General features: G+C 37.2%; 57 protein-coding genes and 1 pseudogene (1 of these 58 running past the window's edge). 22 read left to right on the plus strand and 36 right to left on the minus strand.

Annotation, left to right across the window (positions count from 1 at the left end; translation table 11 throughout):
* Nucleotides 1-924: IS256 family transposase (locus BUC06_RS05425; protein ID WP_073330839.1), on the plus strand; the 924-nt coding region annotated here is incomplete at its 5' end.
* A 17-nt stretch (nucleotides 925-941) separates the two neighbouring features.
* On the opposite strand, the gene BUC06_RS23495 is transcribed toward BUC06_RS05425, so the two are convergent.
* The 7 genes and pseudogenes from BUC06_RS23495 to BUC06_RS05455 form a co-directional block, all read right to left on the minus strand.
* A complete protein-coding gene (locus BUC06_RS23495; protein ID WP_228423632.1) occupies nucleotides 942-1,103 on the minus strand; it encodes a hypothetical protein in 162 nt (53 codons plus the stop codon).
* A 144-nt stretch (nucleotides 1,104-1,247) separates the two neighbouring features.
* The gene (purF, locus tag BUC06_RS05430) at nucleotides 1,248-2,747 is read right to left on the minus strand and encodes an amidophosphoribosyltransferase (RefSeq protein ID WP_073330841.1); all 1,500 of its coding nucleotides are present in this window, start codon (nucleotides 2,745-2,747) and stop codon (nucleotides 1,248-1,250) included.
* Nucleotides 2,748-2,811: 64 nt separating this feature from the next.
* Nucleotides 2,812-3,171: pseudogene (locus BUC06_RS05435) on the minus strand (four helix bundle protein).
* A gap of 36 nt (nucleotides 3,172-3,207) precedes the next feature.
* The gene (gene purC / locus BUC06_RS05440; RefSeq protein ID WP_073330844.1) at nucleotides 3,208-3,927 is read right to left on the minus strand and encodes a phosphoribosylaminoimidazolesuccinocarboxamide synthase; all 720 of its coding nucleotides are present in this window, start codon (nucleotides 3,925-3,927) and stop codon (nucleotides 3,208-3,210) included.
* Nucleotides 3,928-3,960: 33 nt separating this feature from the next.
* Nucleotides 3,961-4,656: a DUF3307 domain-containing protein gene (locus tag BUC06_RS05445; protein ID WP_073330847.1), complete on the minus strand. Its 696-nt coding sequence runs from the start codon at nucleotides 4,654-4,656 to the stop codon at nucleotides 3,961-3,963.
* A gap of 2 nt (nucleotides 4,657-4,658) precedes the next feature.
* Nucleotides 4,659-5,264 carry a SatD family protein gene (locus BUC06_RS05450; protein ID WP_073330850.1) on the minus strand — a complete coding sequence of 202 codons (606 nt, stop codon included), beginning with the start codon at nucleotides 5,262-5,264 and terminating at the stop codon, nucleotides 4,659-4,661.
* A gap of 161 nt (nucleotides 5,265-5,425) precedes the next feature.
* Nucleotides 5,426-7,324 (minus strand): endonuclease, encoded by a 1,899-nt coding sequence (locus tag BUC06_RS05455; protein ID WP_073330853.1) that lies wholly within the window; start codon nucleotides 7,322-7,324, stop codon nucleotides 5,426-5,428.
* A gap of 193 nt (nucleotides 7,325-7,517) precedes the next feature.
* Between BUC06_RS05455 and BUC06_RS05460 the strand changes: the two genes are divergently transcribed.
* From BUC06_RS05460 to BUC06_RS05500, 9 genes are all read left to right on the plus strand, one after another.
* Entirely contained in the window at nucleotides 7,518-8,657 is a 1,140-nt protein-coding gene (locus BUC06_RS05460) for an acyl-CoA dehydrogenase family protein (RefSeq protein WP_073330856.1), read from the plus strand.
* A 239-nt stretch (nucleotides 8,658-8,896) separates the two neighbouring features.
* Nucleotides 8,897-11,827 (plus strand): reprolysin-like metallopeptidase, encoded by a 2,931-nt coding sequence (locus tag BUC06_RS05465; RefSeq protein ID WP_073330859.1) that lies wholly within the window; start codon nucleotides 8,897-8,899, stop codon nucleotides 11,825-11,827.
* 231 nt (nucleotides 11,828-12,058) lie between these two features.
* Entirely contained in the window at nucleotides 12,059-14,296 is a 2,238-nt protein-coding gene (locus BUC06_RS05470) for a zinc-dependent metalloprotease (RefSeq protein WP_073331527.1), read from the plus strand.
* A gap of 598 nt (nucleotides 14,297-14,894) precedes the next feature.
* On the plus strand, nucleotides 14,895-15,611 hold the full coding sequence (locus BUC06_RS05475; protein WP_073330862.1) for a glycohydrolase toxin TNT-related protein: 717 nt from the start codon (nucleotides 14,895-14,897) through the stop codon (nucleotides 15,609-15,611).
* A gap of 10 nt (nucleotides 15,612-15,621) precedes the next feature.
* Nucleotides 15,622-16,032 carry a hypothetical protein gene (locus BUC06_RS05480; RefSeq protein WP_073330865.1) on the plus strand — a complete coding sequence of 137 codons (411 nt, stop codon included), beginning with the start codon at nucleotides 15,622-15,624 and terminating at the stop codon, nucleotides 16,030-16,032.
* Nucleotides 16,033-16,240: 208 nt separating this feature from the next.
* Nucleotides 16,241-16,708 (plus strand): pyrophosphohydrolase domain-containing protein, encoded by a 468-nt coding sequence (locus BUC06_RS05485; RefSeq protein WP_034744534.1) that lies wholly within the window; start codon nucleotides 16,241-16,243, stop codon nucleotides 16,706-16,708.
* 1 nt (nucleotide 16,709) lies between these two features.
* Nucleotides 16,710-17,276: a TlpA family protein disulfide reductase gene (locus BUC06_RS05490; protein ID WP_073330868.1), complete on the plus strand. Its 567-nt coding sequence runs from the start codon at nucleotides 16,710-16,712 to the stop codon at nucleotides 17,274-17,276.
* 2 nt (nucleotides 17,277-17,278) lie between these two features.
* The gene (locus BUC06_RS05495; protein ID WP_073330871.1) at nucleotides 17,279-17,884 is read left to right on the plus strand and encodes a DUF4230 domain-containing protein; all 606 of its coding nucleotides are present in this window, start codon (nucleotides 17,279-17,281) and stop codon (nucleotides 17,882-17,884) included.
* Nucleotides 17,885-17,896: 12 nt separating this feature from the next.
* Nucleotides 17,897-18,079 (plus strand): hypothetical protein, encoded by a 183-nt coding sequence (locus BUC06_RS05500; protein WP_073330873.1) that lies wholly within the window; start codon nucleotides 17,897-17,899, stop codon nucleotides 18,077-18,079.
* Between the two features lie 362 nt (nucleotides 18,080-18,441).
* Here the strand turns inward: BUC06_RS05500 and leuB are convergent, their stop codons facing one another.
* The 4 genes from leuB to BUC06_RS05520 are packed head-to-tail and all read right to left on the minus strand — an operon-like array spanning nucleotide 18,442 to nucleotide 22,754.
* Complete coding sequence (gene leuB / locus BUC06_RS05505) at nucleotides 18,442-19,566, minus strand: 3-isopropylmalate dehydrogenase (RefSeq protein WP_073330875.1); 1,125 nt, start codon at nucleotides 19,564-19,566, stop codon at nucleotides 18,442-18,444.
* Nucleotides 19,547-20,152 (minus strand): 3-isopropylmalate dehydratase small subunit, encoded by a 606-nt coding sequence (gene leuD, locus BUC06_RS05510; RefSeq protein ID WP_073330877.1) that lies wholly within the window; start codon nucleotides 20,150-20,152, stop codon nucleotides 19,547-19,549. The genes leuB and leuD overlap by 20 nt, the downstream gene beginning before the upstream one ends.
* 18 nt (nucleotides 20,153-20,170) lie before the next feature.
* The gene (leuC, locus tag BUC06_RS05515; RefSeq protein WP_073330879.1) at nucleotides 20,171-21,559 is read right to left on the minus strand and encodes a 3-isopropylmalate dehydratase large subunit; all 1,389 of its coding nucleotides are present in this window, start codon (nucleotides 21,557-21,559) and stop codon (nucleotides 20,171-20,173) included.
* 31 nt (nucleotides 21,560-21,590) lie between these two features.
* Nucleotides 21,591-22,754, minus strand: a complete 1,164-nt coding sequence (locus tag BUC06_RS05520) for a 2-isopropylmalate synthase (RefSeq protein ID WP_073330882.1) — start codon at nucleotides 22,752-22,754, stop codon at nucleotides 21,591-21,593.
* 146 nt (nucleotides 22,755-22,900) lie between these two features.
* On the opposite strand from BUC06_RS05520, the gene BUC06_RS05525 reads away from it, so the two are divergent.
* Entirely contained in the window at nucleotides 22,901-24,445 is a 1,545-nt protein-coding gene (locus BUC06_RS05525) for a hypothetical protein (RefSeq protein WP_073330884.1), read from the plus strand.
* A gap of 35 nt (nucleotides 24,446-24,480) precedes the next feature.
* Here BUC06_RS05525 and BUC06_RS05530 read toward each other — a convergent pair whose 3' ends face one another.
* A complete protein-coding gene (locus BUC06_RS05530) occupies nucleotides 24,481-25,449 on the minus strand; it encodes a dipeptidase (RefSeq protein ID WP_073331530.1) in 969 nt (322 codons plus the stop codon).
* A gap of 265 nt (nucleotides 25,450-25,714) precedes the next feature.
* On the opposite strand from BUC06_RS05530, the gene thrS reads away from it, so the two are divergent.
* From thrS to BUC06_RS05570, 8 genes are all read left to right on the plus strand, one after another.
* Nucleotides 25,715-27,634: a threonine--tRNA ligase gene (gene thrS, locus BUC06_RS05535; RefSeq protein ID WP_073330887.1), complete on the plus strand. Its 1,920-nt coding sequence runs from the start codon at nucleotides 25,715-25,717 to the stop codon at nucleotides 27,632-27,634.
* A 99-nt stretch (nucleotides 27,635-27,733) separates the two neighbouring features.
* The gene (infC, locus tag BUC06_RS05540; RefSeq protein WP_181876074.1) at nucleotides 27,734-28,234 is read left to right on the plus strand and encodes a translation initiation factor IF-3; all 501 of its coding nucleotides are present in this window, start codon (nucleotides 27,734-27,736) and stop codon (nucleotides 28,232-28,234) included.
* Nucleotides 28,235-28,437: 203 nt separating this feature from the next.
* A complete protein-coding gene (locus BUC06_RS05545) occupies nucleotides 28,438-29,265 on the plus strand; it encodes an alpha/beta fold hydrolase (protein WP_073330892.1) in 828 nt (275 codons plus the stop codon).
* Nucleotides 29,266-29,508: 243 nt separating this feature from the next.
* Complete coding sequence (gene rpmI / locus BUC06_RS05550; protein WP_047453167.1) at nucleotides 29,509-29,706, plus strand: 50S ribosomal protein L35; 198 nt, start codon at nucleotides 29,509-29,511, stop codon at nucleotides 29,704-29,706.
* A gap of 116 nt (nucleotides 29,707-29,822) precedes the next feature.
* Complete coding sequence (gene rplT, locus BUC06_RS05555; RefSeq protein WP_034705993.1) at nucleotides 29,823-30,167, plus strand: 50S ribosomal protein L20; 345 nt, start codon at nucleotides 29,823-29,825, stop codon at nucleotides 30,165-30,167.
* 237 nt (nucleotides 30,168-30,404) lie between these two features.
* The gene (locus BUC06_RS05560) at nucleotides 30,405-31,580 is read left to right on the plus strand and encodes a M28 family peptidase (protein WP_073330894.1); all 1,176 of its coding nucleotides are present in this window, start codon (nucleotides 30,405-30,407) and stop codon (nucleotides 31,578-31,580) included.
* 37 nt (nucleotides 31,581-31,617) lie between these two features.
* On the plus strand, nucleotides 31,618-32,802 hold the full coding sequence (locus BUC06_RS05565) for a M28 family peptidase (protein WP_073330897.1): 1,185 nt from the start codon (nucleotides 31,618-31,620) through the stop codon (nucleotides 32,800-32,802).
* 87 nt (nucleotides 32,803-32,889) lie between these two features.
* The gene (locus BUC06_RS05570) at nucleotides 32,890-34,077 is read left to right on the plus strand and encodes a M28 family peptidase (protein ID WP_073330900.1); all 1,188 of its coding nucleotides are present in this window, start codon (nucleotides 32,890-32,892) and stop codon (nucleotides 34,075-34,077) included.
* Nucleotides 34,078-34,160: 83 nt separating this feature from the next.
* Here BUC06_RS05570 and hisIE read toward each other — a convergent pair whose 3' ends face one another.
* From hisIE to BUC06_RS05635, 13 genes are all read right to left on the minus strand, one after another.
* Nucleotides 34,161-34,748, minus strand: a complete 588-nt coding sequence (hisIE, locus tag BUC06_RS05575) for a bifunctional phosphoribosyl-AMP cyclohydrolase/phosphoribosyl-ATP diphosphatase HisIE (RefSeq protein WP_073330902.1) — start codon at nucleotides 34,746-34,748, stop codon at nucleotides 34,161-34,163.
* Entirely contained in the window at nucleotides 34,745-35,497 is a 753-nt protein-coding gene (gene hisF / locus BUC06_RS05580; RefSeq protein ID WP_073330905.1) for an imidazole glycerol phosphate synthase subunit HisF, read from the minus strand. Before hisF ends, hisIE begins: the two co-directional genes overlap by 4 nt.
* Nucleotides 35,490-36,212: a 1-(5-phosphoribosyl)-5-[(5-phosphoribosylamino)methylideneamino]imidazole-4-carboxamide isomerase gene (gene hisA, locus BUC06_RS05585; RefSeq protein ID WP_073331533.1), complete on the minus strand. Its 723-nt coding sequence runs from the start codon at nucleotides 36,210-36,212 to the stop codon at nucleotides 35,490-35,492. The genes hisF and hisA overlap by 8 nt, the downstream gene beginning before the upstream one ends.
* Nucleotides 36,213-36,215: 3 nt before the next feature.
* Nucleotides 36,216-36,794: an imidazole glycerol phosphate synthase subunit HisH gene (gene hisH, locus BUC06_RS05590; protein WP_073330908.1), complete on the minus strand. Its 579-nt coding sequence runs from the start codon at nucleotides 36,792-36,794 to the stop codon at nucleotides 36,216-36,218.
* Nucleotides 36,795-37,889: a bifunctional histidinol-phosphatase/imidazoleglycerol-phosphate dehydratase HisB gene (hisB, locus tag BUC06_RS05595; RefSeq protein ID WP_073331538.1), complete on the minus strand. Its 1,095-nt coding sequence runs from the start codon at nucleotides 37,887-37,889 to the stop codon at nucleotides 36,795-36,797. It abuts the gene before it with no gap.
* The gene (gene hisC, locus BUC06_RS05600) at nucleotides 37,889-38,917 is read right to left on the minus strand and encodes a histidinol-phosphate transaminase (protein ID WP_073330910.1); all 1,029 of its coding nucleotides are present in this window, start codon (nucleotides 38,915-38,917) and stop codon (nucleotides 37,889-37,891) included. The genes hisB and hisC overlap by 1 nt, the downstream gene beginning before the upstream one ends.
* A 4-nt stretch (nucleotides 38,918-38,921) precedes the next feature.
* Nucleotides 38,922-40,196: a histidinol dehydrogenase gene (gene hisD / locus BUC06_RS05605; RefSeq protein ID WP_073330913.1), complete on the minus strand. Its 1,275-nt coding sequence runs from the start codon at nucleotides 40,194-40,196 to the stop codon at nucleotides 38,922-38,924.
* A gap of 2 nt (nucleotides 40,197-40,198) precedes the next feature.
* Complete coding sequence (hisG, locus tag BUC06_RS05610; protein WP_073330917.1) at nucleotides 40,199-41,056, minus strand: ATP phosphoribosyltransferase; 858 nt, start codon at nucleotides 41,054-41,056, stop codon at nucleotides 40,199-40,201.
* Between the two features lie 248 nt (nucleotides 41,057-41,304).
* A complete protein-coding gene (locus tag BUC06_RS05615; RefSeq protein ID WP_073331541.1) occupies nucleotides 41,305-42,402 on the minus strand; it encodes a glycosyltransferase family 4 protein in 1,098 nt (365 codons plus the stop codon).
* A gap of 124 nt (nucleotides 42,403-42,526) precedes the next feature.
* Nucleotides 42,527-43,339 (minus strand): 2,3,4,5-tetrahydropyridine-2,6-dicarboxylate N-succinyltransferase, encoded by an 813-nt coding sequence (locus BUC06_RS05620; protein WP_073330919.1) that lies wholly within the window; start codon nucleotides 43,337-43,339, stop codon nucleotides 42,527-42,529.
* 139 nt (nucleotides 43,340-43,478) lie between these two features.
* The gene (locus tag BUC06_RS05625) at nucleotides 43,479-43,850 is read right to left on the minus strand and encodes a DUF2255 family protein (protein ID WP_073330922.1); all 372 of its coding nucleotides are present in this window, start codon (nucleotides 43,848-43,850) and stop codon (nucleotides 43,479-43,481) included.
* Nucleotides 43,851-44,167: 317 nt separating this feature from the next.
* Nucleotides 44,168-44,494 carry a LytR/AlgR family response regulator transcription factor gene (locus tag BUC06_RS05630; RefSeq protein ID WP_073330925.1) on the minus strand — a complete coding sequence of 109 codons (327 nt, stop codon included), beginning with the start codon at nucleotides 44,492-44,494 and terminating at the stop codon, nucleotides 44,168-44,170.
* Between the two features lie 24 nt (nucleotides 44,495-44,518).
* The gene (locus BUC06_RS05635; protein WP_181876075.1) at nucleotides 44,519-45,091 is read right to left on the minus strand and encodes a C40 family peptidase; all 573 of its coding nucleotides are present in this window, start codon (nucleotides 45,089-45,091) and stop codon (nucleotides 44,519-44,521) included.
* A 152-nt stretch (nucleotides 45,092-45,243) separates the two neighbouring features.
* Here BUC06_RS05635 and BUC06_RS05640 point away from each other — a divergent pair, with 152 nt between their 5' ends.
* Nucleotides 45,244-45,891 (plus strand): hypothetical protein, encoded by a 648-nt coding sequence (locus BUC06_RS05640; RefSeq protein WP_073330927.1) that lies wholly within the window; start codon nucleotides 45,244-45,246, stop codon nucleotides 45,889-45,891.
* Between the two features lie 41 nt (nucleotides 45,892-45,932).
* On the opposite strand, the gene BUC06_RS05645 is transcribed toward BUC06_RS05640, so the two are convergent.
* A complete protein-coding gene (locus tag BUC06_RS05645) occupies nucleotides 45,933-46,301 on the minus strand; it encodes a hypothetical protein (RefSeq protein WP_073330930.1) in 369 nt (122 codons plus the stop codon).
* Nucleotides 46,302-46,726: 425 nt separating this feature from the next.
* Here BUC06_RS05645 and BUC06_RS05650 point away from each other — a divergent pair, with 425 nt between their 5' ends.
* Entirely contained in the window at nucleotides 46,727-47,410 is a 684-nt protein-coding gene (locus BUC06_RS05650) for a hypothetical protein (RefSeq protein WP_073330932.1), read from the plus strand.
* 62 nt (nucleotides 47,411-47,472) lie between these two features.
* Here BUC06_RS05650 and BUC06_RS23740 read toward each other — a convergent pair whose 3' ends face one another.
* Together BUC06_RS23740 and BUC06_RS05655 are read right to left on the minus strand one after the other, a co-directional pair.
* Nucleotides 47,473-47,643, minus strand: coding sequence for a hypothetical protein (locus BUC06_RS23740; RefSeq protein WP_167367402.1), 171 nt, complete (start codon nucleotides 47,641-47,643; stop codon nucleotides 47,473-47,475).
* 221 nt (nucleotides 47,644-47,864) lie between these two features.
* Nucleotides 47,865-48,056 carry a cold-shock protein gene (locus BUC06_RS05655; RefSeq protein ID WP_073330934.1) on the minus strand — a complete coding sequence of 64 codons (192 nt, stop codon included), beginning with the start codon at nucleotides 48,054-48,056 and terminating at the stop codon, nucleotides 47,865-47,867.
* 475 nt (nucleotides 48,057-48,531) lie between these two features.
* On the opposite strand from BUC06_RS05655, the gene BUC06_RS05660 reads away from it, so the two are divergent.
* Nucleotides 48,532-49,020, plus strand: a complete 489-nt coding sequence (locus BUC06_RS05660; RefSeq protein WP_073330937.1) for a hypothetical protein — start codon at nucleotides 48,532-48,534, stop codon at nucleotides 49,018-49,020.
* A gap of 65 nt (nucleotides 49,021-49,085) precedes the next feature.
* Here the strand turns inward: BUC06_RS05660 and BUC06_RS05665 are convergent, their stop codons facing one another.
* The 8 genes from BUC06_RS05665 to BUC06_RS05700 all read right to left on the minus strand — a co-directional run.
* On the minus strand, nucleotides 49,086-50,651 hold the full coding sequence (locus tag BUC06_RS05665; protein ID WP_073330939.1) for a hypothetical protein: 1,566 nt from the start codon (nucleotides 50,649-50,651) through the stop codon (nucleotides 49,086-49,088).
* Nucleotides 50,648-51,529 carry an ABC transporter ATP-binding protein gene (locus BUC06_RS05670; RefSeq protein WP_073330942.1) on the minus strand — a complete coding sequence of 294 codons (882 nt, stop codon included), beginning with the start codon at nucleotides 51,527-51,529 and terminating at the stop codon, nucleotides 50,648-50,650. Before BUC06_RS05670 ends, BUC06_RS05665 begins: the two co-directional genes overlap by 4 nt.
* 613 nt (nucleotides 51,530-52,142) lie before the next feature.
* Nucleotides 52,143-53,372, minus strand: a complete 1,230-nt coding sequence (locus BUC06_RS05675; protein ID WP_083563980.1) for an aspartyl protease family protein — start codon at nucleotides 53,370-53,372, stop codon at nucleotides 52,143-52,145.
* Between the two features lie 372 nt (nucleotides 53,373-53,744).
* Nucleotides 53,745-54,086: a transposase gene (locus BUC06_RS05680; protein WP_073330947.1), complete on the minus strand. Its 342-nt coding sequence runs from the start codon at nucleotides 54,084-54,086 to the stop codon at nucleotides 53,745-53,747.
* A gap of 422 nt (nucleotides 54,087-54,508) precedes the next feature.
* Entirely contained in the window at nucleotides 54,509-55,345 is an 837-nt protein-coding gene (locus BUC06_RS05685; protein ID WP_073330950.1) for a hypothetical protein, read from the minus strand.
* Between the two features lie 4 nt (nucleotides 55,346-55,349).
* Nucleotides 55,350-56,120: a hypothetical protein gene (locus BUC06_RS05690; protein ID WP_073330952.1), complete on the minus strand. Its 771-nt coding sequence runs from the start codon at nucleotides 56,118-56,120 to the stop codon at nucleotides 55,350-55,352.
* A gap of 4 nt (nucleotides 56,121-56,124) precedes the next feature.
* Nucleotides 56,125-56,868: a hypothetical protein gene (locus BUC06_RS05695; RefSeq protein ID WP_073330955.1), complete on the minus strand. Its 744-nt coding sequence runs from the start codon at nucleotides 56,866-56,868 to the stop codon at nucleotides 56,125-56,127.
* A gap of 176 nt (nucleotides 56,869-57,044) precedes the next feature.
* On the minus strand, nucleotides 57,045-57,671 hold the 3' end of the coding sequence (locus BUC06_RS05700; protein WP_083563982.1) for a helix-turn-helix domain-containing protein. 807 nt of this gene lie beyond the right edge of the window; only the last 627 of its 1,434 coding nucleotides appear in the window; the start codon falls outside the window, past its right edge — the gene reads right to left on this strand; the stop codon is at nucleotides 57,045-57,047.

Genomic DNA, 57,671 nt, shown 5'->3' on the forward strand with positions numbered 1-57,671 from the left:
CCCAAAAGGCACAACATTATCGATGGTTTAGAAAACATCATTATCTCATTCTATGCCAAAGGAATGAGCGTATCAGACATTGAGGAACAAATCCGTGAAATGTATGATTTTGAGGTTTCTACTTCCACCATATCACGAATAACCAATGCGGTTGCAAGTGAAGCAGTAAGTTGGCAGAACCGCCCGCTTGAAGATTTGTATCTCATTGTCTGGATGGATGGGATTGTTTTCAAAGTAAGGGAAAACTCCAAAGTCATTAATAAAACAGTTTATCTGGCTGTTGGATTAAGCCGTGACGGGAGAAAGGAAGTATTGGGAATGTGGCTTGGAAAAAATGAAAGCTCAGCATTCTGGATGAGTGTTCTCACAGATTTAAAAGCCCGTGGTGTGGAGGATATTCTCATCACCGCCACCGATAATTTAAACGGATTTACCCAGACGATCCGCTCTGTCTTTCCCGAATCTCAAACCCAGATTTGTGTTGTGCATCAGATCAGAAATGCCTGCAAATATGTGGTATGGAAGGACAGAAAAGAATTCTCTGCCGATATGAAGCATATTTACACCGCTCCAACAAAACAAGCAGCTGAACAAGCACTCAATGATTTTGCAGATAAATGGGAAAGTAAATATTCTTATGCTATCCAATCCTGGAGAAACAATTGGGATGAGTTGACCGTATTTTTTGATTTTCCTTTAGAGATCCGAAAAATCATTTATACAACTAATTTAATTGAAAATCTAAACGGAAAAATCCGAAAATACACCAAAAACAAAATGTCTTTTCCTACCGATGATGCCGTAATGAAATCAGTGTATCTGGCATTAAAAGAAGCTACTAAAAAATGGACGATGCCTATCCAAAATTGGGGCATTGTTCTCAACCAATTTATCCTTATTTTTGAAAAAAGGCTCAGATTATAAAATCCAAGCCTAACTTTTTAACTTACACACTTTGTGGGATAGTGTCCATTTTTCATTGCCGGAATGGTATTTTCGGGATACAAGGATTTTCCTCCGCGATGCGCCTGATAATCGAAAGACTGAGAGGAATACCATTGGGCCAATACCAGAAAAGCTGCCGTTAAAAATACGTTTTTCATATCATGAAATTTTAAATTAACAAATTTAGAATTTACACTTACATCGTATAATAAAGGAATATTAAGCTTTTGATATATTTATAATAACAAAAAGAGCCAGACTCAATGCCTGGCTTCTTCTTTTTTATTTTGAATCGTAGACTATTAATTAAATAATTCTACCTCCTCTCCTTTTCCTACCGGATATTCTTCTGTGAAGCATCCGAAACAGTGGTTGGAAGATCCTAAAATCTCTTTCAGGTTATCTGTACTCAGGAATTCTAAAGAGTCCACTCCCAGATAATCTCTGAGCTCTTCAGTAGTCATATTTGCTGAAATCAGATCGTCTTTAGAAGGCGTATCGATTCCAAGGTAACATGGCGCAATAATCGGCGGAGAAACACTTCTGAAGTGGATCTCTTTTACGCCTGCGTCTTTCAATATTTTCACCAATCTCTTGGAAGTAGTTCCTCTTACGATAGAATCGTCGATGATGACTACTCTTTTATCCTTGATCTCAGAAATAATAGGATTAAGCTTAAGATTAACTACCCTTTCCCTCATTTCCTGTGTAGGAACAATGAAACTCCTTCCGATGTATCTGTTTTTGATCAGAACCGGGCGAAAAGGGATACCGGAAGCCTTGGAGAACCCTATTGCAGCCGGAACTCCTGAATCAGGAACCCCAATAACGATATCGGCATCTACAGGTGCCTGTTCCCAGATCTTTTCTCCTGATTTTTCTCTGATTTCGTATACATTGATATTTTCTAAGGTAGAGTCGGGTCTTGCGAAATAGATGTACTCGAAAGAACAGATCCTTTGCTTTCCTCTTGCTTCATTGACCATGTAAGAATTCAGTTTACCGGGCTCGTTTTCATTCGTATAAATGATTTCACCTGGTAAAATATCCCGAACATATTGTGCTCCCACAGCATCTAAAGCAACAGATTCTGAAGCAACAACATATGTTTTTTCGTCAACAGCTCCTAAAACTAAAGGACGGATTCCGTTGAAATCTCTGAATGCAAAGAATTTATTTCTCGTCATTCCAACCACCGAATAAGCCCCTTCAATTTTTTCCATGGTGGCTTTGATGGCACCACGTAATCCCAGATCAAGATTTTTCTGAATTAATCTTAAGATCACCTCAGAATCGGAAGTCGCCCTAAAAACAACGCCTTCAGCTTCCAATTCATTTTTTAATTCTCTTGCATTGGTAAGATTACCGTTATGCGCAATAGAAAGTATAATCTGATCATATTCGTTTTTAGCGAAAAATGGCTGAAAATTATATTTCTTTTTGTCTCCTGCAGTCGTGTAACGGGTGTGCCCGATTGCAGAATTTCCCATAAAAGCTTCGGGATCCTGGATCTCTTTATAAACATCCAAAACCAAACCTTCATCTTTCATGTTGGTGATTTTCCCATCCTTAAGAACAGAAATACCACAGGCTTCCTGGCCTCTGTGCTGCAATGCAAAAAGCCCGAACTGCGAAAGTGAAAACGTATCAAGATCATTATCCGAATACATTCCGAAGATACCGCACTCCTCATTCGGGGCGTCCAGTCTTTCTTCTTCCTGCGTTCTGAAAAGATTTCTTCCGTAGGTTTGAGTGTCAAACTGTTTTAAATATTCACTTTTATGAATGTCTAAACTTTTCATTTCTATTTTTTCTAAATTAGAAGTTAGATATTAGATGTTAGAATCTAGTCTAAGTTAACTTCAATTATAATTTTAAACTTTCTTTTAATGAGTATATCATTTTCTGAATTTCAGCTAAAAGTTCTTTTAAAGGTACTATTTTAACTTCAGAAATAAAATTAAGATCTATTAATAACTGTAACTGGGTATGCAGCTCATAGGTAGAACCAAATGCAATTCCAAGAAATTGATAGAACTCGTTTTTATTATTTCTTCCCGCTCCTTCAGCAATATTAGAAGGTATTGAAACTGCACATCTTCTTATTTGAGATCATAAACCAAATTTTTCCTCATTTGGCAGCCCGGCAGAAACCAAATAAACTTCTTTTACCAAAGTCATCGATTTTTTCCCAACCTTTAAATCTTCTATCCGGTGCGATTTCATACTAATTTCTAATATCTAACTTCTAACTTCTCAAATTTACTTACCAAGTAAATTTTTCAATCTATTGTAGATCTCAACGTAAGCTTCGGTAACTTCTCCAAGATCTCTTCTGAATCTGTCTTTATCCAGTTTCTTCATCGTATCTTTATCCCAAAGTCTGCATGTATCAGGAGAAATTTCGTCTGCAAGGATGATCTCACCGTCTGCCGTTTTTCCTAATTCAATTTTAAAATCAACAAGGATGATGTTCATTTTATCAAAAAGGTCGATCAGAATTTCGTTGATACCTTCAGTAAGTTTATACATTTCAGCAAGCTCCTCATACGTTGCCGCTCCTAAGAAAACAGCATGGTGATCGTTGATAAGCGGATCTCCCAATTCGTCTTTTTTGTAGCAGATATCGAAGATGGTCACCGGAGATTTAATTCCTTCCTCCACTCCTAATCTTTGAGCCATACTTCCTGCGGAGTAGTTTCTTACCACCATTTCCAACGGAATGATGGATACTTTTTTTACCAACTGCTCTCTTTCGTTCAATTGTTTAATGAAATGAGTTTTAACCCCTTTTTCATTTAAATATTCAAAAATCAGAGTAGTGATCGCGTTGTTCATTTCACCTTTCAAATCAACTGACCCTCTTTTTTGAGCATTAAATGCTGTAGCGTCGTCTTTAAAACGTACCACTACTTCGTTAGGATTATCGGTAGCAAATACCTGTTTTGCTTTACCTTCGTACAACATTTCTTTCTTTTCCATTTCTAAATTCTTATTAGTTAGATTTATTTTATATTACTTAATTAAAATTCCTGTTAAAACAGCCAATCCGAAGCTCAGCAATGTACCAATCAGTACGTATTCTGTAAGCTTTCTCTGTTTGGCCTGTGCAAGATCACTGAATCTGAAAACAGATTTGGCAGCGACCATAAATCCTACTCCTTCCCAATGATTCACCATAATAAAAGTAAACACCAGAAGGCGTTCTAAAATACCTATATATTTTCCTGCACTCGATAGAGATTCTGTCTGTAAACTGCTTTGTGTTTCCGGAACCGGCGTCCATGAAGACAATAGTATTTTTATAAAAATCGAAGCAGGTGTCGTCAGAAACAATGCTGCCATCAGTATCTTTAAGAACTCTTTATTGCTCAAAAAATCGAAATTGAATTCCTTGAAATAGAATGAGATTCCCAGGATGACCAGAATATGCAGCAACTGGTCAATGAAAAACCATGTTTTTTTGTTTTTTACGTTTTGAAAAATAAGTTTTGAAGCATCAATAATAAAATGGGTGATGCCCACAACGAGCGAAACCCACCACAGATCCGTGTTCCAAAGAAAAACAAAACTTAAAACAGTATGGATCAGAACATGTACATACAAATAAGGGCTTTTCAGCTTACGGCGTTCTTTATCTGCAACCCAAGAGTTTGGCTGAAGAACAAAATCTCCGAGTAGATGTGCCAATATGAGTTTAGTAAAGATCATGCTTACAGTTCTGAGATTTTCTTTCTAAAATATTGATTCGTTTCTACGATCAGTTCGTAGTTGGCGCGTTTCAGCCTCTGGCTTACTGAGGACTGTGAAATAGCAAATTTCTTGGCGAGATCTTCCTGGGTGATATCCTGGTTCATGATCATTTCGTGAATGATTTCTGCCGTCGCTACCGTCCAGCTGTCAAAATCTTTTGAAGACCATTTCAGGAGGATGTTTAAATCCCTGTCTACAGATTCGCTTGAGGTTTTTATGGAAACGGTGTGGCCGTCGCTTTTAAGGTCGTTCAGCAATCGTCCGGAATTCACATACGCAGTTCCGTTAGACTCGGTGATCTTTTCAGAGGAAAAATTCTCTTCGCCAATGCCTATGGCAATTCTTACGTCTAAATTCTCCTGACTTCTTATAAGGGACTTAATGGCTAGAAAACGCCAGAATACTTCATCTATACTACATTTGAACTGAAACTCATCTCCCCTGTAGATTTCCCATGCGAGCGGTGAACTTCCCCAGTTTTCCAGGAGATTCTTGAGTCTGGTGATCCAAACTTCTGTGTCTGCATGCTGTGAATTTATAATATCACCGGTTATGACCGCTATCATTATGCAAATATAAGCATAATTACTTATAAATAAAAAATATAAGCAGAAACACTTATAGATATTGATTATTAGTGAATCTGCTTATATCAATGATGTCTTGTTGAAAAGGTTTTTAAACCATATTTTTCGTTAAGCCGACGATAAAAGCTCGCTGTATTTTATTATTTTTTGATAAACTGATGCGCCTTGTCATCAAGTTTTAAGAAATATAACCCGGCAGAAAGATTCTGTACAGAAATATTTTTCTTAGTTTTAAACGGATCTTTTTCGGAATAAATTATTTTTCCTGAAAGATCGATGATCTGCGCCATTTTAACATCCTGCATTTCTCCGCTTACAGAAAGATAATCATCAGCAGGATTTGGATATATTTTGAATTCTTTGCTTGAAGTCATAAGATCAGTGGCAGATAATACTCCAAGATTCTGACAGTAGTTGATAGGATAGGATTCCCATTCTGAAATAGTAAAGGCTGCTGCAGGCTGATTTACATTTGCTTTTCGATATAACGAAATATTGCTGTTTGTATTCGTTGTCCCTTTCAACCCAACTCCATCCACAGTTCCAAAACCTTTATAGGCCAATTCCACATATTGACTTCCTGTATAAGTCATGGGAGTGGAAGCAGTCACAAACTTTGCTTGTGAATTAGCATAACAAGTAAAGGCAGCGTTGGGGTTCAAAATTACAATGGTCTCGTTATTGGCAACTTTGCCTTCAAGCTGAAAACTATCTGAGAAATAATAATTGGTTCCACTGTAAAACTGAATGTTTAAATTGTAATTATTCAGATTAACTTCGTGTCCCGTTTTATTGGTGATTTCTATGGCTTTATTGTTTGAACTTCCTTCAATATATTTGGTAATCATTAAATCCTTTGCAAAACCATCTGAAGCAATGGTCGTTGCAGTGGCACTGTTACTGATTGGAGATTCAAGATACCCTTTATCATATGATTTTACAGTAAAAGTATAAGTTGTTGATGGAGTCAGCCGATCAATTGAAATACTGGTGCTTTTGGTAGTCGCAATAGGCGTTGCAGCACCATTCATATAAATTTTGTATCCTAAAATATCGGTATCTGTACTCGGAGTCCAGCTTAAATTAACAAAATTGGCATTTTGCTGAACTACTGACAGGTTTGTTGGGGCAGTAGGCGCCGTTGTATCAGGAGTTTCAGACCAAATTAAATCAACCCAACCTGGGTTATCAATAAATGGGTTTCTATTTTTCTGAATACTGTATACAATATTATTTCTGTCGATTTCCCTTTGTGAAACAGGGTCCAAAGCATTCCATTGTTTTAACATCGTAATATAAGCCGGTTCAAAGGCACGTTCTTCGGTTCCATCGAACTGGGATTCGTCATTGGCCGGAGTTGTTCCTGCATTATGATTGAATCCGTTCAGCTTTCCTTCATATCTTACCGCAAAATACAGCAATGCTCTGGCAACATCTCCCTTAAATTCATTGATTGGTTCATAAACACGTCCTGTATAAGCTAAACCTGGAGTAGCATCGTTTGCAACTTTTGAACCATTAGTAAAATTATAATAAATTGTTGATCCTGCTACACCATACGGGTAATTGGATCTTCTTTGATTGATCCAACCATCAACAGGTACAACGTAAAACAGATCAGAGTACATAGGATAATTACTAATGCTTCCTGTACTGAATGTACTTTGTGGAATCATATGCTCCCGGTTCCAGGCTTGTCCTTCTCCTGTAATGGAACCTGACCCCTGCAATTGCGTGGAATTATATTCATAAACATCTGCTCCATTCGGAATTTCTGAATAAATATCCAATAATATATAATTTCCAACGGAAGGATTATTGGTGCTATTATGATCATAATAAACATCCAAATCTGTTTGTTTATAATATTCCTGCAAATCACCATAATGCCAGTTTACGTTCTTCGCAGCAATAATATCATGCAATTTAGACTTCAGCGTATAACCTGTAAGCCCGGCTGTTCCGTCATAATATCCTGCGGGAGCCTGGGCAGACATCAATGACGTGATTAAAATAATAGGTAGTAGAAGTTTTTTCATTCCTTAAAAATTGGGAGGCTAAAATAGTAAATTAAAACACTTAAAGTTCTGAAAAATTTATTAAAAAATCATTAATTAACAAAATATAAAAAATTGATTATTAAAATATTGCGTATAAGATATTATGAGCTAAATAATTATTTTTGGCTTTCCGTCAATTTAATTATCTTTGGGAACTAACTATTTTATCTATATGAATACAGAGACTATTGACAACATTAAAATGATAGCGGAAACAGCAAGAGAATTTGCTGAGAAAAATATCAGACCTAATATTATGGAGTGGGACGAGAGCCAGACGTTTCCAAAAGACTTATTTCACCAGTTAGGAGAAATGGGATTTATGGGAATTGTAGTTCCTGAGCAGTACGGAGGTTCTGGGCTTGGCTATCATGAATATGTTACCATTCTGGATGAGATCTCTCAGGTAGACCCGTCTATTGGTCTTTCTGTGGCAGCACACAATTCACTTTGTACCAATCATATCTATGAGTTCGGAAATGAAGAGCAGAGAAACAAATGGCTTCCACAACTGGCTTCAGGAAAGGTAATCGGCGCATGGGGACTTACAGAGCACAATACAGGTTCTGATTCAGGTGGAATGTCTACCACTGCTGTAAAAGATGGTGATGAATGGATTATCAACGGAGCTAAAAACTTTATTACTCACGCGATTTCAGGAGATATTGCTGTCGTAATGACAAGAACAGGAGAAATAGGGGCTAAAAACAACTCTACTGCTTTTGTTCTGGAAAAAGGAATGCCTGGTTTCACTTCAGGTAAAAAAGAAAACAAACTAGGAATGCGTGCTTCTGAAACGGCTGAGCTTATTTTTGACAGCGTTCGTGTACCGGATTCGCACCGTTTGGGAGAAGTAGGAGAAGGATTCAAACAAGCGATGAAAATTTTGGATGGCGGAAGAATTTCTATTGCTGCTTTAAGTTTAGGGACAGCAAGAGGCGCTTATAAAGCTGCTTTAAAATATGCCAAAGAAAGACATCAGTTTGGAAAAGCAATCGCTGAATTTCAGGCGATCAACTTTATGCTGGCTGATATGGCGACAGAAATTGATGCAGCTGAGCTTTTAATCCAAAGAGCTTCAACATTGAAAAATGCCAAGCAAAAAATGACTAAAGAAGGAGCAATGGCAAAATTGTATGCTTCTGAAGCATGTGTAAGAATTTCTAATAATGCGGTTCAGATCTTCGGAGGTTACGGATACACAAAGGACTTCCCTGCTGAAAAATTCTACAGAGATTCTAAATTATGTACAATCGGTGAAGGAACTTCAGAGATCCAGAGAATGGTGATCGGAAGAGATATTACAAAATAATTGATCATTTTTTAATTCTGATCATAAAATGCAATAGAGAATTATTCTATTAATAAATGAATAGCATACGTATTTTGCGTATGCTATTTTCTTTTTTTGAGACAATGCATCATTCAACTATATTTAATGTATTGCATAATATATTAAACACATACTCCAAATTTTTCTTAATTAATTTTGTTTTTCGTAATATAATTTTTATTAGCTTTGATATTCCACAATCAAAACAAATAATTAATATGAAAAAACAATTATCCATGATTGGAATGCTTCTCATAACGGGCATTTCTTTCGCGCAGACTGACCGTCTCTGGAGCGAAGGTTCAAAAAAAGCACCTTCAGACATTTTTGAAAACAAAACTCAGATCAATAATCCGAAAATCTACAGCTTAGATTTCACCGGATTAAAAAATGCCCTTGCCAAAGCTCCCAAGAGACTTGCCCCGGGAGAAAAATCAGAAACCATTATTTCTTTTCCTAATTCTGAAGGAAAGATGGAAAATTTTAAAGTAAGAGAAAATTCAAACTTTGATCCTCAGCTTGCCGCGAAATATCCGGATATCAAATCTTACGTAGGGGAAGGCCTCAACGACCCCAATTCAACAGTCTATTTCAGCATTTCTTCACTTGGACTGTCTTCTATGGAAATCTACGGTGATAAATCTGCCGTTTTCATTGAACCTTACGCTAAAGATCTTTCTTCTTACGTGGTCTATAAAAAGTCTGATAAAAAAGACAACCTCAACAAATTTGAATGTACCGTTATTGATGTCGCTCAAAAAGGAGTATCCAATTCCAATATCTCCGCAAGACCGAATGCTGATGATGCAAAACTGAGAACATTCAGACTGGCATTGTCAACAACAGGAGAATACACCGTCTATTTTGGAGGAACTAAAGCCAACGCACTGGCCGCAATCAACAATACTATGACCCGTGTGAATGGTGTTTTTGAAAAAGATTTTGCAGCCAGAATGGTTCTTATCGCCAATAATGACGCAGTTATTTACACGAATGCTTCCACAGATCCCTATTCTGCAGCTTCGGGAATGAGCAGCTGGAATTCCCAGCTTCAAAGTACCCTTACTTCAGTAATCGGGGAAGCCAATTATGACATCGGACACTTATTCGGAGCTTCAGGAGGTGGCGGAAACGCAGGGTGCATCGGATGTATCTGTACCAATGGCTCAAAAGGCAGCGGCTATACTTCTCCGGCAGATGCCATTCCTTCGGGTGATAACTTCGACATCGATTATGTAGCTCACGAAATGGGACATCAGTTTGGAGGAAATCACACTTTCTCTCACAGTAATGAAGGAACCGGCGCCAATATGGAACCCGGATCAGGATCAACTATTATGGGTTATGCAGGGATTACTGCTCAGGATATACAACCGCATTCTGACGCTTTTTTCCACGCAATAAGCATCCAGCAAATTACTAATAACATCAAAGCTAAAACATGTCCGGTAAGCACTTCTACAGGAAATGCAATTCCTACCGCCAATGCCGGTCTTGATTACACGATTCCAAAAGGCACTCCATTCATGCTGACAGGAACCGGAACTGATGCTAACGGAGATTCATTAACGTATATCTGGGAGCAGATGGATAACGCTTCATCATCTCAAACAGGAGCCAGCTCTGCAGCAAGTGCTACAAAAGCAACAGGCCCAACATTCAGATCATGGACCCCTGTAACTTCTCCAACGAGATATTTCCCAAGAATGGCTTCTATATTAACAGGAGCGACTACAACTGCAGGTTCAGAAATTACTGTAGAAGCTTTGTCAAATGTTGCCAGATCATTAAATTTCAGATTTACAGTTCGTGACAACAGAGCCGGAGGTTCAGGAAATAATTCTGACGACGCTCTGATCACTGTGAACGGAACCGCAGGACCATTCAGCGTATCTTCACAGAACTCTGCTATATCTTACGCAGGAGGAAGCTCGCAAACGGTTACATGGAACGTAGCAGGGACTACTGCCAATGGGGTCAATGCTGCCAATGTAGATATCCTTTGGTCAACAGACAGCGGAAATACATGGACCACCCTTCTTGCCGGAACACCAAACGATGGAACTCAAGCAGTGACCATTCCTAATTCATCCACTACAACAGGAAGAATTATGGTCAAAGGTTCCAATCACATCTTCTTTGATGTTAATAATGCTAACATCACGGTTAATGCAGGCTCAGGAACAGACACGGTAGCTCCTACAGCTCCTACCCTTGCCGCTTCCGGAACTACAGCGACTACAACCAACCTTTCCTGGAGCGGAGCCACTGACAATGTAGGCGTTACAGGCTATGAGGTATATATGAACGGATCTCTGATCGGCAATACAGCATCTGCTACCTATACCGTAACAAGCTTAACCCCTGCAACAACCTACAGCTTCACAGTGAAGTCTAAAGATGCAGCAGGAAATACATCACCTTCAAGCAACACGGTGAGTGTTACCACCCTTTCCGGAGGTACAGTGACCTACTGTTCATCCTCAGCTAGCAATACAGCTGATGAGAGAATCGGAAATGTAAAATTCGGAACCATTAACAATACTTCAACAGGAACTGCAGGATACGAAAACTTCACATCTGTTTCTACCAATGTAACAAGAGGAAGTGCTTACACGATCTCAGTAACTCCATCATGGACTTCAACAGTCTACAGTGAAGCGTACGCAGTCTATATTGACTATAACGGCGATGGCGATTTTACAGACAGTGGAGAATTGGCATGGTCCAAAGCAGGCTCTACAACAACTCCTGTAACGGGAAGCATTACCATTCCTGCGACTGCAACAGTTGGCTCTACAAGAATGAGAGTAATGATGAAGTACAGCTCTATCCCTACTTCTTCCTGTGAAGCATACACGTACGGTCAGGTTGAAGACTATACACTGAATATCGTTTCTTCAGGAAGAGGAGCATCAGGATCTGATATCAAAGATCTAATCACCGATCTCAGAGTCTATCCAAATCCTGTAAGAGATGTATTATACATTTCAAATACGACATCTGAAGAGTACAAAATCTTCGATATGGGTGGAAAACTAATTAATTCAGGAAAACTAGACAGAGGCAGCGTTAATGTAAGCGGACTTATCAAAGGAGCTTATATGATCCAAATTGGAGAAGCTGGCAAGAGATTCATTAAAAACTAATAACCTCAGACCTATTTATTCAATACTGCTTCTTTTGAGGCAGTATTTTTTTTTGAATTTTTTTAACCTTTTACGCCTTATTACATTTATTTTTTTCGATAAAATAAAAATCACATTATTATTTAACATATAATAAACAAATTTGATTTACGCTCACTTAAAATGTTACTAATGAGCGGTTTCCGTAGTAATTTATTCACTAAATTTAGAATTGAAAAACAAAATATTCATATGAAACAACAACTATTGATGATCGGGATGCTTATGATCACAGGCATTACTTTCGCACAGACCGACCGCTTATGGTCTCATGCTTCACAAAGAAAAACGGATGAAGTACAAGACAACAAAACAGATCTTAACAATCCCAAAATTTTCAGCCTCGACCTCACCGGATTAAAGAACGCACTTTCAGCAGCTCCCAAAAGATTGATTGCAGGACAAAAATCAGAAATCATTATTTCTTTTCCTAATTCTGAAGGAAAAATGGAAAATTTTAAAGTAACAGAAAATCCTAATTTTGAACCCGAGCTGGCCGCAAAATACTCTGATATTAAATCTTACATGGGACAAGGATTAGATGATTCAGGCTCAACAATATATTTCAGTGTTTCTCCACTAGGCCTTTCATCCATGGAGATTTATGGAGATAAATCCGCTGTTTTCATCGAGCCTTACACCAAAGATCTGTCCACTTATGTTGTTTATAAAAAGTCAGACAGAAAAGAAAACTTAAACAAATTTGAATGTACAGTCCTTGATGTGGCACAAAAAGGAACCTCCACAGCTATTGCCGCTAAAAATGCCAATGATTCTACGTTGCGAACTTTCAGGCTGGCGCTTTCCTGTACGGGAGAATATACTTCCTATTTCGGAGGAACTAAAGCACAGGCCTTAGCAGCGATGAACAATACAATGACCCGTGTAAACGGTGTTTTTGAAAATGATTTTGCATCAAGAATGGTACTTATTTCCAATAATGATGCTGTCATTTACACCAATGCGTCTACCGATCCTTACTCGACATCTTCACAAAAAGAGAACTGGAGCTATGAACTGATGCAGACTTTGAACTCAACAATAGGGAATGCAAATTTTGATATAGGCCACGTATTCGGCAGAGACGGCGGCGGCGGTAATGCAGGTTGTATTGGTTGTTTATGCAGCAATGACACATCTTATACAACACAGGGTGGAGTGAAATATCCTAACAACTATAAAGGAAGTGGATATACCTCTCCCGGGAATGGAGTTCCTTCCGGAGATACTTTTGATATTGATTATGTAGCCCATGAGATGGGACATCAGTTTGGAGGAAACCATACATGGTCTTACACTACCCAAAGTGGACTGCAGCCTATTGAACCCGGTTCAGGATCTACGATCATGGGATATGCTGGAATTACCGGTTATGATGTCCAGCCCAATTCCGATGCTTTCTTTCATGCGCTAAGTATTGAGCAAATCACCAATAATATTAAATCAAAAACCTGCTCTGCCAATACAGGCACAGGGAACTCCATCCCAACAGCTAATGCAGGACTTGATTATACCATTCCTAAAAGCACCCCGTTTATGCTGACCGGATCAGGAACTGATGCAAACGGAGATCCACTTTCTTATATCTGGGAGCAGATGGACAAAGGAACTTCCTCACAAACAGGAGCTAATTCTGCAGCAACCGCAACAAAAACAGCAGGCCCTACCTTCAGATCATGGACGCCTACTACTTCTCCGGTAAGATATTTCCCCAGAATGGCTTCGATCCTGACGGGAGCTACCACTACAGCGGGTACTGAAATAAATGTCGAAGCTTTATCTTCGGTTGCAAGAACATTAAATTTCAGATTCACAGTAAGGGATAACAAAGTTGGTGGAGCTGGAAATAATTCGGATGACACTAAAATAACAGTTAGCGGTACAGCCGGACCTTTTAATATTACAACCCAAAATACAGCAGTTTCTTATACCGGCGGAAGTTCTCAAACGGTGAACTGGAATGTGGCAGGCACTACCTCCAATGGTATTAATGCAGCAAACGTAGATATTCTTTGGTCTGCCAACAACGGAACTACATGGACCACCCTCCTTGCCGGAACGCCAAATGACGGATCACAGGCTGTAACAATTCCTAATGTAACGACGACTACAGGGAGAATAATGGTTAAAGGCTCCAATCATATCTTCTTTGACATCAATAATGCCAACATTAAGGTAAATGCAAGCGCAGGAAAAGCAATTCAGGACCCAAAAGAGGTCATTACAGACATTAAAGTATATCCTAATCCTGTAAGAGATATTCTGAACATTTCGAACACAACGTCTGAAGATTATAAGATTTTCGATATGGCTGGAAAACTAATCAATTCAGGGAAACTTGAAAGAGGCAGCGTCAATGTAAGCAGCCTTATCAAAGGAGCCTATGTTATTCAAATTGGAGAGACTACAAAGAGATTTATAAAAAATTAACCCACTTACTTATAATCTGAAAGGCCGTTCAATACTTGAGCGGTCTTTTTTATGAGTATTCCTTATTCAAATGATAAAAACATGGGATTAATGGTAAATGATAAATCATCAGAAGAAAAAAGAAAATAAAACTAAAGTAGCCCTCAACACTATTGTTTATCTTTACTGTGAAATAATGAATAAAAGATAACTATTTATCATTGAAAAACAATCAATTAACATATTTTAAATATGCATATTATTTTATTTCATAAAATTCACCATTATTTGAGTTTTTTGATTTAATTTTAGCGCACAAAATAAGGCTTGTATTGCACCGCTGAACCAGCGCATTTAAAGAGATATCTGAAACTGAATTTTCTTGTAGATGTTGATACATCCTTTTATTTTCATCTTATTCTTAGATACGAATTTGTCAATGTATTCAACCAGTATTTTGCATTGATGAAAACGCAGGTAAATCTAATGATAACTGTATGGTATTTTTTAGATAATCAACCCATTATCCATAAGTGCCTCCAGCCTAAATTATTTTTCAGAAAGAGATGATCAGCAAATTGCTTCAAAAAAAAAATAATAACCATTAAAACTATTTATCATGAAACATTTATTTAAGTACTTTCTATTTTTTACAATGGCTTCTTTCTCAATAGCGTGTAGCTCAGACAGAGAAGATGAAATTGACAATTCAACAGGAGTCGTTACACATGTATTCTATAAAAATGCTGACGAATTTGCATTAACCTATGACACTGGCGGAACCGTAAACCAAACCATCAGAAATCAGGCATTTGATTTATATAAACTGGGTAAATGGGCTGAACTTGAAACGCTGTTTAAAACTAATAATCTTAATGGCGGCTGGCCACCTGCCAACGGTGGTTACAATATCTATGACGATGTTTCATTTCAGGCCGGACAAAAATTTGACCGATACAGCGGTGCGGTCGGCAGCTATGACGGAACAGGAATTCCTACTTTGGGAGGAAGTTTCACAAGCCCGATCATCAATGGATATGTTTATACTTTTTCACAAAGAGCGTTGAATCAACCTGAAGTTAAGTATGATTTTTATTATGAGATAGATGTTCTGAATAATTTACTTCCTTTCAAATCTCAGGTAGGCGATGTTATTCCATGGTTTAATCAAGAGGGTGGCGGCAAACAGACAATGTGGAAGATTCCGATTGATGTTGCCACTGGCTATCAGAAGACCTGGAATAAACTGGCTCAGGAAGGATACGTAAGAATCACCATCAAAAAAAGTCCTAGCGGAAAATATAATAACTTAGCAGGTACAGTTATTCAGCAATAAAAAGACGCTCATGTATTCAATATCAAAAAAAATAAATATTCTTAAACAGGCCCATGTGGCAAAGAATTTTTTCAGCAATGATGAAATTTCGCGCTCAGCAGCAACAGAATTCACCTGTTGTGACTGTGGTCATCATAACACCATTGAAATAGTGCCTTACCAATCCGGATTCCCTATTTTTCAGATCTACAATGAAGATCAGGTATTATCCGCAAATGAATTGCTGCAAAACAAAGTGGTCACCAAAACTTCAGACAGGATGTTGCATTTTGGAGAATTAACGGTCAATGATTTACCGACTCTGTATTTTGGAACCGACTGCTCATCATGCCATTCAACCTACTTCTGTGTGTTCAGTTATGGCGAAAAACAACCGGGGTTAACGGTGTTGAATATTTCTGGTATCTGGAAATATGATTAACAGGAATCATTTATTTTTGAATTTCATAAAACCACAGTCTAAAGATTGTGGTTTTTTCATGACTTTACTGTCAATGAAATCTCGTTTTTATACAAGTCAAACCATTTGACTTCATTGATTTTTTTAATGATTTTATGTTTTACAATCTGTCCTGAGTAGTACAAATTTTCCAAAATCGTTTTCTATCTTTGCGTAAATAATAAAATTCATGGATAAAATTGACAGTCTGAACCAAGTTGCAGAATTCCACACCACTTTTAAAGCCCCTATTTTAGATACCCCACAAATCCCTTCTCAGGAAAGATGCAACCTTAGAGTTGAGCTTTTGCAGGAAGAATTAAATGAATTAAAACAAGCTATTGCTGATAATGATATCGTAGAAATTGCTGATGCCCTATGTGATCTTCAATATGTTTTAAGCGGAGCAGTCCTTGAATTCGGACTTGGCAGTAAATTTGTAGAGCTATTCAACGAAGTACAGCGTTCCAATATGTCTAAAGCGTGCGATAATGAAGAACAGGCAGAAGAAACGGTCGCATTTTATAAAGAAAAAGAAGTAGAATCTTTTTATGAAAAATCCGGAGAGAAATTTAACGTCTACAGAAAAGCAGACCATAAAGTTCTTAAAAACAAGTACTACTCTCCTGCTGATTTAAAAACAATTATCGAAAAATAATATGAAAAAATTTATTACCAATATTGTTGCCGTTTCAAGTCTTGTCCTGGCATCTCAACAATTCAGCGCCCAAAAAGTGGTAATGAACCGTGAGGTAGAAACCCAGAACGACGGCAAAATGCTCTTGGGAAACCAATTTAAAGAGCAGTTTTTAAAAGCCCCCTATGCAGACTGGTATGTGAAAGAGCATGACGAATATGCTATTGACCAGAAAGCTATCGGGGAACTGAGAAAAGCCAAATTTAATACCTACTCTATTGTCGTTTTTATGGGAACCTGGTGCGAAGACAGCCACAGGGATTTTCCTAGACTGATGAAAATTTTGGAAGAATTAAAGTATCCTGATAACAAAATGACCATCATTGCGGTGAATCGTAAGAAAGAATCTCCTACCGGAGACGAGGTACGTTATAATATTCAGAAGGTTCCTACTATCATTGTAGAAAAATATGGAAAAGAAATCGGAAGGATCATAGAAATGCCCACAACCGGATATATAGAAAGAGATCTGGTTCAAATTCTGAAAAAAGATGACAGTTCTGTAATCAAAGAAATTTTTAACAAATAGTGTTGAGAAATTATAAAGTAATCCTATCATTTGCAGCGGGAATTCTCGCTATGCTGATTCTGTTCTTCGGACTGAAATCATTTTTAAATCTTGGAGGAAAGACGGAAAAGTCCGATTATTATATTCTGACGAACCAGATATCCAAGATGAATAAAATGGTGGTTATGGAACAGGATATCTCCAGCATGCAGAAAACAAAAATGGGCTACGAGGTGTTTGGAAAAGAAGTATCCAACAACAGCATTATCACGTATACCAAAACCAATGCACAGGTGTCTTATGATCTGAACAAAATGAAAATGGAAGTAGACTCCATTAATAAAAAACTGATCATTACCGAGCTTCCTGATGCAGATATAAGAATCACCCCAAGCGTAGAAATTCAGTCGCTGGATGATTCTTTCTTCAACAGAATCTCTGAAAAAGACATTAAAAATGTGACTCAAAAAGCAAAGGAAACAGCGGTTAACTCTGTTAATCAGAACCAGCTGAGAACTGAAGGACACAAACAATTAATGGAAAATCTTAATAATATTTTCGTTTTGGCAAAAGCTTTGAATTATACTATAGAAGACGAAACCGGCAAGCTCGGCGTTTTAGGACTCTAAAAATATAAAGCTATGGATTCAGAAGATAACAAAAAGAAAGAATCTGCGAATAATGCAGAAACCAAAAAGCAGAATGAGGATTTTCAAAACATTCCTGCTTCATCAGAAAAAAGTAATCCGCCTGATATTGATAAAGAAGACGTTCAGAAGCCTTCTAAAAATAAATCGGGAAAAACGGATAATACTAAAAAATAAACCAAAAGGTTCTGCTCAATTGAGTAGAACCTTTTTTTATTGAAAATTTTTACCTCTAAAAGTCGCAAAAGATGAAAATATACGATTTTCTTTCTTGTAATAGTAAATCTGTTAAACCACTTTAATAAGAAGGACTCATCATTCCCCTCCTCCGGAGGGGTGGCAAAAATTCTTTGAATTTTTGACGGGGTGGTCAAAAAGAACACGTATTTTTTGAATCACTAAGACTCACCAGCGTAAAACGAAAATCTGTGTGGGTTAAAAAAAGTAAAATAGTAAGCAGGCAGAAACAGAAAGATTCCGCTCAAATGAATGAACAGAACCTTTCTTCCTATCTATTATTATATGGACTACTTTAGAAATTAAACGATCGTAGACTTTCCGATCTTGATATTTTCGAAATTATAATAGGATTTTTCTGAATATTTAATATAATCTGCAATAAAACTTCCTACTTCACCGGTAGAATAATGCTGTTCAGTATTGAGATCAACCGTAACGTATCCGTTTTCTATAGAATGTTCCACCGCTCTTCTTAATTTATCTGCCGCTTCTGGAAGTTCAAGATAATCAAGCATCATGGCTGTACTTAAAATTGATGCTACAGGATTGGCAATACCCTTTCCTTTGGCTTGCGGATAAGAACCGTGGATGGGTTCAAAAAGCGCATTTTCCTCACCTATTGACGCTGATGGAAGAAGTCCGATAGAACCTCCGATAACACTGGCTTCATCTGAAATGATATCCCCGAACATATTTTCAGTTAAAATAACATCAAACTGTTTAGGATTCAGAATCAGCTGCATAGCCGCATTATCTACAAATAGATAATCAAGCTGTACATCGGGATACTGAGAAGCAATTTTCTGACAGGTTTTTCTCCAAAGCCTTGAAGTATCCAAAACATTAGCCTTATCAACCAGCGTAAGCTTCTTTTTCCTTTTCTCTGCTTCTTTAAAAGCCATATGAGCGATTGGTATAATTTCTTCAGTGCTGTATTTACAGACGTCATAGGCATATTTACCATCAGGATCTGTAAATTTTTCACCGAAATAAATACCACTTACCAATTCTCTGAAAATCTGAATATCCGTTCCTTCAATAATCTCTCTTTTTAAAGGACTTTTATCGATCAGTGAAAGATACGTTTTCAAAGGTCTGATGTTGGCATATAAACCTAACTCTTTACGCAGCTTCAGAAGGCCTTGCTCAGGCCTTACCTTTGCCTCAGGATTATTGTCGAAAACCGGATCACCGATGGCCCCGAACAATACCGCATCTGAATCTTTGCAGATTTTCAATGTTTCGTCAGGAAGCGGATCTCCCGTTTTAAAAATGGCTTCAGCGCCCATTAATCCATAAGAATACTGAAAGGCGCATTGGAATACTTCGGCCACAGCATCCAGTATTTTAATGCTTTCAGTGACCACTTCAGGTCCTATCCCGTCTCCCGGAAGAACCGCTATTTTAAAATAACTGTTGCTCATACTTTTGTGTTTTTAGTTCAAATTCTTTGATCGCCTGTTTTTTGCTGATTAGAAAATCAATATCGTCATAGCCATTGATGAGGCATATTTTTTTGTAAGAATCAAGTTCAAAAGTTTCTGTTTTACCATTAAAACTGATGGTTTGCTTTTCTACATCCACCGCAATTTCAGCCTCAGGATTTTCAGTAATAGTCTTTAAAATTTCTTTCAAAAACTCTTCAGAAACTTTTACCGGAAGAAGTCCGTTATTTAGTGCATTTCCTTTAAAAATATCAGCAAAATAGCTTGATATGATGACTTTAAATCCATAATCTGTCAAAGACCAGGCTGCGTGCTCTCTGCTGCTTCCACACCCGAAATTATTTCCGGCAACCAGAATTTCTCCGGTATACTTAGGATTGTTCAATACAAAATCGGGATTAGGTTCTCCTGTCTGAATCGTAAACCTCCAGTCTCTGAACAGGTTCTCTCCAAAACCTTTTCGGTCAATGCTTTTCAGGAATCTGGCAGGAATAATCTGATCCGTATCTATATTTTCTGCAGGTAACGGTACTGCACGGGATTGTATATAAGTTAATTTTTGCATTTTGTCTGTTTGATCTGTTTAGTTTAAGCTTTCAAAAGCTGAAATTCTTCCTTCTATAGCGGCTTTCGCTGCTGTGAGTGGACTGGCAAGAATCGTTCTGGCTCCCTGTCCCTGTCTTCCTTCAAAATTCCTGTTCGAGGTTGATACGCAATATTGTCCTTCAGGGATTTTGTCATCATTCATCGCGAGACAGGCTGAACATCCGGGCTGACGAATCTGAAATCCTGCATCATTGAAAATCTTATCCAGACCTTCTTCATAAATTTGTTTTACGACCTGCTGCGACCCCGGAACAATCAGAGCCTTTACGCTTTCAGATTTATTTTTCCCTTTAATATATTGTGCTGCGGAACGGAAATCTTCTATCCTCGCATTGGTGCAACTTCCGATAAAGACATAATGTACTTTGATTCCCGAAACTTCCTGACCTGCTTTTAAACCCATATACTGAAGCGCTTTTTCTTCAGATTCATTCTGAGGAACTGGGATCGCTTCATGAACTGAAATTCCCATTCCCGGATTAGTTCCATACGTGATCATTGGAAATATTTCTGAAGCATCAAAAGTCAATTCTTTATCAAAAGAAGCTCCTTCATCCGTCTTAAGGGTTTTCCAATAGGCTAATTTCTCTTTCCACTCCTCTCCTTTCGGGGCGAATGTTTTTCCTTTTACATAGTCAAATGTCGTAGCATCCGGTGCAATCATTCCGCCTCTGGCTCCCATTTCAATGCTCATATTACAAACGGTCATTCTCCCTTCCATCGACATTTCTTCAAAAACATTTCCTGCATATTCACAGAAATAACCCGTTCCGCCATCGGTTCCGATTTTGGAAATAATATAAAGAATGACATCTTTCGCCTGAACATTTTCATTGAGTTCACCATTAACTGTAATCCGCATAGATTGAGGCTTATTCAACAACAGGCACTGACTGGCAAAAACCTGAGCAACCTGACTGGTCCCAATACCGAATGCTATAGCTCCGAAGGCACCGTGTGTAGAAGTATGGCTGTCTCCGCATACAATACTCATTCCCGGCTGCGTAATTCCCAATTCAGGAGCGATGATATGAACAATTCCCTGGTATTGATGCCCTAATCCAAACAGTTCAACCTTATTTTTTTTGCAGTTCTCTGTAAGCTGCTCTACCTGATTTCTTGATAACTCATCCCTGATCGGCTGTTCCTGATGGAGAGTGGGGACATTGTGATCTGCTGTAGCGATAATTTGTTTGGGTCTGAAAACTTCGAGATTTCTTGCTTCGAGCTCTGCAAAAGCCTGAGGACTTGTCACCTCATGAATCAGATGTTTATCTATATAAATAATTTGAGGTCCGTCAGGAATAGTTTCTACAACGTGAGCATCCCAGACTTTGTCAAAAAGTGTCTTTCTATTAGTATCCATATTCAATTTTCCTTGATTTTAAAATCAATTATTATCCTATTTTTCTGCTGGAGGTTTCCATCATCATGTACAGATCATCATTTTTCACCTCTTTTTTCATGTCTGCAATTTTTAAAAACTCCTGATACAGATAATCCAGTTCATCTTTGGTAATATCATAACCAATATGTTTAAATCGGTACGCTAATGCAGAGCGTCCACTTCTGGCTGTAAGAATGATAGATGAAGCATTAACTCCCACTTCTGCAGGATCTATGATTTCATAAGTTTCTCTGTTTTTAATGACACCGTCCTGGTGAATTCCTGAGCTATGGGCAAAAGCATTGGCTCCGACAATGGCTTTATTAGGCTGTACCGGCATTCCCATAAGATCAGAGACCATCAGACTCATTTCGTTCAGCATTTTGGAATCGATGTTCGTGTAAAGGTTTAAGTCTTTATGCTGTTTAAGAATCATAACTACTTCTTCCAGAGCAGTATTTCCGGCTCTTTCTCCTAATCCGTTGATCGTACATTCAATCTGCCGCGCTCCGTTAATGGCTCCTGCAATTGAATTTGCTGTCGCCAGGCCTAAATCATTATGACAGTGACAAGACAAAACCGCTTTTTCAATTCCTTTTACATTTTCCTTCAGATATTTTATTTTCTGTCCATATTCTTCGGGAAGGCAGTAACCTGTAGTATCAGGGATATTTAGCACTGTAGCGCCTGCTTTGATGACTTCTTCGCAAACCTTTGCCAGATAAGCATTATCCGTTCTTCCTGCATCTTCTGCATAAAATTCTACATCTTCCACGTAACTTTTCGCATATTTTACGGCTTCTACAGCACGTTCAAGAATATTTTCCCTTGTTGAGTTGAATTTATATTGAATATGAGAGTCAGAAGTTCCGATCCCGGTATGAATACGTGGCCTTTTTGCCAATTTTAGTGATTCAGCAGCGACGTCTATATCTTTTTTATTGGCTCTTGTGAGTCCGCAAACTTTTGCATTTTTTACCAGTTTTGAAATTTCTGAAACAGATTCAAAATCTCCGGGACTTGAAATAGGAAAACCAGCCTCTATTACGTCAATCCCTAGCTTATCGAGTCTTTCTGCGATCATCAGTTTTTGTTTCGTATTCAGTTTACATCCGGGAACCTGTTCCCCATCCCTCAGCGTAGTATCAAAAATTTCGATTTTTTCGGAATTCATAATGAAGTTTTTTACTTAATTTTGATCAAAACTACTGCTTACAATATTTTTACGTTTTCAATTTTTCTGAAAATTACAATATTCAACAGCCAATAAAATAACCACATTTAATTAATAATCAATAATTTACATTTTACAAATTTACAATGGCAGAATTGCAGAAAGATTTTTTGTTTGTCCTGATTAAATCATTAACTACTTCTGAAAAACGTCAGTTCAAGTTGTACGTGAACCGTCTCGGAATTAATGTTGATGCTAAATTTCTGCTCCTATTCTCGGAACTGGATAAGATGAAAGAATATGATGAATACCCCATCATCGAGAAAAAAATTTCTACGAAACAACAGCTTTCCAACCTGAAAGCCCATTTGTACAAACAGATTCTGGTGAGCCTTAGAATGAATCCAAGTCATCAGAACTACAGGATACAGCTTCGGGAACAACTGGATTTTGCCAATATTTTGTATCAGAAAGGACTTTATAAACAGGCTTTAAAAATATTGGATAAGACTAAACAATCGGCATTAGAACTGGATGAAAAAAGTATTGCTTCCGAAATTATTGATCTTGAAAAAGTAATTGAATCACAGTTTATTACCAGAAGTATAAAAGGGCGGGCTGATGAACTAATTGAGCAGTCTACCGAAATCAGCCGACAGAATCATTATGCCACGGAACTTTCCAATCTTTCGCTTAAACTATACAGTGAAATGCTTACGCATGGGTATGTAAAAAATGATGCGGACCGGGAAAAAGTATTGGAGCTTTTCAATGATCAGATCCAAAAAATAAAGCTGGAAAAACTTAATTTCACAGAAAAACTCTGGTATTTCAAAGCCCACGTCTGGAAGAATCAGTTGCTTCAGGATTACAAGTACACATTAAAATATGCTCATCAATGGGTAGATCTTTTCCATAAAAAGCCTGAAATGATCTTTAGTCATCCGGTATGGTATATCAAAGGGAATACTTATCTTCTTAAGATTCTTTTTCTGTACGGAAATATCGATATTCTGGAAGAGCATTTCGAGAATTTCAACACCACCGTCAACGCTGAAAATTTTGCCCAGAATGAAAATCTGCAGGCTTTAATTTTCCTTACCCATTACAATACATTGATGAATATTCATTTTGTAAAAGGTGAATTTTTTACCGGCACAAAACTTATTCCCGAGATTGAACTTAAAATGGACAGGCTCCGGGAAAGAATTGATGAGCACCACTTTATGATTCTTTATCTGAAAATGTCGGCCATGCTTTTCGGAAGTAAAAACTTTGACAAATCCATTGAATATGCCATGAAGGTGGTTGAGTGCAAAGGAAATGTGCAGGAAGACCTTCTTTTTCATACCAGAATTCTGATTCTGATGGCGAAGTATGAATCCGGAAACGATGAAGACTATGATGAATTCATCAATTCAACGCTGAAATTTGCAAAAAAAATGAAAAAACCTGAGGCGTTCCACTTTGAAAGTATCCAGTTTTTTAAAAATATTAACAGTCTGGTTTTAAGCAATCAGCAGGAATCATTTGAAGTTTTTGATAAAGTTCTTGATGGCTTTTCTAAAAATGAATACTACAGGAGATCACTGCTGTATATTGATATCCACGGATGGGTACAATCTAAAGTAAGAAATGTGGATGTGATTGAAATCATCAAACAGAAAGTAAGATATAAAAGGAAAAAATAAAATTGGTGGCTTCGGGACCCTCAGCCACCATACGGTTAAATACTTTCTATAAATTTCAAAGCATTTTTATAGCTGATCTTTTCCATAATTTCAGGAGAGAAATCCCTTTCAATCCTGTTGTTAATGGTATTCATTGCAGTTGCATCATCATATCCGGCAAAGAAAAAAGGATAACGTGATTTGTCAGGGTGGTTTTTACAATAGAAAAAATCGGCACCATAGGCAATAGTCTCTTCACCTCCCAGATCGAGTCCGTATTGAATGTGTTCATACAGTTTTTCAGGATTCGTCTCATCTACACAGTTTCGGATGAAGTTAAGCCCGATCAATCCTTTCCTTCTGATAATTTCTTTAGCAAGTTCATCAGGAAGATTTCTGTTTTTGTCATGAATGGCCCTGTAATTAGAATGGCTTGCCAGAATAGGAATATTGTAATTTTTCTGATCAATATAGTTTAGGATACCATAAGCCAACTTATCGCTTGTATGCGCCAGGTCAACAGGGATTCTTTTGTCTGAAATATAGTCAATCAGGACTTTTCCATCGTCTTTCAATCCGGCTTCAGAATTGTTTCCACCCCCAAAACGGTTTTCGGTATGGTGAGTCATTCCAAGATAAAGAACTTTCTTTGTCTTTTCAATGATGGCTTCCAGGTTTTTAAATCCTGATTCTAAAGACTCATCTTCCCCACAAAAACCAGACGCATTTTCAATGGAAGCAATGACGCCTACTTTGTTTTCATTTTCAGAGGCTTTATAATTATCCCCTTCAAATAAGAAGAAATTTTCATTGTTCAGCATCTCTGAAAACAGTTCACTCTGTTTTGCGGCATCTACGGTACTATTTTTCCCGGTCGCTGAGTATATGGCCATTACCTGGAGTTTTACATTTCCTTCTTTTAAGTAAGGAAGGGAGCACCCCAGCTCTTTATCATCAATGGTTGAACCGGGGCTTAACAGATGGCATAATAAATCACAGTGCAGATCGATATTAAAGTTTCTCATATCATTATACATATTATCATTTCTTTTTTGAGGCAGTATCAGATTTTAGAAGGCAGAACTTTCCCTGTTTCAGAGCTTTCTTACTGGAAGACACTAAAGTATAAAGGTATTTCTCCATGAAAAAAATAGGGTAATAATGAATACATTCTAAATCACAAAACCAATTTTGAAGATTCAATCGTAATTCTTATTTCAAATATACTTTAAATATAGCATATTAACTAAAAAATGCGTATTTTTGCATCTTAAAATTTCTTAGTAAACAATGATAAAAATTACACTTCCAGACAATAGTGTCAAAGAATTTGAGGGAGAAGTTACTCCTTTAGATGTGGCAAAATCTATAAGCGAGGGATTGGCTAGAAATACCATTTCCGCAGTTGTAAACGGCAAACAAGTAGAAACGACCACACCTATAACCACGGATTCAACGGTACAATTGTTAACCTGGAATGATGATCTTGGAAAGAAAGCGTTCTGGCATTCTTCTGCCCACTTGTTGGCGCAGGCGATCCTTGAATTTTATCCCAATGCTAAGTTGACCATCGGTCCTGCGATAGAAAGCGGATTCTATTATGATGTAGATTTTGGAGACGAAAGTTTATCTGAAAAGGATTTTGAGAAAATCGAAAAGAAAGTATTGGAAAATGCTAAAAAAGGTTCAACCTTCTCATTGTACCCTGTTTCTAAAGAAGAGGCATTAAAAGCCTATGCAGATAATCCTTACAAAGTTGAGTTGATCACGAATCTTAATGATGGCGAAATTACTTTTGTAACGCATGATGATTTTACAGACTTATGCCGTGGAGGACACATTCCAAACACCAATATTGTAAAAGCTGTTAAGATATTAAATGCAGCAGGAGCCTATTGGAGAGGAAATGAAAAAAATCCTCAGCTGACAAGAGTGTACGGTATTTCTTTCCCTAAACAGAAAGAGCTTACTGAATATCTTGAAAGACTGGAAGAAGCCAAAAGAAGAGATCACAGAAAACTTGGTAAAGAATTAGGTATTTTCGCTTTCTCTGAAAAAGTGGGTGCAGGTCTTCCTTTATGGTTGCCAAAAGGGACTGCTTTGAGAAGAAAACTGGAAAATTTTCTTTCTGATGCTCAGAAAAAAGGAGGGTATGAATTTGTCATGTCACCACACATCGGTTCAAAAGAATTGTATGTAACCTCAGGACACTGGGATAAATATGGCGCAGACAGCTTCCAGCCTATCAAAACTCCAAATGAAGGGGAAGAATTCATGCTGAAGCCCATGAACTGCCCTCATCACTGTGAAATCTACAAAACATCACAATGGAGCTACAGGGATCTACCAAAGAGATATGCAGAATTCGGGACGGTTTACAGATATGAGCAAAGTGGAGAACTTCACGGGTTGACAAGAGTTCGTGGATTTACTCAGGATGATGCTCACCTTTTCTGTACTCCGGATCAGCTTTCAGAGGAATTTGAAAAAGTAATTGATTTAACGCTTTATGTTTTTAAATCATTAGGTTTTGAAGATTTTGTAACTCAGGTTTCGTTAAGAGATCCTGATAACAAAGAAAAATATATCGGTTCTGATGAAAATTGGGAAAAAGCCGAAAACGCGATCATCAATGCAGCTGAGAAAAAAGGGTTGAAAACAATTGTAGAATACGGTGAAGCTGCATTCTATGGTCCGAAACTTGATTTCATGGTGAAAGATGCCTTAGGAAGAAAATGGCAGCTTGGAACCATCCAGGTTGACTATAACTTACCTGAAAGATTTGATCTTCATTATATCGGAAACGATAATGAGAAACACAGACCGGTGATGATCCACAGAGCCCCATTCGGTTCTATGGAGCGTTTTATCGCTATTTTATTAGAAAATACGGCAGGAGATTTCCCATTATGGTTAAGCCCTGATCAGTTCATTATTTTACCGATCAGTGAAAAATACGTAGATTATGCAAAAAAAGTTTCACAATTTTTGGAAAATCACGATATTAGCGGTCTGATTGACGACAGAAATGAGAAAACGGGTAAAAAAATCCGTGATGCAGAATTGAAGAAGATCCCATTCATGCTGGTTGTAGGTGAAAATGAAGAGAATGACGGCACGATTTCTGTAAGAAGACGTGGAGAAGGAGATCTTGGAGTGATGAATATGGAAGATTTCGTCAATTATTTTAAGAAAGAAGCAGCAATATAATATTGCTAAATAGAAAGTTAACCAATAAAATTTAATACAATAGCACAAAGATTTAACAACAGGGGCCCACAGAGACGTCCTGTACAGGAGGACTTACACTTGATCAACGATAAAATTCGTGTGAGAGAGCTTCGTTTAGTGGGCGATAACGTAGAGCCGGGAATTTTTCCAATCGATAAAGCAAGACAACTTGCTACGGAACAGGAATTGGATTTAGTGGTAATTTCGGATAAGGCTGAACCTTTCATTGCAAGGATATTAGACTATAAAAAGTTTTTATACGAGCAGAAGAAAAAGCAGAAGGAACTAAAAGCTAAGCAGGTAAAAGTGGTGGTAAAGGAGATCCGTTTCGGACCTCAGACCGATGACCATGATTATGAATTTAAGAAGAAACATGCTGAAAAATTCCTTGAAGAAGGTTCAAAATTGAAAACCTACGTATTTTTTAAGGGACGTTCAATTATCTTTAAAGATCAGGGAGAAATCTTGCTTCTAAAACTGGCTCAGGAACTTGAGCACGTTGGAAAAGTGGATCAGCTGCCTAAGCTTGAAGGAAAAAGAATGATCATGATGATGAGTCCTAAAAAACCAGCTAAATAGTTTTAATAGCCGTAAGGTCTATTTCCTATCATATAAAAAAGCCTCAAAATATTTTGAGGCTTTTTTATATTCAAAATTTATTAAGTTATTATTAAATATTATCTTAGATCAACATCCAATGAAACATATTGGCATACTTTTGTATTGTAAACAAGAAACAATACTCTTTGTTATATTATTAATAACTTAAAAATAAAAAAATAATGAGCACACTTACATTAAAAGACGGAACGGAGATTTATTACAAAGACTGGGGGAAAGGACAACCTATATTTTTTCACCACGGATGGCCATTATCCAGCGACGACTGGGATGCGCAGATGTTGTTCTTCCTGGAGCAGGGCTACAGAGTAATTGCCCATGACAGAAGAGGACACGGAAGATCTGAGCAGACTGCAGAAGGACATAATATGGATACTTATGCTTCTGACGTTGCCGAAATTGTTGAAGCCTTAGATCTTAAAGACGTCATTCATGTGGGACATTCTACAGGTGGCGGAGAAGTGATCCGATACGTCGCTCAATATAGTAAAGGAAGGGCTTCAAAAGCTGTTTTAATAAGTGCAGTAACGCCAATTATGGTTAAAAGTGATAGTAATCCAAATGGTGTTCCCATGTCTGTTTTTGATGAGATCCGTCAAAATACAGCCACTCAGAGACAACAATATTTTGTAGATTTTTCATTAGCATTCTACGGTTATAACAGAGAAGGCGCTAAAGAATCTGAAGGAATCCGCAGAAACTGGTGGAGACAGGGAATGATGGGATCTATTAAAGCGCATTATGACTGTATCAAAGCTTTCTCTGAAACAGATTTTACTGAAGATCTTAAAAGCACAGAGGTACCCGTTTTGGTATTGCATGGTGAAGATGATCAGATTGTTCCTTGCGAAATCACAGGGGTGGTCGCTGCAAAATTAGTTAAAAACGGAAAATTAATTACCTATCCCGGATTCCCTCATGGAATGCCAACGACAGAAGCTGCGACGATCAATAAAGATCTTCTGGAGTTCTTTAAATCATCAACTTAAATTTCACAGAACATAAAAACCGGACTGCAGGTATAGATATCTGCAGTTCGATTTTTATAAATTCTCTACCCTATTCTATTCTATGAAAATATCGAATCTCCCACTGTTAAAGAAATTATTATAAAATCTATGATACCGGGAAAAGATTGATGTTTTTTTTGTATCTTTGCCAACTATAATTCCTGGGTATTACCTGGAATAACGGACAAGATATTGATAACAAAACAATAAAAAAGCAGAACAATGCCAAAATTAAAAACGAAATCAGGTGCTAAAAAGCGTTTTAAACTTACCGGAACTGGGAAGATTAAAAGAAAAAATGCTTTCAAAAGCCACATCTTAACTAAGAAAGAAACGAAGCAAAAGAGAAATCTTACGCAAACTTCTTACGTAGCTGCTGTGGATACAAAAAGCGTTCTACGTCAATTAGCCATTAAGTAGTTTTTATAAATCTATATTCGGTTTATAAGAATTCAAACAAATTCAACAATTTAACCCTGAAACGGTGCCACTAAGAGCAGTTCACTGCCGCCCTTTTCAAAAAAACAATTTAAATTATGCCAAGATCAGTAAATGCAGTAGCTTCAAGAGCTCGCAGAAAGAAAATTATTAAGCAAGCTAAAGGTTTTTTCGGTAGAAGAAAGAACGTTTGGACAGTAGCTAAAAACGCGGTAGAAAAAGCAATGCAATATGCTTACCGTGGAAGAAAAGAGAAAAAGAGAAATTTCAGATCACTTTGGATTACTCGTATCAACGCGGGTGCCAGAGAGCATGGAATGTCTTACTCTCAATTTATGGGAGCTCTTAAAAAGAACAACGTTGAGCTTAACAGAAAAGTTTTAGCTGATTTAGCAATGAATCACCCTGAAGCTTTCAAAGCAGTTGTAGATCAAGTAAAATAATGTAGAATTTTTTGTTATCAATATAATCCCGGGCTTTGCTCGGGATTTTTTTTACAAACCTTTGTCTCATGGCTATTTTTAACTAAAAATGAAAAAATATAGATTAAATTTCACTTTTTTATATTGATTAAAAAAAATGTAGCCATAGTATAGAATTTTTCCTTTTTCCATAAAATAATATTGATTTTTATTATCTACATTTGCTGAATTATTAAATCTATAAAACTTTAGTTAAAAGTGAAAAAAATAACGACTCTTTTACTCGTTTCTTTGTCAGCTTATAGCCTTCAGGGCCAGAATTTTATACAGGCTTATCAAACCAGAGTCAATAAAGTATCCCAGGCCAATATTACGGCAAATCTTCAGGGATTTGGGAATCTGGGAATAAAAACTACCGGCTCTGTAGAAAATACCAATGCACTGAATTGGCTTAAAACAAAATATCAGTCTTACGGATACACTGCGAGCCAGATCACAGAAGACAGTTTTACCTATAACGGAAACACTTCAAAAAATTTAATTATAACCAAAACCGGAACCCTTTACCCTAATATCTACGTAATTATTTGCGGTCATTACGATACCGTAACAGGTCCGGGAGTAAGTGATAACGGCAGCGGAACCTCTATCCTGCTTGAAGCTGCCAGAATTTTAAAAGATGTGCCTACAGATTATTCTGTGAAATTCATTCATTTTTCCGGTGAAGAACAGGGATATCTGGGAAGTTCTCATTATGTCAACAATGTTGTTTTTCAGAACAGCGCACGTCAGCTCAGTCTGAAAGTTGTCTTCAATATCGATCAGGTAGGCGGAAAAATTGGAAATATAAACAGCAATATCAACTGTGAAAGTGATCAGAGCGGACAAAGCGGAAACAATGCAGCTTCACTGGCGATGACCCAACAGCTGGCTACCTGTACCACCCTTTATTCTCCCCTGCAGCCTACCCTATCTAATGCTTACAATTCAGATTACATTCCATTCGAAAACAAAGGCGATATTATTACAGGCTTTTACGAAACGGCAAGAAGTAATAATGAGCATACCATCAATGATACTTTTGCCAATGTAGATCCTGTCTACGTATTTAATGTTGGAAAAGCCGCGCTAGGTGCATTGCAGCACTTTGCCGGGGCTTCTACTATTACTTTAGCAACTGATGAAGCAGCTGCAGATCATTCATCAGAAATCATTAAAATCTATCCTAATCCGGCTCATGATGTGATTACTATAGAATTGCCAACGGATCATAAAACCTTTAAAGTTGAGATCAGTGATATGAATGGAAGATTGCTGCTTAATGCTGAAAACGAAAATAAAATAAATACATCAGGATTGACTAGCGGTGCTTACATGGTGACCGTAAAATCAGATAAAAATAGCATAACCAGAAAAATTATTATAGAAAAATAATCACCCCCCAATCACACCCAATTACAAAATATTTTATATGAAAAAACTTACCACATTTGTGTGCACTGCATTAGCGGTCGGAAGCGTCAGTGCCCAGACTCTGATTCAGGCGTATAAAAACAGGGCAGATCTGGTCTCACAGACCAATATTACCACCAATCTGCAGCAATTTTCCAATCTGGGAATCAAAACCACCGGATCTGTCAATAATGCCAATACGTTAACCTGGATTAAAAACAAATACACTTCTTTCGGATATTCATCCAGCCAGATCGCAGAAGATCCTTTTACGTTTGGCAGTACCAGTTCAAAGAATCTTGTGATTACCAAAACAGGTACTCTCTATCCTAATAAATATGTTATTATCTGCGGGCATTTTGACACCATTACAGGTCCAGGCACCAGTGATAACGGCAGCGGAACGTCTGTTATTTTAGAGGTGGCGAGAATTTTAAAAGATGTTCCTACAGAATATTCAATTAAATTCATTCATTTCTCCGGTGAGGAACAAGGCTTATACGGAAGTTCTCATTATGCTAATAATGTCGAGTTTCAGAGCGGGGTACGAAAGCTGGATATCAAGTTGGTGTTCAACCTTGACCAGGTAGGCGGTAAGATAGGCAATGTGAACAATAAGATCATCTGTGAACGCGATACCTCGGGACAATCAGGAAATAATGCAGCTTCAAACACAGTGACGCAACAGCTGGCAACATGTACGACCCTGTACTCTCCTCTTCAGACCAGTATTTCCAATGCTTATTCATCCGATTATATGCCTTTTGAAAAAAAAGGAGATGTGATCACCGGTTTTTATGAATATACCAGAAGTTACAATGAGCATACTGTCAATGATACCTTTGCCAATGTAGATCCTGTTTATGTATTTAAAGTAGCCAAAGCTGCTGTAGGCGCAATGCAGCACTTTGCAACGGCATCTTCTACGGTTTCGGCTGTTTCAGCATCTAAAGAAAAGCCATTAACGACACTAGAATCAGTAAAAATGTACCCAAATCCCGCTAAAAATATTTTAAACATTGAATTGCCGGATTCAGGAACAAGAAGCTTCACCGTTGAAATTACTAACCTTGCAGGTCTTTCGATGTTAAAAGACGAAAATAAATCTCAGCTTAATATTTCAAGTCTGGAAAATGGAATTTATTTATGTACTGTAAAGAATGAAGGTTCCAGCGTTACAAGAAAGATCATTATTGAAAAATAACGATCACTCATTAAGTCCAGGATTAAAATCCAGGACTTTTATTATTCATACAGATGACCAACCACTACATCATAAAATATAATTAACATGAAAAAAACAATCACTATTCTTTCAGTTCTTCTGGCAGTATCCGTCAGTAAGGCTCAGAGTTTTATTCAGGCGTACCAGGACAGGGCGAATATGGTTTCACAAACCAATATTACCACAAACTTACAACAGTTCTCCAATCTTGGTATAAAGACGACCGGTTCCACCAATAACGCCAGTGCGTTAACGTGGATCAAAAATAAATATATTTCCTACGGGTATTCTGCCAGCCAGATCGCAGAAGATCCTTTCACATTTGGCAGTACAAGTTCTAAAAACCTCGTGATTACCAAAACAGGAACTGTTTATCCTAATAAATACGTGATCATCTGCGGGCATTTTGACAGCATTAATGGTCCCGGAGTGAACGATAACGGCAGCGGAACGTCTATCATTTTAGAAGCGGCAAGGATTTTAAGAAATGTTCCTACCGAATATTCCATTAAATTCATCCATTTCTCCGGTGAGGAACAGGGATTGCGAGGAAGTACCCATTATGTCAATAATGTGGCATATCAGAACGGAGTAAGAGTATTGGATATTAAACTTGTATTTAATCTTGACCAGGTAGGTGGTGTTATGGGGAATAACAATAATACGGTGTACTGTGACCAGGATCAGGCGGGACCCACCAGTAATAATGCAGCAGCTGCGGCAGTCACCCAACAACTTAGAAACTGTACGGCCTTGTATTCGCCTCTTCAGACAGCGGTAGATCCGGCAGAAGATACAGACTATATTCCGTTTGAAAGAAAAGGGGAGATCATCACCGGTTTTTTTGAAAGAATAAGAAGTACGTATCCACATACATCCAATGATACCTTTGCCAATACAGATCCTGTTTATATCTTTAAAATAGGAAAAGCGACTGTTGGAGCTTTGCAGCATTTTGCCGTTGCTACTTCTGCCAGTTCATTGGTAATGAAAACTAAGGAAACGGTTTCCAATGATTCCCTTGAGGCTGTATCTGTTTACCCTAACCCATCTAAAGATACTGTAAATATCGAACTTCCCGGTACCCATATCAAGGATTTCAGTTTTGAAATTACAGAGCTTTCCGGAAAAGTACTTTTAAAAAAGGACAACGAAACCAAAATTAATGTTTCAGGACTCCCTGAAGGAGCTTATATTGGTGTTATCAAAGCTGATGGGCAAACGGCTGTACGAAAAATTTTGATTGAAAGATAGTGTTACTATTTACATTATAACATAAAGCAGGAAGTAATTTTTCCTGCTTTTTTATTACTGATTTCGATAGATAATAATCTTTTTTATTGATCTCTACTCCGAAGGATCCCCTCTATATCTTGCATCGAAAATCCTTTCGCTTTAAGCAATATCAAAAAGTGATACAACAAATCCGCTGCTTCGTTTTTGAATAGATCGTCGTTGCTGTCTTTCGCTTCAATGACCAGTTCTACAGCCTCCTCGCCTACTTTCTGCGCCATTTTATTGATTCCTCTCTGATAAAGGGAGTACGTATAAGAACCTTCTGTCTCGCTATCAATTCTATCAGCTATTTTAGCTTCCAGCTCATACAGGAAGCCTTTATTATCTTTTTCACCAAAACAGCTGAAACTTCCGGTGTGACAAACCGTATTTTTAGGTACTGCCTGAATTAATAAGGTATCCTGATCACAATCTATGCTTATTTTTTTTACTGTCAGGAAATTGCCGGATTCTTCTCCTTTGGTCCAGAGTCTGTTTTTGGAACGGCTGAAAAAGGTGACAATCCCTTCTTTTTCTGTTTTTTCTAATGCCTCTTCATTCATATAGCCTAACATCAGCACTTGCTGTGTTCTGCTGTCCTGAATGATGACCGGAACCAGGCCATTGTTTTTTTCAAAATCTATTTTCATCGTACGGGTATTTTTTGAGTTCTTAGTTGTTGCTTTAATTCTTGAATCGGCACTTCATTAAAGTGGAAAATGCTGGCTGCCAAGGCGCCGGTAGCTTTGGTCTCATTCAACACTTGAACAAAGTCATCTGCACTGCCTGCTCCTCCGGAAGCAATGACGGGAATACTGACTGCCTCTGAAACAAGTTTCGTCATTCGGATATCAAATCCATTTTTTGTTCCGTCTCCATCCATAGAGGTAAGAAGAATTTCACCGGCACCTAAAGATACCACTTCTTTTGCCCACTCTACGGTATTTAAGCTCGTAGCAAGTTTTCCTCCTCTCACATACACCAGATCTGCTCCATCGGTCAATCGCGTATCTATCGCTACAACGATACACTGGCTTCCAAACTCTTTCGAAAGTTCAGAGATCAACTGTGGATTTTTAACCGCAGAAGAATTGATGCTGATTTTATCCGCGCCGGCATCCAAAAGTTTTCTCACATCTTCAGAAGACGAAATTCCTCCGCCTACCGTAAAAGGAATACTCAGGTTTCTTGCAATATCTTTTACCAACCCGACAAATGTTTTCCGGTCTTCCAATGTGGCTGTAATATCCAGAAAAACCAATTCATCAGCCCCTTCCTGCTCATATTTTACCGCAAGCTCTATTGGATCTCCGGCATTCCGTAAACCTTCAAAATTAACGCCTTTTACTGTTGTCCCGTCTTTGATATCCAGACAGGGAATAATTCTTTTTTTAAGCATTTTCAATCAATTTCTGAAGTTGTTGTAATTGTATTTTTCCCTCGTAAATCGCCTTTCCTATGATCGTTCCTGAACATCCGATCTCTTTCATCCGCTCAACATCTTCGATACATGAGATACCACCGCTGGCGGTAAGCCTTAACGATGTTTTATCCAGAATTTCTCTGTACAGATCTGTAGAAGGACCTTCCAGCATTCCATCTTTTGAAATATCCGTGCATATCGTCTGAATGATTCCTTTGTTCTGATAATCCAAAAGAAAATCAATAATATCCAAGCTGCTTTCTTCCTGCCAACCAGAAGTTTTTATTTTTCTGTTTTCGCAGTCTGCTCCCAGAATAATCTTTTCGCTGCCATATTTCCGGATCATTTCTAAGCAGAATTCCGGATCCTGAACAGCAATACTACCAAGCGTAATTTGTTTTGCCCCGGAGTTAAAGGCAATTTCTATATCATTCCCTGTTTTTAAACCACCTCCAAAATCAATATGAAGTGATGTTTCCCTGGAAATATTCTCGAGTACTTTCTGGTTCACAATATGCTTAGAACGCGCGCCGTCAAGATCAACAAGATGGAGAAACTGAATCCCATAGCTTTCAAATTCCCTGGCAATATCTACCGGATTCTCACTGTATATTTTTTTTGTGGCATAATCTCCTTTTGAAAGACGGACACATTTTCCGTCAATAATATCAATAGCTGGAATAATTTTCATCATTTATAATTTAATAAAGTTGCTTAATATTCTACTGCCCGTTGCCCCGGATTTTTCCGGATGAAACTGTACGGCAAAGAAATTATCTCTATGAAGAGAAGCACTGAAGGGCAGAATATAATCACATCCCCCAATGGTAGAATCTGCAAGCGCGCAATAGTAGCTGTGGACAAAATAGACATCACTATTTTCCTCAATTCCTGAAAAAAGGGGACTTTTAAGATCTGAAATCGTATTCCAGCCCATGTGGGGAACCAGATCTTCAGGCGGAAATATTTTAACATCAACATCAAAAATTCCCATTCCTCTTGTCTCTCCTTCTTCATTATCCCCGCACATCAGCTGCATGCCGAGACAAATTCCCAAAACAGGTTGCTTCAAAGCAGGAATCAGCAGATCAAGGCCCTTCTCTTTCAAAACCTTCATCGTTGAAGAAGCTTCTCCCACCCCGGGAAAAATAACTTTATCTGCTTTCAGAATCAGTTCGGGATCATCAGTAACTACCGATTCAATATTCAATCTTGCCAGTGCATTCTGAACTGAGCTTACATTTCCTCCGTTATATTTTATTAATGCGATCATCTATAAACTTCCTTTGGTTGATGGTAAATTATAATTGCTATCTGACTGGTTTACTGCTATTTTTACAGCTTTTGCAAATGCTTTGAAAACCGCTTCTATTTTGTGGTGTTCATTACTTCCTTCTGCTTTGATATTCAGATTGGATTTTGAAGAGTCTGTGAATGATTTGAAAAAATGAATAAACATTTCCGTAGGAACATCTCCTATCTTTTCCCTTTTAAATTCCACATCCCAGACCAGCCAGGGTCTTCCTCCGAAGTCGATCGCCGCCTGGGCCAGACAGTCGTCCATCGGAAGCAGGAAACCATATCTTTCAATCCCTTTTTTGTTTCCTAAAGCTTTTAAGAAAGCTTCTCCCAAAGCAATTCCCGTATCCTCAATGGTGTGGTGCTCATCGACCTGAAGATCTCCGTTAACCTTGATTTTTAAGTCTAAATTTCCGTGCTTCGAGATCTGTTCCAACATATGATCAAAAAAATGAAGACCCGTTGAAATTTTAGAAGTTCCGTTTCCGTTAAGATCTATTTCAATATCGATTTCGGTTTCATTGGTTTTTCTGTACACTTTAGCCTTTCTGGATTCCTGTTTTAAAAATGAATAAATTCCGTTCCAAGTGGTGGTACTCAGGGTCGCATCCTTATTAAAGTTTTCATTGAGGAAAATAGACTGAGTTCCCATGTTTTTAGCTAGTTGAATATCCGTACTTCGATCACCAATTACATAGGAGTTTTCAAGATCATAGTTGCCGTGGATGTATTTTGAAAGCATCCCGATTCCCGGTTTTCTGGTAGGAAGGTTTTCATGTTCAAAGCTTCTATCGATCAGAATATCGCTGAAAATAATGCCTTCATTTTCGAAGGTCTTCACCATTTTTTCCTGAGGTTTGATGAAATCTTCAAAGGGAAAACTTTCAGTTCCCAAACCGTCCTGATTGGTCACCATCACCAGTTCGTAATCCATTTCTCTGACAATTTTGGAAAGGTTCTGAAAAACTCCGGGATAAAATTCCAGTTTTTCCAATGAATCTACCTGAAAGTCCACAGGTGGCTCTACGATAAGTGTTCCGTCACGGTCTATGAATAATACTTTTTTCATCATTTTACAGTTTTTAATATATTGATCAATTTTTCATTTTCTTCACGGGTTCCTACATTGATCCTGATACAATTCTGTATCGCAGGTGCTCTCTGGCTTGTTAAGATTTCTTCATCAAGCATGGTTTGATACACTTTTGTACCGTCCTTCATTTTAATCAGGAAGAAATTGGCATCTGTAGGAAATACCTTTTCAATACAGTCGATACTTTTAAACTCTTCTTTCAGCCATTCTCTTTCGTTTAAGACCTTAGCCACATTGTCTTTAAGTTTATTTTTATCATCCAACAGGCTTATGATCAGTTCCTGACTCAGAGTGTTGACATTATAAGGAGCTTTTACCGTATTGATAAAACGGATAATCTCTTTGGAAGCATACGCTGTTCCCACTCTTGCTCCCGCGGTTCCCCAGGCTTTTGAAAAGGTCTGAAGGACAATGACGTTAGGATACTGATCCAGCACCTCAATTCCTGATCTGTTTTCTGAAAATTCGATATATGCTTCATCAATGACAACAATACCATCAAAATTCTGAATGAAAAATTCAAGATCCTTTACACTGTTTCCGGTTGGGTTGTTGGGAGAACAGAGAAAAAACACTTTGATATCACGTTTCTGAGTAATCTTTAGAAAATCATCTTTTACCATTTCAAAATTGTCATCCAGATCTAATTTTACCACTTCATTTTCATTCACGGCGGCATAAAAACCGTACATCGCAAAAGATGGATTCATCATCAGAATGGCATCTTTTTTAGGTTCACAGAAGATTTTAATAATTAAATCGATCAATTCATCACTTCCGTTCCCTATTGCAATCTGTTCCGGAGAAAGACCTTTAAGACCTGCCAATTTATTTTTAAGCTTTTTCTGAGACGAATCCGGATATCTGTTGAATTCCCCGAACGGACATTCATTAGCGTCCAGCAATACAGGAGCATTAAACTCATTGTGATCCCTGAAACTGATATAAGGTTGTAATTTTACGATATTCTCTCTTACTAAACTATTGATATTGAATTCTTTCATTGTATTATTTTAATCTGATCGATACTGCATTTTTGTGGGCGATAAGACCTTCGGCCTCTGCCATGATTTCTATTGTTTTTCCTATATTTTCAAGGCCTTCTTTTGAAAGATGCTGGAAAGTTATTTTCTTGACAAAACTGTCCAGAGAAACGCCGCTGTAGTTCCTGGCATAGGCATTGGTAGGCAATGTATGATTGGTTCCGCTGGCATAATCTCCCGCACTTTCACAGGAATAATTTCCAAGGAAGACAGATCCTGCATTGTCAATCATCGGAATAAACTTTTCAAAATCTTCCAAAGCCAGAATCAGGTGTTCGGGAGCATAAAGATTACTGAACTCAAAAGCTTCTTCAATAGAATCGATCAGTATAAAAATACTGTGATCCAATGCCTGACGGGCCATTTCATTTCTTGGAAGATTACCCAGTTGTTTTTCTACAGCTTCTATGGTTTCGGTAAAAATTTTGAGATCTGTCGTGATGAAAACTACCTGACTGTCGCTTCCGTGTTCAGCCTGTGAAAGAAGATCTGCGGCGCAAAAATCGGGAATAGCCTGACGGTCTGCAATCACAAGAACTTCGCTGGGGCCTGCAGGCATGTCTATCGCTACACCGTAACGTTGTGCATATTCTTTAGCTGCCACAACAAACTGGTTTCCCGGACCAAAAATTTTATAAACCTTCGGAATGCTTGTTGTTCCTAAAGTCATTGCTGCAATAGCCTGTGCTCCCCCTGTTTTGAATATTTTGGTAATCCCGCATAGTTTGGCTGTGAACAGAATGGCAGGATTGATATTCCCGTTACGGTCAGGTGGTGTACAAAGAATAATTTCTTTACATCCAGCCAGATTCGCTGGTACGGCAAGCATAAGAACGGTTGAAAACAAAGGGGCAGTTCCGCCGGGAATATAGATCCCTACTTTTTCTATTGCTCTATTTTCACGCCAGCAGATTACCTCTTTTGCAGTTTCAATTTTCTCTGTTTTCGTTATTTGAGAAGCATGAAATTTTAAGATATTCTCTTTTGCCTGTCTGATGGCTCTTTTTAAGTCATCAGAGATTTCATTTTCAGAGTTATTAATCTCTGCTTCTGAAACTGCAATGTGTGGCGTGATGGCTTTGTCAAATTTTTTATTAAAATTAATAAGCGCATTGTCCCCGTCTTTTTCTACGGCTTCAAATATTTCCGTAATCAGTCCTGATATTTCTTTACGTTCGAAAACCGGTCGTTTTACCAACTCTGGCCAAGTTTTTTTTGCTGGAAATCTGTATGTCTTCATAATTAAATAACCATTTTATCGATTGGAATAATGAGTATGTCCTGAGCTCCGTATGCTTTCAGTTCATCAATGACGTCCCAAAATCTTTCTTCATCAATCACAGAATGAATGCTGCTCCAGCCTTTTTCTGCCAATGGAATAACCGTTGGACTTTTTAGAACAGGAAGAACAGAGGCGATGTCTTTGATCTTTTCATCGGGAACATTCATCAGGATATATTTTGAATTTTTTGCTCTTAAAACCGATTGGATACGAAACAGAAATTTATTGAGAATGGCTTCTTTTTCAGGAGTAAGCACCGAAGTTTTTGCTAAAACGGCTTCTGATTTCATAATGGTGATGGTTTCCCTCAATCCATTTTTAAATAGGGTACTGCCGGAACTTACAATATCACAAATACCATCTGCCAGCCCGATATTAGGAGCTATTTCAACGGAGCCGGAAATGATGTGAATGTCGGATTGGATTCCACTTTTATCGAGAAAGTTTTTAAGAGTATTGGGATAGGAAGTGGCAATTTTTCTGCCCTGAAAATAGGATAGATCATCAGTTTCCACTTCTTTGGGAACGGCTAAAGACACCCTGCATTTTGAAAAGCCCAGCTTCTCAACAATCTGGATATTTTTCTGCTTTTCAGCCAGCAGATTTTCACCGACAATAGCGATATCTACCACGCCGTCTTCAAGGTATTGTGGAATATCTGAATTTCTGAGATACATGATCTCCATGGGAAAGTTGTCTACGGAAACCTTGAGCTGGTCTTTTCCGTTGTTGACGAAAATACCGCAGTCTTTGAGGAGTTGTAAAGATTCTTCGTAAAGCCTGCCGCTTTTCTGGATTGCAATTTTTAATTTACTCATTGTATTGTTTTGAAGTCTGAGTAAATAAAACTGATCTGTTGGCTATTTCCGGGAAGAATTCGGGAAACAAAAAAACCGTCTGTTTACTCAGACGGTTTTAATTATTTTTGATTTTAACACATGTTTATATCAATCAATTCCGTCTTAGCAGAGATGATGATGATAATGATGAAGTGTTAAAAAATTCGGTTTCATTGTTTTGAATTATGCTACAAATGTAGGACTTATTTTTAAACTGCAAAGTTTTTTTACAGATTTTTTTTGTAGAGTTGCATCAACTGAGCGGCTATAGGCTCATCATTAAATTTCTGAACAAACTTGAAACTCTTTTCTGCACGGCGTTTCCTCTCGGATTCATTATCCCAAAGAAATTTTATCTTGGCGCCCAGGTCAAGATCATTTCCGGGGTTGATGTAAACGGAGTTGTCCCCTCCCGCTTCCGGCAGGCAGCTTGTATTACTGGTAATCGTCACCGTCTTTGAGAAAAGCGCTTCTATGACAGGGATTCCAAAGCCTTCGAAAAAGCTGGGATAGACAAAAATATCGGCCAGTTTATAGATCACTGCCAGCTCATCCATAGAAACACCTTCCAGGAAAATCACCTGTTTTTCCATTTTGTTTTTTCTGATGAAAGCTTCTACTTTTTTATAATAACTGGTCTTTTTACCGACTACAACTAATGGAATTTCTGTTTCATTGATTCCTTTAACGATGCTTAAAAGATTCTTTCGGTCTTCGATAGTTCCTACATTCAGAATATATCGTTCCGGAAGATTGAATTTTTCTTTTACGGCCTGAATACATTCCTCCGACTGCTGTTCTTTAAAAGCTTGATGACAGCCCTGATAAATCACCTCAATTTTCGATTCGGGAACTTTCAGATAGGTGATAATATCTCTTTTGGTCTGTTCTGAAATGGCAATGATTTTATCTGCTGAAATGGCTGCTTTTTTAAATTTCCACAGGTGTATTTTACGGTCAAAGTAGGAATAGTACTGTGGATATCTCATGAAGATCAGATCGTGTATCGTCACTATTTTTTTAATGGGTTCTTTGCCCCATTTCAACGGCAGTTCACCAGACAGGCCATGGAATATTTCAGCGCCTTCTTTTTGGGCGTCTTTACCCATTTTAAACTGTCGGGAAAATTTTCCTCTTGAAGTTTCCACAAATCGGACATTGGGTTTTTCAAGAATCTCTTTTCCCCGTTCTGAACTGTTTTTGTTCAGTAGTAGATATTCATTTTCAGGATAGTAGTGAGAAAGGATCCTGACGAGATCTCTTGAATAATTGCCCAGTCCGGACGTATTGTAAAAAAAACGTTTTGCGTCGAAGGCAATCTTCATATCCATGTTTTAATAAGCTTTTTTAACGGTTTAAAGGTATCAATAAAATAAACCCTAAATGACTATTCAGGGTTTATTTTATAAATTTTAAAAATCAATCTTTAAAATTTAGAGAAAACACAGCTTATACCGCTACATTATTCTCTCTTAAAGCATCATTAAGAGATGTTTTTTTATCTGTTGATTCTTTTCTCTGACCGATGATCAATGCACACGGAACCTGGTATTCACCAGCCGGGTATTGTTTGGTGTAACTTCCGGGAATTACTACTGAACGCGCAGGAACTCTTCCTTTGATCTCAACAGGCTCATCACCTGTCACATCAATAATTTTTGTGGAAGCAGTCAATACGACATTTGCTCCCAATACCGCTTCTCTTTCTACATGAACCCCTTCTACAACGATACATCTTGAACCGATGAAACAGTCGTCCTCAATGATCACAGGAGCTGCCTGTAACGGCTCTAATACCCCACCGATACCAACACCACCACTCAGGTGAACGTTTTTACCGATCTGTGCACAACTTCCTACAGTCGCCCAGGTATCTACCATCGTTCCTGAATCTACATAAGCACCGATATTGACGTAAGAAGGCATCAAAATAACACCTGAAGCTACGAAAGATCCTTCTCTTGCGATGGCATGCGGTACAACTCTTACTCCTTTTTCAGCATAATTTCTCTTCAAAGGAATTTTGTCATGAAATTCAAACGGACCTACTTCAATAGTTTCCATTTTCTGGATCGGGAAATACATTACTACGGCTTTCTTTACCCATTCATTTACCTGCCATCCGTTTTCTGTAGGTTCAGCTACACGAAGTTCTCCTGAATCCAATAAAGAAATAACTTCTCTTATCGCCTTCTTGCTGTCTTCGTTCTGTAATAAATCTCTATTATCCCAAATGTTTTCAATAGTTTGTTGTAACGACATGTTTCTTGTTTGATTTTAGTATAAATAATCGCTGCAGCTTCCCGCAGTTTTGAAGGTCAAAAGTACAAAAGATTGTTTTAGTATACAAGTTCTGCCGAGCGCACTCCATGCGAATTATTTCCTTTCTGATTTTCGAATATTATTCTAAAATAATGAATTCCATGGTCTTTTCAACGTGTTTTTGCTGAATAATTCCCTGTGAATACCGAAGATTTGAACCAGTATTATATTTTGTTAAATAAGCGGTATTAATTTCCGGAGTAAGATCTGTAATATCATCCGGGACAACCGCTTTTATATTGAATATTTCTTTTCCACATTTAATCTGTCCTATGGGATCTTGTAAAAAAGTATGATACCAGCTTTTTTCTGCCAGTCCCCAGGATCTTGCAAAAATTCTGTCGTTTACGATAACCATCCAGATCTCGAGGAAGGTAGTTCGGTGTTGTCCTGCCTTTATTTCAATAATACTATGACTACTGATGTAATCTAATGCTAATTCCTTATTCATTGTTAATTGTTAATTTTTTACGAATCTAAAATGAATAAAAATTCCTGCCCAATTTATTATTCAGCTTAAAGTAAATATTATTTGGATTGGCGATTTTCTGGTGTTTCCTTTTTCAGAGCATCATTTTGTTGAGTGTTGTAATCAGACATTCTTTATAGCTTTTGACTATTGCAATTTTTTAATTCTGAAATACAAGCTGATTATCTTGAAATATTCAATATTCGTTAAACATCAAAAAGCCATGTCAAGGTTTAAAACCTTGACATGGCTTTAATTACAGGTTATATGGAATAGTAGATTCCCGCTGCTTATTTTTTTCAGAGCATCATTTTATGGAGCGTTGTAATCAGACAATCCTTATAACTTTTTGCCACGGCAATTTTCTGATCCTGGCATACCAGCTGGTTGTCTTCAAAATATTCAATATTGGTTAAATTGACAATGTAAGAATTGTGGACCCTCATGAATTCATCGGGAAGACTTTCGATTAAATCTTTAAGGGCTTTGTAGTAGATGTATTTTTTATTGAATGTGGTATTAATTTCCACATAATTCCCCAAACCTTTGATAATGGTAATGTCTTTAAAGAAAAGTTTTACCAGTTTTTTATCTGTTTTAATAAAGGCAAAGGTTCGGTTTTCCATTCAATGATCAGTTTAAATAATACTTTATAAAACTCTTTGAGCGTGGAGATAAGCTTTATTCCAGTATTTTTCATTTAGCGAAGATATTATCACTCCTTTTGAAGTGGAAGCATGGATAAATTTCACTTCTCCGTCAGCTCCTATATCATGAACAATACCTACGTGAGAAACTCTGCTTCCTCCTGCGGTAGCGAAAAATAAAAGGTCGCCGGGTTTCACTTCTTTAATATCAATTTTCTGACCGGCATCGGCCTGATCGGAAGACCTGCGGGGCAGTGAGAAATCATTTTCTTCAAAAACTTTCACAGTAAATCCGGAACAGTCGAAACCAGAAGAGGTATTCCCACCGAATTTATAAGGTGCTCCGATATACTTTTCAGCATCTTTCAGAATATCACTGACGGATCTTGAAATTTTGCCATCAAATTTAGAATCCAGTTTTCGGAGGTTTTCAGCTTTTACCACTGTTTTACTTCCCGTATTTTTTTTAGAGGATACACTTTTAGATGATCCGCAGGAAACGGCGATCGCAGAGGCAATCAGCAGAACTGAAAACTGCTTTATTCTTAAGTTTTTTTCAAATAATCCCGGTCTCATAGTCATCTGATTTTAAATGAAGTAACTAATTATAAACAAATATACATTTTATATTTAAATTATATAACAAGTATACTAGAACTATATGATAAATGTGTGTTAAAATATTGATTTTCTTTATTTATTAGTATATTTGAATTCAATTTCACAATATGGCAACCTATGAAAGTTTAATAAAAATAAACGGAAGTGTAGGCGATCTGGTTTTTTACAGCCTGAACGGGAAAAATGTGGTGCGGAAAAAAAGCGGATTTAATAAAACGGCGTTCAAAAAGAGTCCTTCTTATGAGAAAGTAAGGCAGAACAGTTCGGAATTCGGACATTGTTCCAAATCGGGAAAAACAATACGGAGTTGTATTGAAAATTATAGTAAGGAATCGGGTGATCCCCTCCTCTATCAGAAATTTGCAAAGCTGATGACCGTTATTAAGGATCTTGATGTGGTTTCGGCCAGGGGAAAAAGAACGGTGCAAAACGGTCTTATATCGCCGGAAGGATTAAAGCTGCTTAGAGCATTCAGATTTGGAAAAAAGGAAAATATCTCTCCGGACATTTTCGTTTCGGAGGATAAAGAAAACCGGATTTTGAATTTAGGTCACCCAATTCCGGCTGATAACATGGCAATCATCACCATTCAGCCTGATCTTGAAGTATATTCGGGGGAGTATTTTGAAGAAAGACTTTCTGCTGAAAAGGAAACACTCATTCCTTTTAAAAAGCATTTTTCAGATGACAGGCTTCTGCTCTACTTTTTAGTCATTAAGTATAAGGAAGAAATTACCCATATGGGATTTATCTAAATAAAAAAAGCCTGCAGGGATGAATCTGCAGGCTTTCTGTTTTATTTCTTGTCTCCTGTCCAGGTCCCGTATCTTGCAGGGGTGGGAACAGCGTTTGACCAGTTTCCGTTTCCTTTTTTCTCTCTTGAAAGGGTTCCTTTGAATTCTCCATCGTCAGGAAGCCCGATTACAGCAGTAAGATCACCGGTATCCGTTAAATTTCCGGAAATATTATAATTTTCGTCATTAACGGTAGAGTGCATCGTTCCGGTTACTTTTCCGTCGCTGGCTACTACAAGGTTCCAGGTTCCGTCATCGCTTCCCGTATACTTTCCTGACCATGTTCCTATATAATCATAAATAGTGTCATCATCAGAACTACATCCGATAAATAAAAAAGCTGTGAAAAGAAGTAAAAAAAGTTTCTTCATAGTTTCTAATAGTTTTATAACCAAATCAAATTTTATTGTTAGCTATTCATTTCCCACTTTTGAATAGAATAATGAATTAATGTTTATTGTTTTCGGGCTTGTTCCCTGCAAATCTACTAATTTTTTCATTCAGATTATCTGAATTTTAATCAGCTGTTTATATTTTTATGAATTAATAGCATATTTTGGCTAAAATACAATTATTTCCCAAATACAACCAATGAATGGACGTGCAAGCTGTCAAAAAACAACAACAAACCACACGATTGGCATACTATTACAATAATGTGTTTATTTCATTCAATTATTTCAATATAAATTATTTTTATTCTATCATTTGCAATTTAAACGAAATTTATTTTCACAATCGCAAATATTTCTTAATTTAGTGAAAAATATAAAAGTCACTAAAACCCAATAATCATATGAAAACAAGACTTATTTTTTTTATTGCTGTCGCCTTTTTCAGTAGCATTAAGTCACAGGTAGGGATTAATACTACCGCACCTTCTCACACTTTAGATGTCAACGGACTGGTTAGAGTACGAGGTTTAGCCAATGCTGAAAGAAAAATTGTTGCAGCAGATCCACAGGGAGTTTTAACTTTGATCGCACCGGAAGAAATTTTTTCTCCAAAAGCATTATTGAATACTTCCACTTCTGCTGCTGAGCAAAGACTGACCGTTTATGAAGGACAATGTTTTCAGCCGACAGATAATGCATCTTCCTGTGCGATTACGGTAAATCATTACAGTACCTGCGCAGGTTTTACCCGCGCTATAGATACTCAGATTATAGTGGGACAAACCATCAACACGATTAACGGACAGTTTTTAGGAACCTGGGCTTCCCGTTTTATCGATAATAAAGGCTATGTGGGAGGAACAACAGCTGCTGAGCAGGTAGCACCCGACTATCCCAGAATCTCCTATCCTACTGCCAATTCCGCTAACTATTTGGGAACTGGTAGTTTTTCGGGTCAATGTAATGCAGATCTTGTGACTACTATTAATCAGGCCACTGGTGATATTAAAATAGAATCAGTGAAAAGAAGTATGTTTGCCCATATGGTCTATCTTTTATCTGTATCCCGCTCAAAAAGTAACTAGAAACAGATTCTTTTTTAAAGAAATAAAAATAGCTGCATCAAAAATGCAGCTATTTTGTTTTACTAACCATTATCGTATGGGGTGAGTTCATTGCTGCATTCTTTTTTATGCAGAAGAAATGAAACCTGAATATCTTCATCAGCAGTCCGGGCATGAATCGACGAAAGATAAGTTTTATATCTTTTGTCTGTTGGCTGTAATGCGACTACTCTTCCTCCTCCATAGAGAACCATCTTAAATTATTCTGCTTTTGCTGACATCTGCAGGAACCCTACAGGACGATGGACCATTGATATTATAATTTTTCTCATTTTATACTGGTTCTATCGGTTGTCGTTGGATGAATAATCAGACTGAATGTTTTGCTTATACAGGTATATAAAAAAAGCAGCAGATCAACGTAATGTTATCTGCTGCTTTTAATAGAGAGAAAGATTTAACTTTCCTTCTTAATTTATGCTACGCGTACGTTAACTGCGTTAACGCCTTTTTTACCGTTTTCTAAATCGAATGTTACAGTGTCATTTTCACGTATATCATCTTTTAAACCAGATGAATGTACGAAGATATCCTGACCGCCATTTGAAGGTGTAATAAAACCAAAACCTTTGGCATCATTAAAGAATTTTACTGTTCCTTGTTGCATTGTATTGTATTATAAAATTATTGTATTCGTTGATAAAATGTTTCTGGCCGTAGCCATTATTGAGATAATGTTTCCATCAAAACAATAATAAATCGATTTGTGAACAAGAAATGATGTTGATATTTTTAGAGACCTGATTGATATTCAAGTGGAAAAAAGGTACTTCACCCGTTATATTGGTAACAAACTTAGCGGCTGAAAAAGCGAAGACTGATCAATGAGATGAACTCAAAAGTTTCAGAATAAGCGTCGGCAGGAGCCTGATTATTTTACAAATATACAATTAATTTATTGAAAACAAGTATTTTTTTGATTTTAATACAAATTAATTTAAAAATTTGCAATAGAGATAAGGTGTTCTTTTTTATTAGACGACCACTTCCCTTTTCGTTTTATAAAGATTGTATGGATAAAAAAACAATGGGATGAGCAGTATTGGTAAGCCTTTTGATGCGATATAAGTAAATTAAAATATATGAGTATCCTAAAAACATTAGTAGTATCCGGAAGTATCATGTTAGCTTTCAACAGCTGTACAAAAGAATCTGTTAAAAATGAAACCCCGGTGCCTGTTGAACAAACCGCAACCCCTAAAATAATGGTTGATGGAAGTTATGCCACTGCGGACTACGAAAAAAGAAAAGAAGGTTATGATTGGGTAGGAGTTATCATTCAAAATATAGATGACAACAAAATATCTGTTAAGATAAGATCCCGTGCAGACAAGAAAAAGCCAAGCTGTACGCTTGATGCAGAAGCAACAAAAACAAAGGAAGGCGTATATCATGCAATGCTTAATGGAAAAAATGTAATTTTTACTTTTAATGAAACCTCAGTAACTATCGATACTGAAAATCCTCAGGATCAAGATGGTTTACATTTTTACTGTTCAGGCGGAGCCAGTATAGCGGGTACTTATACCAAAATTGATGCTCCTCTGGACCCGGCTCAGGTGGATAAATAATAAAAATTTTAAAATAAATTAAAGGACTGAAATTACTTCGGTCCTTTCTTATTTCAAATTTTAATTTATACATTTCTTATCTGACTTTTTCTTATCATGAAACTCAAAATCAATAACAAAATACTGGTTCCCAACAGAATTGGAAGTATTGCATAATTGGTATCTCCGATTGTTCCCAGATAATTTATCTGAGGAGCCTGAAAAGCAGCATAAGTCAGTAGAAAAAACAGGATTTCAAATAGCTTCTTCCCACCACTTAGAATCCCCAAAAACACACTTAAAGCTATAATAAATACCACTCCATTTAAAACCTGTATGACCGATATAAAATTAACGTTTAGTAATAAACGTAAGATCAAGGGTAATGCCAATATGGTGAGCAGACCTAGTACGGCAAGAATCTGAGCTGGAAGCATTCTTTGTAGTGGTTTATATGAGGCAAACGTAAAGTAATACAGTCTGTTTGTGACTTCTTTAGTGGTCAGATCTGATATTCTGTTCACCTGCAGAAAAAGCAGAGCAGGAAGCAAAAAAACATAGGCGATCGCCAATGGAGCAAATAACATAGCCAACCATAAACCAATATTCAAGAGCCAGAGCCATTTGGAATCTTTCCTTACCATCAGTAATAATTCTGTTTTTAAAAATAAAGAAATACCGTAATCCGGCGTTACAGATGGTAGTGCAGATCTTTGAAACCCTGCATAAGAAATCGCGGCTGATCTTTCTTGTGGAATCTTCAGAACCGGACTGCTTTTCATTGCTTGTTTAAAATCGAAGCGGTGAAAGAAAAAAGATGAAATATACACTAATAGTAAAGTAAATCCTATCCATACTGCTCTGCTGAGTACATACGACGTATTCCATGAAACCCCTTTCCACTCAAAAGTCCTGAAACTTTCTTTTTTATTGATTGTATAGCCAAGAGATACTCCATCGATATTTTCATTAAACTGTTCATTTACCTGATCCTTAATACTATTCGTCACAATTCCCATCCCAAAACCGTCCCGTATACTGGAACCATGTTGATCATTCTTTTCCATCATCCCAGATAGCATAAAAGTGAAGATAAAAAAGTACAGTACATTTTGAAGAATTGTTTTTCGGCTTAAAAAAACCTCCGCTAATATTGCCAATCCTGAAACTATAATTAAGGAAGGCACCACCATGTAAAAGTACGGCCGCAAGAAATCTCCAATATGGAAAGGATATCCTGAGTTTTGAATAAGAAACATAAGAATGCCTACGAGAAGAGCTATCATGGAAATGGTAAGCAACACCATCAGGTTACCAAGAAATTTCACAAAAATATAGCCGAAATTGGTAACGGAAGTAGAGGCAATAATTAACCCCACTTTTGTATCAATATCCTTTTTGATAGCCCCGTTGATCAGGTAAAATCCAAAAAGGGATAAAATGACCGTACTCATTAATGCCGAAATATGTCCGGCCCAGGCTGAATTGTAAACCCCTCTATATCCTGGGATCGTCAACGTTGTATAGCCTGCCTCAGGCAACGGCACAAAAGAATGCGCCGCATAGATTGTCACAGCTAGCGTGATGAGAAAGGCATAACTACGGCTGCGCTGCAGATAGTCTCCCATGATGATATTGTATAAATTTCTCATCGTATGTACGGTTGAGTTTTTGTTAAAAACAGGTAGGCATCTTCCAGCGTTGCATTAACAGGTCTGGAATTCGCTGCCGGCTGATGGGTACCTGAAATATACCTTAGCAACATTTTGTCCGATTGTCTGGTGGTATTCACCACCAGATATTGTGATTTAAACCTCTCAACCTCTGATTGGGAAAGGGCAATTTCAAAAATTTTATTTTTTACTTTACTGATCATTTCCGGAGCTGTATTTTTTTCGATCAGCATTCCGCTTTTGATGATAGCGACCTCATCGGCTACTGTTTCTATATCAGAAACAATGTGTGAGGAGAGGATGACAATAGCATCACCAGCCATTTCTGAAATTAACTGACGGAAACGCACCCTTTCTTCAGGATCAAGACCTACTGTTGGCTCATCGAAAATAAGTATTTTGGGATCATTAAGTAACGCCTGGGCAATCCCTATTCTCTGCTTCATTCCCCCGGAATAGGTACCAATAGGTCGTTTTGCATCTGCAGTAAGATTTACGCCTTCCAAAAGCAGATCAATACGTTTATTCAGACCTGCTCCGCCAACTCCTTTCATTGCCGCTATATATTTCAAAAACTCATAAGCATTGAGATTCGGATATACCCCAAAATCCTGCGGAAGATATCCTAAGATTTTTCGGATCAGATCCGGATTTTTAACGATGTCTTCACCGTCCAGTAATACACTCCCGTAAGTGGGTTTGCTTATGGTAGCAATAATTTTCATTAAAGTTGATTTACCGGCTCCGTTAGGTCCAAGAAGTCCTAACACTCCTTTTTCAATGATGATGGAAAAGTCTGAAAGTCCTACCATTCCTTTACCAAACATCTTGGTGAGTATTTTAATTTCAAGTTGCATTATTAATATTTTTGTACTGTAAGTTGTTTGTTTTTCAGCATTTTATATATAGAGATAAGTGATTTTTAAAAAAAAAGACATGCACTCTCTATTATAATTGTATCAAAAGATCTTTCTTTATTTAAAGGCTTACCTGAAAAGGTTTTCGATCATTCTTATCCTTACTGGAAAATGAAAAAAATAAATTGATATTAGATTAAAAATTGCTTCTTTTACAATCTTTTGAGCATCTTTCTTTTATATCTTTCAACAATTAATTTACATCATTATTGTAATATCTTTATGACTGCGTAATATATTTTGGAGGCATCATAAAATCTACTTTTTACCAACCTAAAGTCCCGGTAATAAATTCAGCAATCTTAGGATTTAAATGCTGATCGTAAATGCTATAAAAAAACTTAAAAACAGAAAGATTATATTAATTATTTTTAAAATATTCTTTTCTTTCATCATCGTATACTATTAAATTTTTGTGTTTTTATATATTGCTATACCGCTTAATTTAAATGCAGAAAAATAAATCTGATTATTCCGTATAACTTGAGCAAGTACAATTGATCTGTTAATATTCTCCCGACATAAAAAATGATTATTGTCTGTTTGTACAACCTTATCTATAAATATCTTCCTCTGGTGAAAGCAAAAATTCCTTACCATCCTTCCTGACCACTTTAATGGATTTATTGGCTAACAAAGATTCTATCAATAGTAACCTAAAATCAGATACATAGATAAAGTCGTCAACTGATTTGCCATTAATCGATACAAATTCATCGTTTAACCTGAGCTCTGGATATCGGATAACATTAGGATTATCTGTGATAGCAACTACTACAAACTTATTATTTTGAATGGCAATAGAAAAACCATATGTCTTCTCCGGATAATTGTTAATAGAAGTTGTTCTGGGCGTTAATATCATGCTTCCTGCTGAATTGTTTAAGCAGATATTATAATGGCGGAAAAAACGGTTTCCGATTACCGGTCTGCCCTTATTTGTCAGCAATATTTTTACAGGATCTTTTAATTTGGTGATACTATCTCCTATTCTATAATCAAATTCTTTAATAGTATATGTAGTATCAACCTTCGAAATCCCACTTACTGAAGAGGTGAGACTCCCGATTGTGACAGATTTTTTAGTTTTTCCAAAAATCGGCAAAGCCTGCATTGGCATTTCTATAGTATCTCCATTATAACCAAAGTCAATCTGTGCTACCCCCATACGAAAATTAACCCCGAAAAGAATTTTATAATTATTGTAGGGATCTATTTCGAAAGGAAGGACAGTCCCCTTTACAGCAAAAGTGTTCCTGGAAACAGTTACTTTTTTATGATCAAAATCAAACCTCCAATTCAGTTTTCTGATAATGGATGAACCCAGAATTCCTTTAATTTTCACTTTGCCAATCATTTTAGAAAAATCCACATCTGTAAAGGGTGTATTCGTGATTGTTACATTACCCAACTCAACTTTGTCTGCTAATTTTACGTTCATTTTGACAAATACAGCATTACCATCCCTGGCATCAAAATCTTTCAATGAAGGTACACTAGTAAGTTTGACTTTATCTTGAATGCTTAGGTCCAGGGCTGATGTTGAGAAACCATTATCCCAGAGAAAAGATTCTTCTACCCCGTTCACTTTGATTTTAATAACAATCATGTCATCGATGATCTCTATTGGAAGAGTTTCATCTTTTTCTATCTGAACTTCTCCCAGATTGAGAATACGGTTAAATTCTTTGTCCTTATCAGAATTTTGTGCTTTTAATTTTCCTGGCATTGCCACAAGTAACAATGCGAGAATAAAATACAATTTAAAAATTAGATTAATCATTTATTTTAAAGTTCTGTGTGTTAATTATCAAATACTATATGTAGAGAAGCTATCGTATACATCAATTCAAGGTTATCAACATCTCATTATGCCTTTTTTCACTGGTGGATCAGGCATGAAATAAAAATATTCAATTCAAGATATATCAGTGAATAAATTTATAAAGAATAAAAGGCCTGTAATGGTATATTTTTACCAAAATTTGGTATAACTCTGCCTTATTGATATTATTTTAGATCCTGAAAAAATCATGGGAGTTTTGAGAAAAGGCGTTGAGAAAACGGATTATACGCTATATATGTATTAAGTTCGGTTTATCAAATGATCTCATTCTTTCGTAAAAGATAAGCTGTAATGCCGGCTAATACGCAATCACCCATTAAATATTTTTCTCCATCTGCTGACTGTATTCCGGCTAAGACTAAAATGGTTAGCCAGCTGTATATTGCTTAATTTATTTTTTTTCTGATATTCAAGAATTTCTAAAATTGTTGACCGATCATACGACCGGTGTTTTTGATTTTGAGAGAAATTAGTATTTCCTCTTTTTCCAAAAATAATGGCATTAATCTTAATCACATCCTGCACTGAAAAAATAGCTTTGGACATCAATGATCTACAATCTTCCTTCCTCTCAGGATGCAAGATCTGCAGAATATCGCTATAAATTTTTTTGTAATCCGGGCTTTTATTTGTTTTCGTATGGTTTTTCATTGTCGATTTTTTTTTAAATTTTTTTTCTCCTGCAGATGGGTTTACAGCATCCGGAAAACCGGATATTTTGTTACTTTAATCAGATAAAGGATTGACCTCTATTTAAAATGCGGAGAATATAAAATAAGATAGTGAGAATATTATCTGAAAAAAACTTTTCAATTTTACATTCCCCGCAGTAAAAAAAACACAAACACTACTTAGCTTTATTTCTCTGTTAAGCAAATCTTCTTCGAGACAGTAGCCCATATTAAAATCTTTGAATTGAATATGCACACCATTATTTTAGACTGTTGGTATAGTGAACATTGTGTTTTAATTTTTTGAATTTGAATTCCTGATAAAACAATGGGATCTAAATTTCATTTACCAACAAAAGTCTGGAAATATATATTCCTGTCTAGAAAAAGGGTTACACCCAATTAAAAATCTCCCATATAACGAAGCGTTACAGTAGAGCTCTCCTGGATTGGACTTGTTGTTTGAGTGGTTCCTGACCCACTAGTTACTCCTTCATTAGATCTGAAGATCTGTATTTTAAGGCGGTCATTTTGATTTAAATATAAAACGCCTGCCATAATACTTCCAACGGTCGTATCAGAGCTTTGAGTTCCAGCACCAAGTGTTAATGCCGGAAAACCATTTACTGTTTTAATATTGGTGGCCCCTCCATTCTTCAAAAGTGAAAATTCATAAGTATCCCTTCTAAATACATCTGTGCCGGCAGCCCGCATGGTGATTATACCGGAAATATCATAATAGCCTTTTTTTCCTATGATCAGCTCTCCGTTACTATTCACGGTGTAGACCGAAGCGGCAGAGGATGGTTTTACACTTCCGGCTAAAAAGCCTAAATTTCTGGTATCTGACTCTGACGTAGACAAGGTATAAGCGCCTTCATCAAAATTATTTTTTAAGTTGGCAAAAACAATGGTTCTATTGGAAATTTCCTGATTCATTGCAAACAGCGCAATCCATTTTACGCCGTCCCAAAAATAAAACCCCTTTTCAATGGCCTGGGTAGCCGGATTTTCTGCATCTAAAAATACCAGAAGTCCTTTTTCTTTAATTCCGGAAGTATTGAGTGAGGTAACTCTGGGGATGATAACTCCTTCATTATTTTTAGGATTCGAAGGATTCGACGATTTTACATCAAGAGTTGATCTGGGACTTCCCGTATTGATTCCAATCTGCGAAAAGCATTTACCATTTAAAAGGATGAGTAAAAATATTGCGAAGATAAAAGTCAGCTTATTCATAATCTTAATTTAAATTTGATAATATAAGAGAGTAATTTGTAGCCGGAACGGTTGGGTTACTACCAACACCGCTTATTTGTCTTGTCTTAATTGTAATGATGTCACCTTTGATAAGTGAAATAACCCCTGTAATAATCGTATTAGTTGATCGATAAAAATTGTCCGGACTAGTTAATACAACCACGGTAGAAAATGTAGGACTGGTATCGGTATTTTTAAAAATACCGATTTCTGCTCTGACACCAAAGGTTGATGAGGCCTCTGTCTTAATACCTCCGGTAAAAATTATCGAATACGTCCCCGTTGATCCTATTACAATATCTCCGTTGGTATTGATTTTGAAATTAGGATCAGGCGTGTCAATATCATTAAAACTGGTTTTATACCAGACACTAGATTGCTGAATCGAATTAAAAGCCGGGGTGGCTGAATAGACTACTTTAAACAGATTATTGGTCAATACTTTAGTTTGATAGATAAACTGCCATCTATTGTTGCTGTGATCCCAGAAATACAGTCCGGAAGCCCCGAGATTCGGTGTCAAAGCACTGTCCAGATAGACCAGCATCCCATTTTGGTCCGTTCCGGGATCAACAGTCGGAAATTTTGTTACAGTCGGAAATAACATTCCTGCAGAATTTTCAGGATTTATTGTTGATTTTGCTGAAATATCCAACCTCGCTTTAGGTAAAGAAGTATTAATGCCTATATTTCCTGCCTGTGAAAACAGAAATGATGAATATAGGAAAGAGATCAGGATAAAAGTAATTTTCATGATTTTATTCGTGTAAATAGGTTAATGTAAGGGCATTGTTTCCAAAACCGGAATACGTGATATTGGATGTTGAAGCTTCACTTGGCTTTGTAACGGTTACGGTGATTTCATCACCTGCAGAAAGACTTACGATATCAGCCATGACAATATTACTGCCGCTTATTCTTTCTACAGGAATTGAACTGCTTGTGGAGATCACGGTGCTTCCATTTCTTTTTAACTGAAAGTAAAAAGTAGCTCTGGTAAATGCGGGAGAAGTTGTCTTCAATCCAGAAGAAAAGCTGATATAGTAGGATCCTTTCTTGCCAATCCGCAGCTTATTAGTGGACAATGAAAACCCGTCCCGGTTCAGTGGAACAATGCTGCTGAACAGGACAGACTGTTCACTGTTCGAATTGGTAGATCCCAAACTGAATCCTTCCCCCTGTGCGTTGTATAAACTATCATCTTGTGTAATGATGTAGGGAGCTCTTACCAGATAATCCCATAATACCCCGTTCCAGATATAAAGACCATCCAGAATAGTCGTATTTGTGTTGTTAAACATGTAGATAAGCTGTCCTTTTGCGACTGCAGAATTTGGAAACTTGTTCATTCTGGGAATCAAAATACCATCCTGTCCTGTAGGATTTGCAATACTGCTTGGCTCTATGTGTAGCGTTGCTTTGGGAGAAGAAGTCCCTATGCCAATTTGCGAGTAAACGGATGCTCCTGCCAAAAGACAGAGCATTGATAATTTTTTTTTCATTTTTTCATTTGTTTATTTCATTGCTATCATCCTATGCTTTATCATTTCACATTCGAAATACATAATGGATCTACCAATTAGAATTGAAGTACAAATAAAGTAATTAGGTCAGGATTTTTAAAAAAAAAGGCCCCCCAAGAGGCCCTCTAATAATAAAAAACCTAATAATCAACAACTTAAAGACCATTAATAAAACTTCGCATCCAGATGGCAAGATCCTGATCAGGAGATAAATTCAGTTTTTTCCGAAGATTATACCTGTTATTCTCAATGGTTTTTACCGCTTTGAAGGTGTACTCCGCAATTTCCTTGGTTGAAAAACCAAGATAGATATAAGAACAATAGGTGAGTTCTGAAATTTTCAAATTCGTATTAACTTCAAGCATTTTGCCCAAAAAATCAGGATATACTTCCTGAAAGCGGGTCCAGAATTGAGGATTGTTATCTTTTGCCATTTTCAAGAGTTCAGTAAATGATTCATTGATCTTCTGCTGAAGGCTTTCATTCTGATTTTTTTCTAAAAGAAGTTTGGCTTCCGCCTGTGTTTTTATGGTGGATGATTTTTTATAAAAGACAAAAATGACAATACATATACTTACAGAGATCAAGATAATTATACAATATAGGACAACCCGGTCCTTCCGGTCATTTTCCTCCTGATCATCAAGAAACTTGGATATAGGAATATCTAAAATATTTCTTTCTTCCTGTGTGAGACTGTCTTTCAATTGCGTATATTTTAACAGATATTCATTTTCTTTCTCTGTATTATCAAGATGCCTGTAAGCATCTGACATCAATTT

It is taken from the genome of Chryseobacterium carnipullorum (assembly GCF_900142785.1).
Taxonomy (GTDB): domain Bacteria; phylum Bacteroidota; class Bacteroidia; order Flavobacteriales; family Weeksellaceae; genus Chryseobacterium; species Chryseobacterium carnipullorum.

What these genes read in the sequence shown, in the direction of transcription:
- hisF (WP_073330905.1), bottom strand. Translation starts at nt 35,497, where the DNA reads ATGCTTAAAAAAAGAATTATTCCCTGTCTGGATATCAAAGACGGGACA.
- BUC06_RS23495 (WP_228423632.1), bottom strand. Translation starts at nt 1,103, where the DNA reads ATGAAAAACGTATTTTTAACGGCAGCTTTTCTGGTATTGGCCCAATGG.
- rplT (WP_034705993.1), top strand. Translation starts at nt 29,823, where the DNA reads ATGCCAAGATCAGTAAATGCAGTAGCTTCAAGAGCTCGCAGAAAGAAA.
- BUC06_RS05465 (WP_073330859.1), top strand. Translation starts at nt 8,897, where the DNA reads ATGAAAAAACAATTATCCATGATTGGAATGCTTCTCATAACGGGCATT.
- BUC06_RS05565 (WP_073330897.1), top strand. Translation starts at nt 31,618, where the DNA reads ATGAAAAAACTTACCACATTTGTGTGCACTGCATTAGCGGTCGGAAGC.
- BUC06_RS05665 (WP_073330939.1), bottom strand. Translation starts at nt 50,651, where the DNA reads ATGAGAAATTTATACAATATCATCATGGGAGACTATCTGCAGCGCAGC.
- leuB (WP_073330875.1), bottom strand. Translation starts at nt 19,566, where the DNA reads ATGAGCAACAGTTATTTTAAAATAGCGGTTCTTCCGGGAGACGGGATA.
- BUC06_RS05690 (WP_073330952.1), bottom strand. Translation starts at nt 56,120, where the DNA reads ATGAAAATTACTTTTATCCTGATCTCTTTCCTATATTCATCATTTCTG.
- BUC06_RS05460 (WP_073330856.1), top strand. Translation starts at nt 7,518, where the DNA reads ATGAATACAGAGACTATTGACAACATTAAAATGATAGCGGAAACAGCA.
- BUC06_RS05685 (WP_073330950.1), bottom strand. Translation starts at nt 55,345, where the DNA reads ATGAATAAGCTGACTTTTATCTTCGCAATATTTTTACTCATCCTTTTA.
- purF (WP_073330841.1), bottom strand. Translation starts at nt 2,747, where the DNA reads ATGAAAAGTTTAGACATTCATAAAAGTGAATATTTAAAACAGTTTGAC.
- hisD (WP_073330913.1), bottom strand. Translation starts at nt 40,196, where the DNA reads ATGAAGACATACAGATTTCCAGCAAAAAAAACTTGGCCAGAGTTGGTA.
- BUC06_RS05530 (WP_073331530.1), bottom strand. Translation starts at nt 25,449, where the DNA reads ATGAGAAACTTTAATATCGATCTGCACTGTGATTTATTATGCCATCTG.
- hisH (WP_073330908.1), bottom strand. Translation starts at nt 36,794, where the DNA reads ATGATCGCATTAATAAAATATAACGGAGGAAATGTAAGCTCAGTTCAG.
- BUC06_RS05520 (WP_073330882.1), bottom strand. Translation starts at nt 22,754, where the DNA reads ATGAATTCCGAAAAAATCGAAATTTTTGATACTACGCTGAGGGATGGG.
- BUC06_RS05645 (WP_073330930.1), bottom strand. Translation starts at nt 46,301, where the DNA reads ATGAAGAAACTTTTTTTACTTCTTTTCACAGCTTTTTTATTTATCGGA.
- BUC06_RS05660 (WP_073330937.1), top strand. Translation starts at nt 48,532, where the DNA reads ATGAGTATCCTAAAAACATTAGTAGTATCCGGAAGTATCATGTTAGCT.
- purC (WP_073330844.1), bottom strand. Translation starts at nt 3,927, where the DNA reads ATGGAAAAGAAAGAAATGTTGTACGAAGGTAAAGCAAAACAGGTATTT.
- BUC06_RS05500 (WP_073330873.1), top strand. Translation starts at nt 17,897, where the DNA reads ATGGATTCAGAAGATAACAAAAAGAAAGAATCTGCGAATAATGCAGAA.
- BUC06_RS23740 (WP_167367402.1), bottom strand. Translation starts at nt 47,643, where the DNA reads ATGGTTCTCTATGGAGGAGGAAGAGTAGTCGCATTACAGCCAACAGAC.
- BUC06_RS05485 (WP_034744534.1), top strand. Translation starts at nt 16,241, where the DNA reads ATGGATAAAATTGACAGTCTGAACCAAGTTGCAGAATTCCACACCACT.
- BUC06_RS05475 (WP_073330862.1), top strand. Translation starts at nt 14,895, where the DNA reads ATGAAACATTTATTTAAGTACTTTCTATTTTTTACAATGGCTTCTTTC.
- BUC06_RS05640 (WP_073330927.1), top strand. Translation starts at nt 45,244, where the DNA reads ATGGCAACCTATGAAAGTTTAATAAAAATAAACGGAAGTGTAGGCGAT.
- BUC06_RS05490 (WP_073330868.1), top strand. Translation starts at nt 16,710, where the DNA reads ATGAAAAAATTTATTACCAATATTGTTGCCGTTTCAAGTCTTGTCCTG.
- BUC06_RS05570 (WP_073330900.1), top strand. Translation starts at nt 32,890, where the DNA reads ATGAAAAAAACAATCACTATTCTTTCAGTTCTTCTGGCAGTATCCGTC.
- BUC06_RS05670 (WP_073330942.1), bottom strand. Translation starts at nt 51,529, where the DNA reads ATGCAACTTGAAATTAAAATACTCACCAAGATGTTTGGTAAAGGAATG.
- BUC06_RS05525 (WP_073330884.1), top strand. Translation starts at nt 22,901, where the DNA reads ATGGCAGAATTGCAGAAAGATTTTTTGTTTGTCCTGATTAAATCATTA.
- BUC06_RS05620 (WP_073330919.1), bottom strand. Translation starts at nt 43,339, where the DNA reads ATGTCGTTACAACAAACTATTGAAAACATTTGGGATAATAGAGATTTA.
- rpmI (WP_047453167.1), top strand. Translation starts at nt 29,509, where the DNA reads ATGCCAAAATTAAAAACGAAATCAGGTGCTAAAAAGCGTTTTAAACTT.
- BUC06_RS05655 (WP_073330934.1), bottom strand. Translation starts at nt 48,056, where the DNA reads ATGCAACAAGGAACAGTAAAATTCTTTAATGATGCCAAAGGTTTTGGT.
- BUC06_RS05450 (WP_073330850.1), bottom strand. Translation starts at nt 5,264, where the DNA reads ATGATAGCGGTCATAACCGGTGATATTATAAATTCACAGCATGCAGAC.
- leuD (WP_073330877.1), bottom strand. Translation starts at nt 20,152, where the DNA reads ATGCAAAAATTAACTTATATACAATCCCGTGCAGTACCGTTACCTGCA.
- hisB (WP_073331538.1), bottom strand. Translation starts at nt 37,889, where the DNA reads ATGAAAAAAGTATTATTCATAGACCGTGACGGAACACTTATCGTAGAG.
- BUC06_RS05630 (WP_073330925.1), bottom strand. Translation starts at nt 44,494, where the DNA reads ATGGAAAACCGAACCTTTGCCTTTATTAAAACAGATAAAAAACTGGTA.
- BUC06_RS05675 (WP_083563980.1), bottom strand. Translation starts at nt 53,372, where the DNA reads ATGATTAATCTAATTTTTAAATTGTATTTTATTCTCGCATTGTTACTT.
- BUC06_RS05680 (WP_073330947.1), bottom strand. Translation starts at nt 54,086, where the DNA reads ATGAAAAACCATACGAAAACAAATAAAAGCCCGGATTACAAAAAAATT.
- hisG (WP_073330917.1), bottom strand. Translation starts at nt 41,056, where the DNA reads ATGAGTAAATTAAAAATTGCAATCCAGAAAAGCGGCAGGCTTTACGAA.
- BUC06_RS05445 (WP_073330847.1), bottom strand. Translation starts at nt 4,656, where the DNA reads ATGATCTTTACTAAACTCATATTGGCACATCTACTCGGAGATTTTGTT.
- thrS (WP_073330887.1), top strand. Translation starts at nt 25,715, where the DNA reads ATGATAAAAATTACACTTCCAGACAATAGTGTCAAAGAATTTGAGGGA.
- hisIE (WP_073330902.1), bottom strand. Translation starts at nt 34,748, where the DNA reads ATGAAAATAGATTTTGAAAAAAACAATGGCCTGGTTCCGGTCATCATT.
- BUC06_RS05545 (WP_073330892.1), top strand. Translation starts at nt 28,438, where the DNA reads ATGAGCACACTTACATTAAAAGACGGAACGGAGATTTATTACAAAGAC.
- BUC06_RS05455 (WP_073330853.1), bottom strand. Translation starts at nt 7,324, where the DNA reads ATGAAAAAACTTCTACTACCTATTATTTTAATCACGTCATTGATGTCT.
- BUC06_RS05615 (WP_073331541.1), bottom strand. Translation starts at nt 42,402, where the DNA reads ATGAAGATTGCCTTCGACGCAAAACGTTTTTTTTACAATACGTCCGGA.
- hisA (WP_073331533.1), bottom strand. Translation starts at nt 36,212, where the DNA reads ATGAAAATTATTCCAGCTATTGATATTATTGACGGAAAATGTGTCCGT.
- BUC06_RS05635 (WP_181876075.1), bottom strand. Translation starts at nt 45,091, where the DNA reads ATGAGACCGGGATTATTTGAAAAAAACTTAAGAATAAAGCAGTTTTCA.
- BUC06_RS05470 (WP_073331527.1), top strand. Translation starts at nt 12,059, where the DNA reads ATGAAACAACAACTATTGATGATCGGGATGCTTATGATCACAGGCATT.
- BUC06_RS05625 (WP_073330922.1), bottom strand. Translation starts at nt 43,850, where the DNA reads ATGAATAAGGAATTAGCATTAGATTACATCAGTAGTCATAGTATTATT.
- BUC06_RS05650 (WP_073330932.1), top strand. Translation starts at nt 46,727, where the DNA reads ATGAAAACAAGACTTATTTTTTTTATTGCTGTCGCCTTTTTCAGTAGC.
- BUC06_RS05695 (WP_073330955.1), bottom strand. Translation starts at nt 56,868, where the DNA reads ATGAAAAAAAAATTATCAATGCTCTGTCTTTTGGCAGGAGCATCCGTT.
- BUC06_RS05480 (WP_073330865.1), top strand. Translation starts at nt 15,622, where the DNA reads ATGTATTCAATATCAAAAAAAATAAATATTCTTAAACAGGCCCATGTG.
- leuC (WP_073330879.1), bottom strand. Translation starts at nt 21,559, where the DNA reads ATGGATACTAATAGAAAGACACTTTTTGACAAAGTCTGGGATGCTCAC.
- hisC (WP_073330910.1), bottom strand. Translation starts at nt 38,917, where the DNA reads ATGAAAGAATTCAATATCAATAGTTTAGTAAGAGAGAATATCGTAAAA.